General features: G+C 69.2%; 43 protein-coding genes and 1 pseudogene. 17 read left to right on the forward strand and 27 right to left on the reverse strand.

The window, feature by feature from the left end; genetic code table 11:
* Both NBG84_RS14645 and NBG84_RS14650 read right to left on the reverse strand, forming a co-directional pair.
* Window positions 1-1,008, reverse strand: a 1,008-nt coding sequence (locus NBG84_RS14645; RefSeq protein WP_250919862.1) for a glycosyltransferase family 2 protein, incomplete at its 3' end; no start/stop codon positions are given.
* Entirely contained in the window at window positions 978-1,331 is a 354-nt protein-coding gene (locus NBG84_RS14650) for a hypothetical protein (RefSeq protein WP_250919863.1), read from the reverse strand. The genes NBG84_RS14645 and NBG84_RS14650, both read right to left, overlap by 31 nt.
* A 521-nt stretch (window positions 1,332-1,852) precedes the next feature.
* On the opposite strand from NBG84_RS14650, the gene NBG84_RS14655 reads away from it, so the two are divergent.
* Window positions 1,853-2,842, forward strand: a complete 990-nt coding sequence (locus NBG84_RS14655; RefSeq protein ID WP_250920063.1) for a helix-turn-helix transcriptional regulator — start codon at window positions 1,853-1,855, stop codon at window positions 2,840-2,842.
* Between the two features lie 494 nt (window positions 2,843-3,336).
* Here the strand turns inward: NBG84_RS14655 and NBG84_RS14660 are convergent, their stop codons facing one another.
* The gene (locus NBG84_RS14660; RefSeq protein ID WP_250919864.1) at window positions 3,337-4,770 is read right to left on the reverse strand and encodes a dihydrolipoyl dehydrogenase family protein; all 1,434 of its coding nucleotides are present in this window, start codon (window positions 4,768-4,770) and stop codon (window positions 3,337-3,339) included.
* Window positions 4,771-4,889: 119 nt separating this feature from the next.
* Here NBG84_RS14660 and trxA point away from each other — a divergent pair, with 119 nt between their 5' ends.
* On the forward strand, window positions 4,890-5,291 hold the full coding sequence (trxA, locus tag NBG84_RS14665; RefSeq protein WP_250919865.1) for a thioredoxin: 402 nt from the start codon (window positions 4,890-4,892) through the stop codon (window positions 5,289-5,291).
* 63 nt (window positions 5,292-5,354) lie between these two features.
* On the opposite strand, the gene NBG84_RS14670 is transcribed toward trxA, so the two are convergent.
* Both NBG84_RS14670 and NBG84_RS14675 read right to left on the reverse strand, forming a co-directional pair.
* Window positions 5,355-5,639 carry a hypothetical protein gene (locus NBG84_RS14670; protein WP_250919866.1) on the reverse strand — a complete coding sequence of 95 codons (285 nt, stop codon included), beginning with the start codon at window positions 5,637-5,639 and terminating at the stop codon, window positions 5,355-5,357.
* A gap of 155 nt (window positions 5,640-5,794) precedes the next feature.
* Complete coding sequence (locus tag NBG84_RS14675; protein ID WP_250919867.1) at window positions 5,795-6,817, reverse strand: LacI family DNA-binding transcriptional regulator; 1,023 nt, start codon at window positions 6,815-6,817, stop codon at window positions 5,795-5,797.
* Window positions 6,818-7,770: 953 nt separating this feature from the next.
* On the opposite strand from NBG84_RS14675, the gene NBG84_RS14680 reads away from it, so the two are divergent.
* The gene (locus tag NBG84_RS14680; RefSeq protein WP_285366731.1) at window positions 7,771-8,355 is read left to right on the forward strand and encodes a type II toxin-antitoxin system PemK/MazF family toxin; all 585 of its coding nucleotides are present in this window, start codon (window positions 7,771-7,773) and stop codon (window positions 8,353-8,355) included.
* Between the two features lie 38 nt (window positions 8,356-8,393).
* Here NBG84_RS14680 and NBG84_RS14685 read toward each other — a convergent pair whose 3' ends face one another.
* Complete coding sequence (locus tag NBG84_RS14685) at window positions 8,394-9,257, reverse strand: TIGR02452 family protein (protein WP_250919868.1); 864 nt, start codon at window positions 9,255-9,257, stop codon at window positions 8,394-8,396.
* A 155-nt stretch (window positions 9,258-9,412) separates the two neighbouring features.
* Between NBG84_RS14685 and egtA the strand changes: the two genes are divergently transcribed.
* From egtA to egtD, 4 genes are read left to right on the forward strand one after another with little or no spacing between them, the layout of a single operon-like run.
* Window positions 9,413-10,708, forward strand: a complete 1,296-nt coding sequence (gene egtA, locus NBG84_RS14690; protein WP_250919869.1) for an ergothioneine biosynthesis glutamate--cysteine ligase EgtA — start codon at window positions 9,413-9,415, stop codon at window positions 10,706-10,708.
* A complete protein-coding gene (gene egtB, locus NBG84_RS14695) occupies window positions 10,705-12,030 on the forward strand; it encodes an ergothioneine biosynthesis protein EgtB (RefSeq protein WP_250919870.1) in 1,326 nt (441 codons plus the stop codon). Before egtA ends, egtB begins: the two co-directional genes overlap by 4 nt.
* Window positions 12,030-12,785, forward strand: a complete 756-nt coding sequence (gene egtC / locus NBG84_RS14700; protein WP_250919871.1) for an ergothioneine biosynthesis protein EgtC — start codon at window positions 12,030-12,032, stop codon at window positions 12,783-12,785. The genes egtB and egtC overlap by 1 nt, the downstream gene beginning before the upstream one ends.
* Complete coding sequence (egtD, locus tag NBG84_RS14705) at window positions 12,782-13,747, forward strand: L-histidine N(alpha)-methyltransferase (protein ID WP_250919872.1); 966 nt, start codon at window positions 12,782-12,784, stop codon at window positions 13,745-13,747. Before egtC ends, egtD begins: the two co-directional genes overlap by 4 nt.
* A gap of 99 nt (window positions 13,748-13,846) precedes the next feature.
* On the opposite strand, the gene NBG84_RS14710 is transcribed toward egtD, so the two are convergent.
* Window positions 13,847-15,109, reverse strand: a complete 1,263-nt coding sequence (locus tag NBG84_RS14710; RefSeq protein WP_250920065.1) for an extracellular solute-binding protein — start codon at window positions 15,107-15,109, stop codon at window positions 13,847-13,849.
* Between the two features lie 203 nt (window positions 15,110-15,312).
* Here NBG84_RS14710 and NBG84_RS14715 point away from each other — a divergent pair, with 203 nt between their 5' ends.
* A complete protein-coding gene (locus tag NBG84_RS14715; RefSeq protein ID WP_250919873.1) occupies window positions 15,313-15,528 on the forward strand; it encodes a dodecin in 216 nt (71 codons plus the stop codon).
* Window positions 15,529-15,863: 335 nt separating this feature from the next.
* Here the strand turns inward: NBG84_RS14715 and NBG84_RS14720 are convergent, their stop codons facing one another.
* On the reverse strand, window positions 15,864-16,358 hold the full coding sequence (locus tag NBG84_RS14720; RefSeq protein ID WP_250919874.1) for a phosphatase domain-containing protein: 495 nt from the start codon (window positions 16,356-16,358) through the stop codon (window positions 15,864-15,866).
* 311 nt (window positions 16,359-16,669) lie between these two features.
* On the opposite strand from NBG84_RS14720, the gene NBG84_RS14725 reads away from it, so the two are divergent.
* Window positions 16,670-19,054 (forward strand): ATP-binding cassette domain-containing protein, encoded by a 2,385-nt coding sequence (locus tag NBG84_RS14725; RefSeq protein WP_250919875.1) that lies wholly within the window; start codon window positions 16,670-16,672, stop codon window positions 19,052-19,054.
* Between the two features lie 114 nt (window positions 19,055-19,168).
* On the opposite strand, the gene NBG84_RS14730 is transcribed toward NBG84_RS14725, so the two are convergent.
* From NBG84_RS14730 to NBG84_RS14740, 3 genes are read right to left on the reverse strand one after another with little or no spacing between them, the layout of a single operon-like run.
* On the reverse strand, window positions 19,169-19,915 hold the full coding sequence (locus NBG84_RS14730; RefSeq protein WP_250919876.1) for a succinate dehydrogenase/fumarate reductase iron-sulfur subunit: 747 nt from the start codon (window positions 19,913-19,915) through the stop codon (window positions 19,169-19,171).
* Window positions 19,912-21,867 (reverse strand): fumarate reductase/succinate dehydrogenase flavoprotein subunit, encoded by a 1,956-nt coding sequence (locus NBG84_RS14735; protein WP_250919877.1) that lies wholly within the window; start codon window positions 21,865-21,867, stop codon window positions 19,912-19,914. Before NBG84_RS14735 ends, NBG84_RS14730 begins: the two co-directional genes overlap by 4 nt.
* Window position 21,868: 1 nt before the next feature.
* Complete coding sequence (locus NBG84_RS14740; protein ID WP_250919878.1) at window positions 21,869-22,588, reverse strand: succinate dehydrogenase cytochrome b subunit; 720 nt, start codon at window positions 22,586-22,588, stop codon at window positions 21,869-21,871.
* A gap of 82 nt (window positions 22,589-22,670) precedes the next feature.
* Here NBG84_RS14740 and NBG84_RS14745 point away from each other — a divergent pair, with 82 nt between their 5' ends.
* Window positions 22,671-23,558 carry a LysR family transcriptional regulator gene (locus NBG84_RS14745; protein WP_250919879.1) on the forward strand — a complete coding sequence of 296 codons (888 nt, stop codon included), beginning with the start codon at window positions 22,671-22,673 and terminating at the stop codon, window positions 23,556-23,558.
* A 256-nt stretch (window positions 23,559-23,814) separates the two neighbouring features.
* On the opposite strand, the gene NBG84_RS14750 is transcribed toward NBG84_RS14745, so the two are convergent.
* The 3 genes from NBG84_RS14750 to NBG84_RS14760 form a co-directional block, all read right to left on the reverse strand.
* Entirely contained in the window at window positions 23,815-25,995 is a 2,181-nt protein-coding gene (locus NBG84_RS14750) for a putative bifunctional diguanylate cyclase/phosphodiesterase (protein WP_250919880.1), read from the reverse strand.
* Window positions 25,995-26,807: an SAM-dependent methyltransferase gene (locus tag NBG84_RS14755; protein ID WP_250919881.1), complete on the reverse strand. Its 813-nt coding sequence runs from the start codon at window positions 26,805-26,807 to the stop codon at window positions 25,995-25,997. Before NBG84_RS14755 ends, NBG84_RS14750 begins: the two co-directional genes overlap by 1 nt.
* A gap of 207 nt (window positions 26,808-27,014) precedes the next feature.
* A complete protein-coding gene (locus NBG84_RS14760) occupies window positions 27,015-27,983 on the reverse strand; it encodes an SCO0930 family lipoprotein (protein ID WP_250919882.1) in 969 nt (322 codons plus the stop codon).
* An 811-nt stretch (window positions 27,984-28,794) separates the two neighbouring features.
* Between NBG84_RS14760 and NBG84_RS14765 the strand changes: the two genes are divergently transcribed.
* A complete protein-coding gene (locus NBG84_RS14765) occupies window positions 28,795-29,331 on the forward strand; it encodes a hypothetical protein (protein ID WP_250919883.1) in 537 nt (178 codons plus the stop codon).
* A 140-nt stretch (window positions 29,332-29,471) separates the two neighbouring features.
* On the opposite strand, the gene NBG84_RS14770 is transcribed toward NBG84_RS14765, so the two are convergent.
* Complete coding sequence (locus NBG84_RS14770; RefSeq protein ID WP_250919884.1) at window positions 29,472-30,068, reverse strand: hypothetical protein; 597 nt, start codon at window positions 30,066-30,068, stop codon at window positions 29,472-29,474.
* A gap of 321 nt (window positions 30,069-30,389) precedes the next feature.
* On the opposite strand from NBG84_RS14770, the gene NBG84_RS14775 reads away from it, so the two are divergent.
* Entirely contained in the window at window positions 30,390-31,043 is a 654-nt protein-coding gene (locus NBG84_RS14775) for a class F sortase (protein WP_250919885.1), read from the forward strand.
* 95 nt (window positions 31,044-31,138) lie between these two features.
* Here the strand turns inward: NBG84_RS14775 and NBG84_RS14780 are convergent, their stop codons facing one another.
* Complete coding sequence (locus tag NBG84_RS14780) at window positions 31,139-32,020, reverse strand: polysaccharide deacetylase family protein (RefSeq protein WP_250919886.1); 882 nt, start codon at window positions 32,018-32,020, stop codon at window positions 31,139-31,141.
* A 101-nt stretch (window positions 32,021-32,121) separates the two neighbouring features.
* Window positions 32,122-35,431, reverse strand: a pseudogene (gene lysX / locus NBG84_RS14785) (bifunctional lysylphosphatidylglycerol synthetase/lysine--tRNA ligase LysX).
* Window positions 35,432-35,736: 305 nt separating this feature from the next.
* Between lysX and NBG84_RS14790 the strand changes: the two are divergent.
* Entirely contained in the window at window positions 35,737-36,198 is a 462-nt protein-coding gene (locus NBG84_RS14790; protein WP_250919887.1) for a universal stress protein, read from the forward strand.
* Between the two features lie 79 nt (window positions 36,199-36,277).
* Here NBG84_RS14790 and NBG84_RS14795 read toward each other — a convergent pair whose 3' ends face one another.
* The gene (locus NBG84_RS14795) at window positions 36,278-37,477 is read right to left on the reverse strand and encodes a CapA family protein (protein ID WP_250919888.1); all 1,200 of its coding nucleotides are present in this window, start codon (window positions 37,475-37,477) and stop codon (window positions 36,278-36,280) included.
* A gap of 524 nt (window positions 37,478-38,001) precedes the next feature.
* On the opposite strand from NBG84_RS14795, the gene NBG84_RS14800 reads away from it, so the two are divergent.
* Window positions 38,002-38,559: a sigma-70 family RNA polymerase sigma factor gene (locus tag NBG84_RS14800; RefSeq protein WP_250919889.1), complete on the forward strand. Its 558-nt coding sequence runs from the start codon at window positions 38,002-38,004 to the stop codon at window positions 38,557-38,559.
* A gap of 370 nt (window positions 38,560-38,929) precedes the next feature.
* On the forward strand, window positions 38,930-39,451 hold the full coding sequence (locus NBG84_RS14805) for a hypothetical protein (RefSeq protein WP_250919890.1): 522 nt from the start codon (window positions 38,930-38,932) through the stop codon (window positions 39,449-39,451).
* A 185-nt stretch (window positions 39,452-39,636) separates the two neighbouring features.
* On the opposite strand, the gene NBG84_RS14810 is transcribed toward NBG84_RS14805, so the two are convergent.
* From NBG84_RS14810 to NBG84_RS14825, 4 genes are all read right to left on the reverse strand, one after another.
* Window positions 39,637-40,857, reverse strand: a complete 1,221-nt coding sequence (locus NBG84_RS14810; RefSeq protein WP_250919891.1) for a sensor histidine kinase — start codon at window positions 40,855-40,857, stop codon at window positions 39,637-39,639.
* Window positions 40,854-42,611 (reverse strand): sodium/solute symporter, encoded by a 1,758-nt coding sequence (locus tag NBG84_RS14815; RefSeq protein ID WP_250919892.1) that lies wholly within the window; start codon window positions 42,609-42,611, stop codon window positions 40,854-40,856. The genes NBG84_RS14810 and NBG84_RS14815 overlap by 4 nt, the downstream gene beginning before the upstream one ends.
* A 16-nt stretch (window positions 42,612-42,627) precedes the next feature.
* The gene (locus tag NBG84_RS14820; RefSeq protein ID WP_250919893.1) at window positions 42,628-43,014 is read right to left on the reverse strand and encodes a hypothetical protein; all 387 of its coding nucleotides are present in this window, start codon (window positions 43,012-43,014) and stop codon (window positions 42,628-42,630) included.
* 116 nt (window positions 43,015-43,130) lie between these two features.
* Entirely contained in the window at window positions 43,131-43,928 is a 798-nt protein-coding gene (locus NBG84_RS14825; protein WP_250919894.1) for a LytR/AlgR family response regulator transcription factor, read from the reverse strand.
* A gap of 213 nt (window positions 43,929-44,141) precedes the next feature.
* Here NBG84_RS14825 and NBG84_RS14830 point away from each other — a divergent pair, with 213 nt between their 5' ends.
* Complete coding sequence (locus tag NBG84_RS14830) at window positions 44,142-44,813, forward strand: anti-sigma factor (RefSeq protein ID WP_250919895.1); 672 nt, start codon at window positions 44,142-44,144, stop codon at window positions 44,811-44,813.
* Window positions 44,814-44,870: 57 nt separating this feature from the next.
* Here NBG84_RS14830 and NBG84_RS14835 read toward each other — a convergent pair whose 3' ends face one another.
* From NBG84_RS14835 to NBG84_RS14850, 4 genes are all read right to left on the reverse strand, one after another.
* Complete coding sequence (locus tag NBG84_RS14835) at window positions 44,871-45,731, reverse strand: Fpg/Nei family DNA glycosylase (protein WP_250919896.1); 861 nt, start codon at window positions 45,729-45,731, stop codon at window positions 44,871-44,873.
* Window positions 45,732-45,996: 265 nt separating this feature from the next.
* Complete coding sequence (locus NBG84_RS14840; protein WP_250919897.1) at window positions 45,997-47,385, reverse strand: wax ester/triacylglycerol synthase family O-acyltransferase; 1,389 nt, start codon at window positions 47,383-47,385, stop codon at window positions 45,997-45,999.
* 316 nt (window positions 47,386-47,701) lie between these two features.
* Window positions 47,702-49,774, reverse strand: coding sequence for a SpoIIE family protein phosphatase (locus NBG84_RS14845; protein ID WP_250919898.1), 2,073 nt, complete (start codon window positions 49,772-49,774; stop codon window positions 47,702-47,704).
* Between the two features lie 136 nt (window positions 49,775-49,910).
* The gene (locus NBG84_RS14850) at window positions 49,911-51,059 is read right to left on the reverse strand and encodes a DUF6777 domain-containing protein (RefSeq protein ID WP_250919899.1); all 1,149 of its coding nucleotides are present in this window, start codon (window positions 51,057-51,059) and stop codon (window positions 49,911-49,913) included.
* Window positions 51,060-51,340: 281 nt separating this feature from the next.
* On the opposite strand from NBG84_RS14850, the gene NBG84_RS14855 reads away from it, so the two are divergent.
* Window positions 51,341-52,750, forward strand: coding sequence for a lipase maturation factor family protein (locus tag NBG84_RS14855; RefSeq protein WP_250919900.1), 1,410 nt, complete (start codon window positions 51,341-51,343; stop codon window positions 52,748-52,750).
* A gap of 127 nt (window positions 52,751-52,877) precedes the next feature.
* Here NBG84_RS14855 and NBG84_RS14860 read toward each other — a convergent pair whose 3' ends face one another.
* The gene (locus NBG84_RS14860; protein WP_250919901.1) at window positions 52,878-53,051 is read right to left on the reverse strand and encodes a hypothetical protein; all 174 of its coding nucleotides are present in this window, start codon (window positions 53,049-53,051) and stop codon (window positions 52,878-52,880) included.
* Window positions 53,052-53,423: the final 372 nt, after the last annotated feature.

Genomic DNA, 53,423 nt, shown 5'->3' on the forward strand with positions numbered 1-53,423 from the left:
CGTACGGTCAGCACGCCGGCGGACCGAGGGCCCAAAGCCCGGGTCCACCAGCCAGCGCACCGCCCCCACCAGGGCGCCGGACACCAGCGCCAGATGCACCAGGAAGTGGGCCAGCAGGAACCACAGCAGAAAACCCGCACCCCGGCGCCGGATGACGAACCGCACGAGCGGCGGATCGGCCAGCGCGAACAGGAGCAGAAAGCTCGCGGGCACCGCCAGCAGCCAGGGGGCCACCAGGCCGAGCGGCAGCGTGGCGGGCACCAGGGCGGCGGCCAGTACCCCGGCCGGCCGGTTGGCCTTCAGTCCGCCGCCGCGCCTGCTCTCCACCGCCGCCACCGGCACCAGCAGTTGTGAGCGCCGGAACTGCTCGGAGAGCATCGGCACCATGCGGTCCTCGTCGTCATGCCGTGCCACCACCGTCTCGGTCAGCCGAATCCGGTACGCCGCGCCGAGCCGATCGCTGTACTCCACGTCCTCCGAGTCCCGCAGGTTCTCGTCGAAGGGGCCGACCTCCTCGAACACCGCGCGTGGCATCGCCGCGAGCTCGAACACCGCCGTGCCGACCACACCGACACTGCGCCGTCGCCAGAAGTGCTGGTGCATCGCGCGGTAGCGCTCAACCGGCCCGTCGTCGAAGAGTGGTTCGGGGTCGGGGACACCGTGCACACATCCCGTGGCGGGGTCGCTCAGCAGCAGGTCGACGGCGTTGGCGAGGGCGTCGGGGGCGAGGGCGATATCGGAGTCCAGGAAGAACAGGATCTCGCCCCGGCTGCTGCGCACACCGAGGTTCCGCGCCGCCGAGACCCCCCGGTTGACCGGCGCCTCGATCAGGACACAGGGGAACTGCCGCGCGATGTCCCGGGAGTTGTCGGTGCTGCGGTCATCGACGACCACCACCTCCAGCGGGGTGAGGGTCTGCGCGAAGACCGACTCCAGGACGGCGCCCAGAGTCTTCTCGTAGTTGTAGTTGGGGATGATCACGGACACGGTGGGGCGGACCATCGGCATTTCGGTCCCCGTCCTCTCGGTTCGTTGATGTCGGGCGGCTCCGCCCGCCCGAAGGCCGCGAGCACCCACCCGACGGCTCGATGGTCGGCGAGCAACCCGGCGACAAAGTCAAAGGCGGCGCACTCCGCTTCGACCGGATCTGCCGCCTCCATGAAGAGCGCGGCATGGACCCGGTCCGGTCCCTCGACGGCGTGCAGATGCACCAGAGCACCGGTGTGCCCGGCGGTATCCGGTCGCTGGCGCGATCGCATGACCTCGGTCAATTCGCGTGGTTCCGCCAGGCGTTCGGCCCTGCTCTCGCCCCGGATCAGCAGAGCAGTCACGAGGTACATGGGGCGGCGCGCTCGGGTATCAGCGCCGGAAGAACCCGACCGGGGGCCCACCCGAGGCGGCAGCGAGCGGCCCCGACATCACGCCCCCAACAACCCGAGGGGTTCCTCGGCCCGGAATCCGACAGATCGCCGGTTGGCGCGGTGAACTCGTCATGTGACTGCTCCCTCGGCAGTGGGCCCGGATCGGATCCGGCCCTCGCGCCGATTCTGGGCAGCCCGTCGGGGGTCCGACCACCCCCCGCGGGTGGCAGGCAGTGGCCGGGCACCCGGCTGCCGCCTCCGCACGGGTCCGTGTGTCGACGCCGAGCTGGCAAGACGGCAGGGTGGCAGCGAGTTGCCCGGCACATTCCGGCCACCACTCTTTATTTGGTCTATACCATGGGCAAGCCTGGGGTTGTTCACCAGCGGCACCCGCTCGGTTCGGCCGACCGACCCGGCCGACACCCTGCGCCCGCGCCCGCACCTGCGCCCTTGACCGAAATGACGTGCGTACCCGGAGGTTTGGGCAAGTGATGTTTCACGCTCTCGGGCTGGACCCGAAGACCGAGATTGTCTACCGGCTCTTCCTGGATGAGCCCGAGCTGAGGCTCGACCAGATCGTCGCCAGGGTCGGCCTGGGCGAGCAGGAGGTGCGTGACGCCCTCGATCGCCTTGCCGACCTCTCCCTGCTGGACCAGGCAGAGGTACACGCGGCCGGCCAGCCGCTCTTCCGCGCCACCGACCCTGGAGCAGGCCTCTCCTATCTACTCTCCCGCAGGGAGGCCGAACTGGCCAAGCAGCAGAGGGGATTAGAGGCCGCGAGAACCGCCGTCTCCACCCTCACCGCATACCGCACCGCGCACGCGCCACGCGGCTACGACGTCGTCAAGCGGCTGGAGGGCCGCCACGAGATGTGCGAGCGCCTCGCGGAACTCGCCGAACTCGCCCGTATCGAGTGCCTCTCACTGCTGCCCGGGTGCGGCCAGGCCTCCGATGACATGGACGCCCACCGGGCGATCGACCAGCGGGCGCTGGCACGCGGCGTCCGAATCCGCAGCGTCTACCAGGACAGCTTCCGCAACGCCCCCGAGACGATGCGCTACGTCAACTGGCTGGGCGGCCTCGGCGGCGAGGTCCGCACCCTGCCGTCGCTGGAAGCCCCGATGGTGCTCTTCGATCGCGAAGTGGCACTGGTCTCGCTCGACCCCGGCGACGTCTGGGCCGGGGCCCTGGAGCTGCGCAGCGTCGGCACCGTCACGGTGGCCCGGCTGCTCTTCGAGGAGTACTGGCAGCGGGCCAACCCGATCGGCCCCACCCCGCCCCGAGACCACCACGACCTCAGCCCCCAGGAAAAGGAACTCCTACGGCTGCTCGCCAAGGGCCACACGGACGCCACCGTCGGACGCCGTCTCGGCGTGTCGCTGCGCACGGTACGCCGGATGAACGCCGACCTGACCGGCAGACTGGCCGCCCGTAGCCGCTTCCAGACCGGCGCGGAGGCGGTCCGCCAGGGCTGGATCTGACGGCCGTCCGCAGCGGAGGGGCCGGCGCCGGACACCGCACAGGGCCGTACGGGTATGGCGGGCACTACTGGCGGGGGTCCGGTGCCGTAACAGCGTTACCAGACAGGGGAATCGGACGGAAGGAGGGCAGGAACCCAACGCGCGCACCACCGGAGCGGAGGCGCCGAACAACACGGCCGGCACACCGTCCCATCACTGGGGACGGGCTGACGCGAGAGCTCCCGGCGTGCGCGAGCGGGCCCGGCACCCGCCCCCACAAGCACCCCCCGGGCGGGCCGCGCGCCATAGAACACCCCAGGGGCAGCCCGCCTCGCACCACCGTGGCGCACGGGTTGGGACGCCACTGCACCCATGGCTGCCGCTCCGGCAGCCATGCCGGGGCTGCTCGCGGACCGCCCTGCGGTTGGCAGCACGGCATGGGGCGCACCGCTTGCGTCAAGCGAGCGGTGCGCGTGGTTGGGCAACGCCACCGGCCGGGTGTTGGGCGGCGGTCCCTACCCCCGGTACGCCTCCAGCAGCCGCAGCCAGATCTCGCTGATCGTCGGATACGCGGGCACCGCGTGCCACAGCCGTTCGATGGGCACCTCGCCCACCACGGTCACCGTCGCCGAGTGGAGGAGTTCGCCCACGCCAGGTCCGACGAAGGTGACTCCCAGTACCACCTCGCGATCGAGGTCCACGACCATCCGGGCCCGGCCGCGGTAGCCGTCCGCGTAGAGGGCGGCGCCCGCGACGGAGCCGATGTCGTAGTCCACCGCGCGAACCCGATGACCCGCCGCCTCCGCCTCGGCGAGGGAGAGGCCGACCGCCGCCACCTCGGGATCGGTGAAGATCACCTGGGGCACGGCGATCTGGTCCGCGCTGGCGCTGTGGGCGCCCCAGCGGTCGGTCTCCAGCAGTGGTACGCCCTGGGCGCGCGCAACGATGGCCGCCGCCGCGATGCGGGCCTGGTACTTGCCCTGGTGGGTGAGGAGCGCGCGATGGTTGACATCGCCCACCGCGTACAGCCAGTCGCTGCCCGCCACCCGGCAGCTGTCGTCCACCGTCAGCCATGAGCCGGGTTCGTGGCCGACGGTCTCCAGTCCGATTTCCTGGGTCCGTGGTGCCCGACCCGTGGCGAAGAGGACCTCATCCGCCTCGATCCGTTCGCCGCTGTCCACCACCACGGTGACGGGGCCGGTGCCGCCGTCGCGTTCCACAGCGGTCACCCCGCTGTTCATCAGGACCCGGACACCGGCCTCACTGAGGGCATCGGCCACGTACTCCCCGACGAAAGCCTCCATTCTGGGGAGCAGCTGATCACCCCGCGCCACCAGCGTGACCTGGGAGCCCAGCGCCTGCCAGGCAGTCGCCATCTCCACGCCGACCACTCCCCCGCCCACGACGGCGAGCCGCCCCGGCGCCGCAGCGGCGCTGGTCGCCTCCCGGCTGGTCCATGGCTTCGCTCCCAGGAGGCCGGGCAGGTCGGGCAGTGCTGCCCGGCTACCGGTGCATACGGCCACCGCATGGCGAGCGGTCAGCACCTGGCGTTCGCCCTCGGGCCCTTCGACCACGACCTGCTTGGGGCCCTGGAGCCGTCCTCGTCCCCGGTACAGGCGGGCACCCGTCGATTCCAACCAGGAGACCTGGCCGTCGTCCTTCCAATGGGACGTTTCCTCATCGCGATGGGCGAGCACCGCCGCGGTATCCAGCTGGCCGTGCACCAGGTGGCGCAGCCCTGGTACGCGGCGGGCCTCAGCGCGGGCGATCACTGGGCGTAGCAGGGCCTTACTGGGCATGCACGCCCAGTAGGAGCATTCGCCGCCGACCAACTCGCTCTCCACCACCGCCGTGCTCAGGCCTCCGGCGCGCAGCCGGTCCGCCACGTTCTCCCCGGTGGGCCCTGCGCCCAGCACCACGACGTCATACTCCACAGGTTCGGTCGTCATAGGGACAGTCTGGTGCCGGGTGTGGCTCCTGGCCACACGGGCAGGGGGTGGAATAGCACGGCCCCGAGAACGGTTGTCGGGGGCGAGCCCACCGTATACATCGGAGAGGTAAATACATCATGAGCACTGTCGAGCTCACCAAGGAGAACTTCGACCAGGTCGTGTCTGACAACGACTTCGTCCTGATCGACTTCTGGGCTTCGTGGTGCGGCCCCTGCCGGCAGTTCGCCCCTGTGTACGAGGGGGCTGCTGAGCGTCACCCCGACCTGGTCTTCGCCAAGGTCGACACGGAGGCACAGCAGGAACTGGCCGCCGCCTTCGAGATCCAGTCGATCCCCACGCTGATGATCGTCCGCGAGAACATCGCGGTCTTCGCCCAGCCGGGCGCACTGCCCGAGGCCGCGCTGGAAGACGTGATCGGTCAGGCGCGTGGTCTGGACATGGACGAGGTGCGCAAGTCCGTGGAAGACGCGCAGGCCAAGGCGGCAGCCGCGGGCGAAGGCCCGAGCGCCACTGCATAGCGGCCCCGGTGGGCATCGGGGTGACCCAGGGGGACGATCCTGGGTCACCCCGCCCACGGGCGTTCAGGGTGTGTTCACGGCGACCGCCCGTGCGGACAGGCCGTAGTCCAACTCCGTGGCGTCGACGAGCAGCGCCTCAACCGTCCGGGTGGACGGGTCGATGTCGGCGACCATGCCGTCGCCCGCGTACCGGGGATAGCCGGAGGCTCCCAGCTCGCCGGTGGCCGTGACGACGGCGGAGCGGATCGCGGCAGTGGCGAGGGAGGCGGAGTCAAGACCGACCACGTGCCCGGGCACGATCAGGATCTCAAAACGCTGCGGAATCGCTCCGCTGTGAGCCGCATTCATGTAAGCGACGCTAAGTACCCAGGGGCGGCAGCGCACGTTGTCGGCTTCCGTTCGCACCGGCCAGTCGGCTCCGCAGCGGTTCTTCCGTGCCGGTGGCCGAGGTTCGGTGTGGTGGCAGCTCCAGGCCCGCGTGGGCAGTGCATCCCCGTAGTGGTCTAGCTGGATTCGCGATGGACGGTTCGCGCCCCCATCACCCGGTGGGTGCCGGGCTCCGCCTCGGGTTCGCGTACCGCCCGGTCGACCAGCTCGGCGAGTTGCTGCCCGGTGATCATGTCGATATGGACCGTGGTCAGCCGGGGGCGCAGCAATCTCCCCAGGAGCAGGTCGTCGGCTCCCACCACCGCGGTCTCACCCGGGATGTCAACGCCCTCGTCCTGGAGCGCCCGCATCAGCAGCATGGCGTAGTCGTCGTTGTACGCGTACACCGCGTCGAGCCCGAGTGTGCGCCAGCGGGCGGCGAGTGCGGTCGCCGATTCTTCGTCGTACGAGAGGGGCAGGGGCTCGATCCGTGCCCCGCTACCGGCCACCGCTTGGCGTGCGCCATCCATCCGGTGTTCGGCGAACATCTCCAGGCCTGGCTCGCGCGGGAGGACGACTCCGATGGCACGTCGTCCGCGTTCCACCAGATGGGTGACAGCGCAACGGCCGATGGCGCTCTGGTCGATGACCAGGGAGTGTGCGCCCTCCACACGTCTGGGCGCGAGGCTGATGACGGCCTTGGCGCCTGAGCGTCTGAGCAGACCGACGCCCTGCGGTGTGAGTCCCGCCTCACCGAGTGCCACGACCGCGACGGGCCTCAACTCGGCCCAGGCACGGACCGCCTCACCCCCGGCGAGGCCGAGGCTGCCGTGCTGGACGACGGTGTAGTCAAGTCGCCGCAGGGCCCATTGGAGTTCTTGGAGGAACTGCTGGTGCAGCGGCCCCGCCGGAAAGGCCGCGGTGGGCAGCAGCACCGTACGGGTGTGGCCGGCCCGCAGACTGCGGGCGGCGGCATGGGGCACATAGCCGAGTTCTTCGGCCGCTTCGCGGACCCGGTGACGAGTGGCCTCGCTGATGCGTACGGACGAGGCGTTGTTGAGGACGTAGGAAACGGTTGCCCGGGAGACCCCGGCTAACCGGGCGACATCGGCGCTGGTGGGAACGGAGCGCTCTGCGGACTTCTTGGGTGTCTGGCTCATCGCCCTGGGCATCTTTCCAGAACATCCTTTCAGATGTGACAGCGCATGGCTGAATCAGGCGCCCGGTGACGGCGCCGTTGCGACGATGTACGAGCGCGACTCAGCGCACCGGCCCAAGGGGAGGGCTACCGCGGGCAACTGCGGGCCGCTCCCTGGGGCGAGGGCGATCGTCTTGCCCTACTGGTCCACGGAATCATGGCCGACCATCGCGTCTGACAGCGGATCGGGCCCTCGCGGCGCGGGGATATCACGTAGTCGCCGTGGGCATCCGGGCCATGGCGGTAGCAGCCGTGGGCCTCCCACGGCGCACGGGGCCATGCGGATGATCTCGTCGATCCGCTCCCCAGGGGCGTGGGGTCGGCCCTCGGGCCCCTGTTCGGCGGTCCCGCGATCTCCTCGGACGGCGGCGCGGCTGAACCCTGCGGGGGCGGTGGAGGTGTTGCGGTCTCGGCCTGGCGACGGTTTCGGACCAGAAGTGGTCCATCCAGTAACGCATTTGACGTTGGGTCAGATGAACGGCAGTCCTCCACCGCCGAGCCGAGGACATCGAGGTGAGATCCACCGCGAGTCGGGGACCAGGACACCGCCCGCTGAGTTGGCGGGGACCGTGGATCGAGTCCCGCTTCGGGCCGCGCCCCGGTCTCCCGCTGGTCCTCCTCTCAGATCCGCGCGCGCGAACCCCGCGCGGCACGGCACCCGAGGGTGGTCGCGGCGCTCGACGGTTCGCCCTTGGTGACGACCCCTGAGTGAGCGGCGCCGTTGGCCGAGGAAGGCTTTGATGTGCATACGGTGACGGGCTCGGGGCACCCCGCGTGTACCGCGATGGCTTGGCGTCGCGGTACTGGGCGCGGGCTGCTGCCCAACAGGTCGCTGTCCGCATCGGGGGGCAGCGGCGGGCTCGTGAGCGCGGGAGCTTCTGCTCCTGGGGCCAACTCATCTGCTCTACCGAACGCATGGACCGGTACCTCCACGCGGAGACCGGTCGGCGTCGCGTGGTGGGATCGGGCGAGGACTACCGTGGCACGGTGAAGATCCTCTCGCGTATCTCGCGTATCGCCCGTTCCTTTCGCTCCGCCGGTGCCCCCACTCCGGTGGTGCCGTCGCCCGGCTCCACGGTGCCCGGTCGGGTGGGACGGTCGGCCACCACCGAAGCCGCGCCCGCTGCCGTCGGGCCCGTCCGCACGTCCTACGCACCCGCTCGCGATGGCGCTCCTGATCCCGGCGAAGTCGTCTGGACGTGGGTTCCCTACGACGAAGGCGATGGACGCGGCAAGGACCGTCCGGTACTCATCGTGGCCCGGGAGGAGTCCGGCACCCTGTTGGCCGTACAGCTCTCCAGCAAACCGCATGAGCGGGATCCTGACTGGGTGCCGATCGGGTCGGGCTCCTGGGACCGGGCGGGGCGGCCGTCCTGGGTCGGGTTGGAGCGCGTGCTCAGGGTGCATCCTGACGGGATGCGCCGAGAGGCGTGTGCGTTGGACCGATCGCGTTTCGATCTGGTGGTGGGCCGGTTGCGGGAGCGCTACGGCTGGTCGTAGCAGGCCCTCGACCGCATCGGCGGCCGCCCCTCCACAGGTCAACCCCCTGCCTGGGAAGCGGCGGGAACGCTCGCCGCCACCTGATCGGTGAAGACCCGGCGGAAGGCGCCCAGCGTGCCCTGCGACCTCGAACGGTCCAAGACCGCGAAGCTGATCCGGTCGAAGTGCCCAGCGAACCGGCCGTCGCCCGTGAGCAGCGCGTGGAAGGCGCCCGCGACGATCAGCGGATCATTGAGGAAGACCCCGCATCCCCACGCCCCCAGCACCAGTCGCCGGTATCCGGCCATGGCCGCCGTCTCCAGGACCCGTTCGGCCCGGGACGCGAGCGCGGCCGGCACCCGACGCGTCTCTTCGGGGGTGCGCATCGCGATCACCCCGGCGTTCGGTGCTGGGGAGGTGAGGAATCCGACGGTGTACGGAACATCGAGGAACCGTCCCCGGTCGTCGCGGAAGACGGGCACACCGGGCGAGTGGATGACCCGGTCGGAGTAGAACGGGCTGCGGTCCGTGCGGTGGTGCTCGTAGTAGGCGGGTGCGCGGAGCAGCGTCGCATAGAGCGCTGAGGCACGGCAGAGCGCTTCCTCCTGGGCCTGCGCCCCCTTGAGGAAGCCGCCGCCCGGGTTGCGTGCCGAGGCGAAGTTCAGCACGGCTGCCGGCGCCGGGGCGGCGGTGGCAAGTCGTCGTGCGGCCTGGGTGCTGGACTCCGCGGTCACCTCGAAGGCGGTCTCGCGGTCGAGGTCCACGACCACGGGTATCGCGTCGGGGCCATACAGCCGAGTGCCCTCTCGGGCCTGGGAGACTTCCGCCGCGATGACCACTTTTCGACCATTGCTGGCTGAATAGTAGCCACTTTCAACAATCTCCTGTGTCTGGTGGGCGATCCCCCGCAGTCGTGCGCTCATGGCGGCCATCGTGCGTGACCTGCGGAGTGCAGGGCAAAGGCTTTTCATGGCAGCGACAGTGGGGCTACAGCCGTCACACCATCCACAAAAGCACTCTTGTGCGAAGCGGCGAGGGTGGCTTTAGGTTGAGAGTGCCTTCGAAAGAGGAGCCGATCATGCATCCACCTGATGCCGGCGGTTACGGCCGGCCGATAGAGGAACAGGAAGCAGAAGATCTCCTTCGGTGTATCTGCTTCAAGAACGGCCCACCCCGCACGGTGGGCGTGGAACTGGAATGGCTCATCCATGATCAGCACGCCCCCCGGCGGCCAGTCCCCGCGGAACGCCTGTCCGCCGCCCACGACCGTGTGCGTACCCTCCCCCTGAACTCGGCTCTCACCTTTGAGCCCGGTGGCCAACTGGAGCTCAGCTCCCAACCCGCCGCCTCCCTGATGGAGTGTGTGGACTCCGTCGCCGCCGATCTGCGGACCGTGCGCACCGCGCTACGGGCAGTCGGCCTGACCCTCACCGGACTGGGGCTCGACCCCTGGGCGCCGCCGCGCAGGGTGCTGCGGGAACCCCGCTACGACGCGATGGAGGCCTATCTGGACCAGACGGGTCCGCATGGGCGGGCCATGATGTGCAGCTCGGCCTCGATCCAGGTCTGCGTGGACTCCGGCGAGGAGGAGCCGGGGCCCCTGGGACACGGCAGACGTTGGCAGCTCGCCCATCTGCTGGGTGCGGTACTCATCGCGGCGTTCGCCAACTCTCCCGCCCAGGGTGGCCGCTGGACCGGCTGGCGGTCCACCCGGCAGGCCGTCTGGGCCGGGCTCGATGCCGTGCGGCCGGTGGCGCCACCGCTCCACCGGGAGCCACGGGAGGCCTGGGCCACCCATGTGATGGATGCCCCGGTGATGTGTATGCGCGCCGAAACAGGCCCGTGGGAGCGCCCCGTCGCGCTCAGTTTCCGCGAGTGGATCCGTACCGGCACACCTCGACCGCCGACCCGGCAGGACCTCGACTACCATCTGACCACCCTCTTCCCGCCGGTACGGCCCCGCGGGCACCTCGAACTCCGGATGATCGACGCCCAGTCGGGCCCTGACGGCTGGATCGTGCCACTGGCCGTGGTCACCGCCCTCTTCGATGACCCCGAGGCCGCCGAGACCGTCTACCGCACGGTGAAGCCCTTGGCGGAGTACGCGGGTGCGCTGCCGGCGCCGATCAATCCGCTCTGGGTGAGCGCCGCGCGACGGGGACTGGCCGATCCCGAGTTGCGGAACATAGCCGTGAGCTGTTTCGACACCGCCCAGGACGCCCTGCCGCGGGTGGGTGCCTCCCGAGCGGTGTGCGATGCGGTGGCCACCTTCCAAGAGCGCTATGTCCGCCGCGGCCGATGTCCCGCGGACGATCTACGTATCCCCTCGCTCGGGCCTGCGCTGGGCACCTGTGGGAAGGAGCCGAGTCGATGACCGACACCCCTACCGATGAACTACGGCGTCGGGCGCTGGATGCCCTTCTGGAGGCCCGAACCCGTACCGCGACCCTGGTCGACTCGGTCGAGGACGACGAGCTGACGGCCCAGCACTCCCCCTTGATGTCTCCCCTGGTCTGGGATCTCGCCCACATCGGAAACCAGGAAGAGCAGTGGCTGCTGCGCAGGGTCGGCGGAGGTGAGGCCCTACGGCCCGAGATCGACTCCGTCTATGACGCCTTCGAGCATCCCCGTGCCGCCCGTCCCTCGTTGCCCCTGCTGCCGCCCGCCGAGGCCCGGGTGTACGCGGCCGATGTGCGGGGCCGGGTCCTTGACCTGCTGGAGCGCAGCCCGCTGGCGGGCGGGCCACTGACCGACGCGGCGTTCGCCTTTGGAATGATCGCCCAACACGAGCAGCAGCATGACGAAACCATGCTGATCACCCACCAACTGCGCCGAGGGCCCGCCGCGCTGACCGCACCCGCCCCGCCGCGAACCCACACTCCCGGGCTGCCCGACGAAGTCCTGGTTCCGGCGGGCCCCTTCACCATGGGTACCTCCACCGAGCCCTGGGCGCTGGACAACGAACGGCCCGCACACCGCCGTGACCTGGCCGCCTACTGGCTTGACACCACCCCGGTGACCTGCGGCGCCTATCTCGACTTCATGACGGACGGCGGATACGGGGACCCACGCTGGTGGGCGGCGGAGGGGTTCGACCAGGTACGGCGACACGCCATCACCGCGCCGCTGTTCTGGCAGCGGGACGGCGGCCGGTGGCTGCGCCGCCGCTTCGGTGTGCTGGAGCCGGTCCCGGGCGATGAGCCGGTGCTCCATGTGAGCTGGTACGAGGCCGATGCCTACGCCCGCTGGGCAGGGCGCCGGCTGCCCACCGAAGCGGAGTGGGAGAAGGCCGCCCGCCATGACCCGACGGCCGATCGTTCCCGACGGTTCCCCTGGGGCGATGCGGACCCCACCCCCGTACACGCCAATCTGGGGCAGCGGCACCTCCGTCCGGCGGCCGCCGGCAGCTACCCCGATGGCGCGTCCCCCCTCGGGGTGAGGCAGTTGATCGGCGATGTGTGGGAGTGGACGGCGAGTGATTTCCTGCCCTACCCCGGCTTCGCCGCCTTCCCCTACCGCGAGTACTCGGAGGTCTTCTTCGGCAGCGACCACAAGGTGCTACGCGGCGGCTCCTTCGCGGTGGGCACGGTCGCCTGCCGTGGGACCTTCCGCAACTGGGATCTCCCGGTACGGCGTCAGATATTCGCCGGGTTCCGTACCGCACGAGACGCTGACCTCGATGGAGGCGGCGGCTGATGTGCCGACACATCGCCTATCTCGGACCGCGACTGGCGCTGGGAGAGCTGCTTGTGCGGCCGGCCCATGGACTGGTGCGGCAATCCTGGGCACCACGTCGGCAGCGCCATGGGACCGTGAACGCGGACGGCTTCGGCGTGGGCTGGTACGCCGACGGCGATCCGGTGCCCGCCCGGTACCGGCGCTCCGTCCCCATCTGGGCCGACCCCTCATTCCCTGACCTGGCCCGGGTGGTTCGCACCGGCGCGTTCCTCGCCGCGGTGCGCGACGCCACGCAGGCCAGCGCGGACGGCGAGGCGGCGGCGGCCCCCTTCGCCTTCGGCCCCTGGCTGTTCAGCCACAACGGCGCGGCCAAGGGCTGGCCCGGCTCGCTGGCACCGCTCACGGCATCGCTCCCCGCGGTGGAGCTGCTCAGTCTGGAGGCGCGCTGTGACGCGGCCCTGCTCTGGGCGCTGGTGTCGCGTCGGCTGCGGAACGGCGATGAACCGGGTCAGGCGCTCGGTGACACCGTCACCGAGGTGGCCGAAGCGGCACCCGGGTCCCGGCTGAACTTCCTCCTCACCGACGGCGCGGTGATCGCGGCGACCTCCTGGGGCGATTCACTGTGGTACCGCACCGGGCCGCGGCAGAGCATCGCGGTGGCCTCGGAACCTTACGACGATGATCCCCACTGGTTCGAGGTGCCCGATCGCACCCTGCTGGTCGCCACCCGTGCCGATGTACTTCTCTCCCCCCTCAAGGAGCGCCCTTCGTGAGTCGGTTCCAGCTGACCCGCACCCTGCCCGAGGACGCCACCGGCGCCGCGCTGCGCGCCGATGTGCTCCACGGTCTGACCCGTACCCCCAAGGAGCTGCCACCCAAGTGGTTCTACGATGCCCGAGGCAGTGAGCTGTTCGAGGAGATCACCCGACTGCCCGAGTACTACCCCACCCGGGCCGAACGGGAGATCCTGATCGCCCGTGCTCCGGCGATCGCCGCGGCCACCGGCGCGAAGACCCTGGTGGAGCTGGGTTCGGGCTCTTCCGAGAAGACGCGCCACCTCATGAAGGCCATGCCCGAGTTGCAGAGTTACGTCCCGGTCGATGTGAGTGAGAGCGCGCTGACCGGCGCCGCCGGGGCACTGCTCGCCGAGCATCCCTCTCTCCAGGTCCATGCCCTGATCGCGGACTTCACCCGGGGTCTCGCACTGCCTGATACGCCGGGACCCCGGCTGGTGGCCTTCCTCGGGGGCACCATCGGCAATCTGCTGCCCGCCGAGCGGGCGCTGTTCCTGCGATCGGTGCGGGGCCTACTCGACCCCGGTGACACCCTGCTTCTGGGCACCGATCTGGTGAAGGACGAAGACGTTCTGGTACGGGCCTACGACGATGCGGCGGGGGTGACGGCCGCCTTCAACAAGAACGTCCTCCATGTGCTGGCCCGGGAGCTGGGGGCGGATGTCGATCCCGACGACTTCGACCATGTGGCGCTGTGGGATCGGGAGGAGGAATGGATTGAGATGCGGCTACGGGCTCGGTCCACGCTGACCGTGAAGATCCCGGAGCTCAACCTCGCGGTGCCGTTCGAAGGGGGCGAGGAGCTGCGGACCGAGGTATCGGCGAAGTTCCGGCAGGAGGGCGTGCGGTCCGAGCTGGCGACCGCGGGAATGGAACTGACCGAGTGGTGGACGGACTCGGCGGGCAGGTTCGCCCTCTCACTGGCGGCAGTGGCCCACTGAGCACCACTCATGGGGCGGGACCACCCGTGAGGCGGTTCCGCCCCACCGCTGCTGGGGACGTCTCCTTGAGCGCGCCCGAGTCGGGACGGGCGGACTCGATCAGCGCGGCGTGAGCAGCGCGGTGATCTTGTCCGAGGCATCCTTCGCGGCCTTCTGGTGATCCTCGCCCTGGAGCACAGCCGTCATATAGGCCTTGATGGGGTTTTTGGCCTCGACATCGGCCCACTGCGCAGAGTTGGGAGTGGCCTTGCTGCCCTCGGCTCGCGCTCCGGCCGCCATGGCCGCGGCGCTCTCGTGGCCGTTCGCGTCCACCGTGGCGAGGGACTTCTTGTTGGGCACGTAGTTCATCGTGCGGGCGAGGTCCTTCTGCCACCGCTCGCTGGCCAGTGCCGACACCACGTCGATAGCGGCGCTACGCTGCTTCGACCGCTCCGGAATGATCAGATCGGACCCGCCGGTGAAGACGGCGCCCGGCTTCTTGGCGGTGATGCCCGGTATGGAGAAGTAGCCGAGCTTGCCCTTCAGCTGGGGGTTGGCCTTCTCGATGACGGCCGCCGCACTGGGCGTGGAGATGATCTGGGCGACCTTGCCGCTGGCGAAGACGCCTTCCTGCGGTGGGGTGCGCTCATCGGCGTTCATGGGGCCCTTGCCGTGTGACTGGAGCTTCTTGTAGAAGTTCATGCCCCGCTTGGCCTCAGCGGTGTCGAGCGTGCCTTCCCAGGAGCCGCCCTTCTCCATGGCGAGGTTGCCGCCGTCCTCCCAGATGAACCCGGCCAGGGTGTACCAATCCTGCCCGGAGAGGTAGATGCCCTGGTTGCCGTTGCTGTTGAGCTTCTCCGACAGCTTCAGCCAGGCGGTACGGGTCTTGGGGACGTCCTTGATCCCGGCGTCCGCGAAGATGTTCTTGTTGTAGATGACCACACGGTTGGCGGCGTACCACGGGATGCCGTACTGCGAGCCGTTGATGTTCCCCGGCTGGGCCAGGCCCTCCAGCCAGTCTTCGCTACCGAGGTCGCGCACCGACTCCAAGGTGAGGTCCGTCAGCGCGTTGCTCTCCGCGTACTGGGGGACCTGGGTGTTGCCGACCTCGATGACATCGGGGGTGTCCTTGCCCTTGAGCGCGGCGTTGACCTTCTCCCCGATGCCGTTCCAGCCCTGGAAAGTGAACTTCAACTTCACCGAGGGATGGTCCTTCTTGTACTCCTTGGTGAAGCGGTCCAGGAACTCCTCCGTAACGCTGTCCTTCATCAGCCAGACCTGGACGGTGCGTGTGTCGGACCCGGTGCCCGGTATGAGCCCGCAGCCAGTGAGCGCGGCGGCGCACACAAGTGCGACGGACGGTTGGAGTGGGCGGATTTTCACAGCGTTCACCTAACGGAGGACATGGAATCGTGAACCCGATGGGGGGAAGCGTGCTCCAGGCTCGCACGGGTGTGGCTGGATTTTGGTATTCCACCAAAGAGCCGGTCAAGCCCCGAGCGATCTCTGACGTCTCGCGCGCACCCCGCAGGTGGGGCACGGTGGAGAGCGTGTAGCGAGAGTGTAGCGAGAGGAGTGTGGCGTCCATGTCGGATCACATCTATCGGGTCACCGAGATTGTCGGAACCTCGCATGAGGGCGTCGATCAGGCCATCCGCAACGGGATCAGTCGGGCGAACCAGACAGTTCGCGGGCTCGATTGGTTTGAAGTCACGCAGGTCAGAGGCCATATCGTCGAAGGCGAGATCGAGCACTACCAGGTGGGACTGAAGGTCGGATTCCGCCTCGAAGACGGCGACTGAACCTCTACCACCGACCCATGAGCGCCATTGATTCGGTGCTCAAGTGCGTCCATTCCGTAAGACAGTCGTGACATAGGCCGCGCGCCGGTGGTACGGCCGAGACGGTGCACGCGGCTTCAGCCCGGCTAGCGACCGCGCGCGAATACGGACTTCCGCAGGGGCCTTGACAACGGCCGAAAGACAGATGCTGGGGGACTGGATCCAGCGGGCGGGGCCAAGGGGCCTCACCCGGTCGGGCTCAGGGCCCCGGCCGGCCGGGAGCCGGCAGGCGCGCTCGCGCGACGCGAGGCACCGGCCTTCGCCTGTGCGCGGCTGTTCGCCGGCCTGCCTCGCGGTCAGGTACGTCCCTGGCGCTCCTGCGCGTCCCGCATGGCTGCGCCCGTGGCGTCGGCGGCCCAGGTGACGGGTACGACGGAGAAACCGGCCCGCTTGGCGTCGATACACACCAACTCGTCGTCGTCCACCAGCATCCGGACCTCCCGCCGCTGCCCCAGCCGCTTCAGGGTCTCCAACTTGGTGGTGCGGGCGGGCCTGCGGTCGTTGTTGCGGCGCATATGAATGTCCCCGCTGGGGAGTCCCTGCGCCGCCAGCCATGCCGCCGTGTCCCTGCGGCATCGCTCGGGCCGACCGGTCAGATAGATGACCTCGCACTCTTGCGCGGCGCTACGGCAGAGCTGAACGCCTTCGGCGAGCGGCGGGTCCTGGGGAGCCGCCGCGAAGAAGCCGTCCCAGTCACGGGGGCTGCGCTCCAGGAAGTGCTGGCGATGCGCGGAGTCCGCGAGCGTGCCGTCGAGGTCGAAGATGGCCAGTGGCTTGGCGTCGTGTGTCACACCATCAGCCTAGGGCTGCCGGGTAATCCCTGACGGGTGGGTGATGGAGAGGCCCCCGGGGGGCACTGCCGCCCGCCCGGCGGCACCGCGGAACGGTCCTGGGCCTGGATACGGAATGCGTACTGCCGCCACCAGGGGCTCCGGGTGGCCCACAGCAGCGCTTGAGCACGCCGAGCCCATCGCACGGTGCCAGGCTATCGCGCTCCCCCTGGATACGCGCCGCACAGATCCGCTGAGGACGGGGCGGGCGGATGGCTGCTGGTCAGACTCTGGTAGGGCCTGACCAGCGGCAACAACTAGAATGAAGCGTTATGCACAGCTCTTCGGGCGCGCCCGGGCCCACCGACCCGTATGTCCGGGTACGCGGGGCCAGCGAGCACAATCTGCGCAATGTCGATGTGGACATCCCCCGCGATGCCCTCGTCGTCTTCACCGGCGTCTCCGGTTCGGGCAAGTCCTCGCTCGCCTTCGGCACGGTCTACGCCGAGGCCCAACGGCGCTACTTCGAGTCCGTCGCGCCCTACGCCCGTCGGCTGATCCACCAGGTGGGCGCGCCGGCGGTGGGAGAGATCTCCGGACTTCCGCCGGCGGTCTCGCTGGAACAGCGCCGCTCATCGCCCACCTCCCGATCGTCGGTCGGTACGGTGACCACGCTCTCCAACTCCCTGCGGATGCTGTTCTCCCGGGCGGGCGACTATCCGGTGGGCGCCGAACGCCTCGACTCCGACGCCTTCTCCCCGAACACCGTCGCGGGGGCATGTCCCGAGTGCCAGGGCATGGGACTGGTCCATGACACCCGGGAGGAACTGCTGGTCCCCGATCCCTCGCTGTCCATCCGCGAGGGTGCGATCGCGGCGTGGCCGGGGGCGTGGCAGGGCAAGAACCTGCGCGATGTCCTGGACGCGCTCGGATACGCCGTGGACCGACCCTGGCACACACTGGACCGAAAGGACCGCGACTGGATTCTCTTCACCGAGGAGCAACCGGTGGTCACCGTGCATCCGGTACGGGAGGCCGGTCGGATCCAACGCCCTTACCAGGGTACGTATACGAGTGCGCGACGCTATGTGCTGCACACCTTCGCGGATTCCAAGAGCACGACCCTGCGCGCCCGCGCTGAACGCTTTCTGAGCAGTTCTCCCTGCCCGGTGTGCCACGGCGGTCGGCTGCGCCCCGAGTCGCTGGCCGTCACCTTCTCGGGGCGGACCATCGCGGGTCTGGCGGGTCTACCGCTCACCGAGCTGGTGGGGGTACTCGGCGCGGCCCACGGGGATGAGACCACCCGGGTGCTCACCAACGACCTCCTTGCACGGATCGATCCGGTACTGGAGTTGGGTCTGGGGTATCTCAGCCTGGACCGGGCTGCGCCCACCCTCTCCAGTGGAGAGCTCCAGCGGCTACGGCTGGCGACCCAACTGCGCTCGGGGCTCTTCGGAGTGGTCTACGTCCTGGACGAGCCGTCGGCCGGGCTCCATCCGGCGGACACCCAGGCGCTGCTGAAGGTTCTGACCCGGCTCAGGGCAGCGGGCAACTCGGTGTTCGTGGTGGAACACCACCGTGAGGTGATGCGGGGTGCGGACTGGATCGTCGATGTGGGGCCGGGGGCGGGCGAACACGGTGGGCGGGTACTGCACAGCGGGCCGCCCCGGCAGCTCGCCCAGGTGGAGGAATCGGTGACCCGCCGCTTCCTCTTCGCCCCCGCTCCCGCGCTGGGCCCCGTTCCCGGCCATCCGGTGCGCAAGCCCTCCGGATGGCTGCACATCGGTCCGGTGACACGGCACAATCTACGATCGGTCAGGGCCCGGGTCCCCCTGGGCGTTCTGACGGCGATCACCGGTGTGTCCGGGTCGGGGAAGTCCACACTGGTCGCGGCGATCACCGCCGATCTCCCCGGCGCCGACCGTCTTGTCACGGTGGACCAGAAACCCATCGGCCGTACTCCCCGCTCCAATCTGGCCACGTACACCGGACTGTTCGACGCGGTGAGAAGACTGTTCGCGGCCACGGAGGAGGCGGTGGCGCGCGGCTATCGGGCGGGACGGTTCTCCTTCAATGTGGCAGGTGGACGGTGTGAGGCCTGCCAGGGCGAGGGTTTCATCTCGGTCGAACTGCTCTTTCTGCCCAGCACCTACGCCCCGTGCCCCCACTGCCGGGGTGCCCGCTACAACCCGCAGACACTGGAGGTGCGCTACCGGGGGTTGACCATCTCCGAGGTGTTGGACCTCTCGGTGGAGTCGGCGGCGGGTTTCTTCGCGGATGTCCCCCCGGCCGCCCGCGCCCTGAACACCCTCCTGGAAGTGGGGCTCGGTCATCTGCGGCTGGGACAGCCCGCGACCGAACTGTCGGGAGGCGAGGCACAGCGGATCAAACTGGCGTCCGAGCTGCAGCGGCTACGCCGGGACCACACCCTGTATGTCCTGGACGAGCCGACGACCGGGCTGCATCCCGCCGATGTGGAGGTGCTGATGCGTCAGTTGAACGGGCTGGTGGACGCCGGACACTCGGTGGTCATCGTGGAACACGACATGGATGTGGTCGCGGGTGCGGACTGGGTCATCGATCTGGGACCGGGTGGCGGTGACGCGGGTGGGCGGATCGTTGCCGCGGGGACGCCGGAGAGGGTGGCAGCAACGGCGGGCAGCCGCACTGCCCCCTATCTGGCAGCCGGGCGACGAGGGAATCCCATCGCACCGTAACCGGCCCTGGCCGTGGCAGGCGCAGACACCTCTTGAGCGCGAGGGTCAGCACCAACCATCCGCGGCGGCGTCGGAAAGCGGACCCATCGGCCGCGCGACCAAGGTGAGCGGTGGTTATCGCCTGACTTTCCGGTTCGCCCGCAGCCATTGCCTGTTCATGGCGGCGATCGAAGGCAGTGGGATGCCCTTGGGGCAGGCGGTGGCGCACTCACCGGTCAAGGTGCAGCCGCCGAAGCCCTCCGCGTCCATGGTGGCGACCATGTCGAGCACCCGGGTCTCGCGTTCGGGGGCGCCCTGCGGGAGCACATTGAGGTGGTTCACCTTCGCTGAGGTGAACAACATCGCCGAACCATTGGGGCAGGCCGCGACACATGCCCCGCAGCCAATGCACTCGGCGTGCTCGAAGGCGAAGTCGGCGTCCGGTTTGGGCACCGGCGCGGCATGGGCTTCCGGGGCGGCGCCGGTGGGAGCACTGATGTACCCGCCGGCCTGGATGATTCGGTCGAAGGCCGACCGGTCCACCACCAGGTCCTTGATCACCGGGAAGGCGGACGCCCGCCAGGGCTCGATGTCGATGGTGTCGCCATCGGCGAAGGAACGCATATGGAGCTGGCAGGTGGTGGTGCGTTCCGGGCCGTGCGCATCGCCGTTGATGACCAGGCTGCAGGCACCGCAGATGCCTTCGCGGCAGTCGTGGTCAAAGGCGACGGGGTCCTCACCGCGCAGGATGAGTTCCTCGTTGAGGGTGTCGAGCATCTCCAGGAAGGACATGTCCGCGGAGATGTTGTCGACCTCGTAGGTCGCCATGGCGCCGGGGGCGTCGGCGCCGCGCTGGCGCCAGACGCGCAGATTGAGCTTCATGCGTAGCTCCGCTGAGTGGGGTGGACGTACTCGAAGACGAGGTCTTCCTTGTGCAGGACCGGGGGCTCTCCGCTGCCGCCGAACTCCCAGGCCGCGGCGTAGCCGAACTCGTCGTCCCGACGGGCCGCCTCGCCGTCGGGGGTCTGCGACTCCTCACGGAAGTGGCCGCCGCAGGACTCACTGCGGTGCAGGGCGTCGACGCACATCAGTTCGGCGAGCTCCAGATAGTCGACGATGCGGTTGGCCTTCTCCAGCGACTGGTTGAACTCCTCCCCCACACCGGGGACCTTGATCCGGCGCCAGAACTCCTCGCGGATCTGGGGGATGCGATCGAGGGCCTTGCGCAGCCCCTGTTCGGTGCGGGCCATTCCGCAGAACTCCCACATCAACTCGCCCAACTCCCGGTGGAAGGAGTCCGGCGTGCGGTCGCCATCGACGGAGAGCAGCAGGTTGAGTCGGTCCTCCGTGGCGGCGATGACCTCGGCGGCCTCCGGATGGGAGGCGTCCGGCTTGTCGCCCAACGGGGCACGGGCGAGATAGTCGTTGATCGTGGACGGCAGGACGAAGTAGCCGTCGCCGAGGCCCTGCATCAACGCGGAAGCGCCCAGCCGGTTGGCGCCGTGGTCGGAGAAGTTGGCTTCGCCGATGGCGAAGAGGCCCGGCACGGTGGTCTGGAGGTCGTAGTCGACCCACAGTCCGCCCATCGTGTAGTGCACGGCCGGGTAGATCCGCATCGGCACCTCGTAGGGGTTCTCCGCGGTGATCTGCGCGTACATGTCGAAGAGGTTGCCGTACTTCTCCTCGACCTTGGCCCTGCCCATCCGGGCGACCGCGTCGGCGAAGTCGAGATAGACGCCCTGTCCGCCGGGGCCTACGCCGCGGCCTTCGTCGCAGACGTTCTTCGCCGCGCGGGAGGCGATGTCCCGGGGTACGAGGTTGCCGAAGGAGGGGTAGATGCGCTCCAGGTAGTAGTCGCGCTCGTCCTCGGGAATCTCATGGGCGGGCCGCTGGTCGCCCTGCGCCTTGGGCACCCAGATGCGGCCGTCGTTGCGGAGCGACTCGCTCATCAGCGTCAGCTTGGACTGGTGCTCGCCGGTGCGCGGAATGCAGGTGGGGTGGATCTGGGTGAAGCAGGGGTTGGCGAAGTACGCACCGCGGCGATGGGCCCGCCAGATGGCGGTGGCGTTGGAGTTCATGGCGTTCGTCGACAGATAGAACACATTGCCGTAGCCACCGCTCGCTAGGACGACCGCGTCGGCGAAGTGGCTGGAGACCTCGCCCGTGACCAGATCCCTGGCGACGATGCCGCGCGCCCGTCCGTCGATGACGATGAGGTCGAGCATCTCGGTCCGCGGGTGGATGTTGACACTGCCGGCGGCGATCTGCCGGGACAGCGCCTGGTAGGCGCCGAGGAGGAGTTGCTGACCCGTTTGACCGCGGGCGTAGAAGGTGCGGGAGACCTGGACACCGCCGAAGGAACGGGTGTCGAGGAGTCCGCCGTACTCCCGGGCGAAAGGAACTCCTTGGGCCACACACTGGTCGATGATCTCCACCGAGATCTGGGCGAGCCGGTGCACATTGGATTCACGCGCCCGGAAGTCACCGCCCTTGACGGTGTCGTAGAAGAGCCGGTGTACCGAGTCGCCGTCGTTGCGGTAGTTCTTGGCGGCGTTGATACCGCCCTGGGCGGCGATGGAGTGGGCACGGCGCGGGGAGTCCTGGTAGCAGAACTGCTCTACGTGGTAACCCTGCTCGCCGAGGGTCGCGCCCGCCGCTCCGCCGGCCAGTCCCGTACCGACGACGATCACGGTGTGCTTGCGGCGATTGGCGGGGTTGACCAGCTTCGCCTCGAAGCGGCGGCGATCCCACCGCTCGGCGATCGGCCCGTCGGGAGCCTTGCTGTCGAAGAGCGGATCGCCGATCGTGTACTGGGTGTAGTCCGTGCTGCTCATCTCAGCTCACCACTCCGGTCATAACGGCTACGGGTACGGCTATGAAGCCCGCGGTCAGCACCAGCGCGAGCCCGTTGGCGATGGCCTTGAGGGCGCGATCGCGCGATGCGCTGCCGACGCCGAGGGTCTGGGCGGCGCTCCAGAAGCCATGGCGGATGTGCAGACCGATGGCGAGCATCGCCGTGATGTAGATGACGTTGCCGTACCAGGTGGAGAAGGTGGCGACCACGTTCTCGTACGGACGTCCTGGCTGTGCGTTCTCATTCACCGTGAGGGTCGTGAGGTCAAGGATGTGCCAGACGATGAAGAGGGCGACGATGATCCCGCCCCAGCGCATGGTGCGGGTGGCGTAGCTGGCGCGCTTGCGCTGGTGCACGTACTTCTTGGGCCGTGCCTTGATGTCCCGCTTGCTGAGCTGGTACGCGGAGACCGCGTGGGCCACCACCGCGGCGAGCAGCACCACCCGGACGATCCACAGGGCCCACTCCTGGTGCAGGACCGGGGCGCCCATCGTGCGCAGCCAGTGGCCGTACTCGTTGAACTCCGCGGGGCCGAAGAACACCTTGAGGTTGCCCATCACATGGGCGACGAGATAGCCCAGCATGAGCAGGCCGCTGACGGCCATGACCACTTTCTTGCCGACCGTCGATCCCCAGAAGGAGCGCTTGGGGGGCGGTTTGCGCACCGCGCTCCCGTTGTCCGTCCGTGTTGCCAGAGCCATGGGGGAAAGGTAGGGCTACCAGAGTCAAGAGGTCCAAGACATGATCCGGCTCATCTCCATAGTCATGTCCTATCGTACAAGCATGCAGCTACAACAGCTCCTCTACTTTGTGGCCGTGGCCGAGACTCGTCACTTCACCCATGCCGCCGAAAGCGTGCATGTCGCCCAGCCCTCGCTCTCCCAGCAGATTCGGGCATTGGAGACGGAGCTGGGCGCCGAACTGTTCAGTCGGGCCCGTGGCAATATCTCGCTCACGGAAGCGGGCGAGACCCTGCTACCGCTCGCTCGGCGCATCCTGGCGGACGCCGACACCGCCCGGCATGAGGTGCAGGAGCTGGTCCAGCTGCGCCGTGGCCGGGTGCGGCTGGGGGCGACCCCGAGCCTGTGCACGGGGCTGCTCCCCGATGTGCTGCGGGTCTTCCACGATCGGCATCCCGGCATTCGGCTCCTGATCGAGGAGGGCGGCTCGCACGACCTCGTACGCGAGCTGGCACGCGGCGCGCTCGACCTGGCGCTGGTCGTGCTTCCGTTGCCACCCGGGTCCCCGGCCCTGACCACGGTGGAACTGCTCCGGGAGGATCTGGTGGTGGTGTCAGCGGCCTCGGTGAAGGCTCCGCGCCGACCGGTGCGGATCGGGGATCTACGGGATCAGCCCCTGGTGATGTTCCGACACGGGTACGACCTGCGGGAGCTGACCGTGGCGGCCTGCCGGGCTGCGGGGTTCGAACCGGGTTTCACGGTGGAGGGCGGGGAGATGGACGCCGTGCTCGGGTTCGTCCGGGCCGGCCTCGGCATGGCGGTGGTGCCGAGCATGGTGGCGGGGCGTGCCGGTCCGGGGCTACGGGTCACCCCGTTGGCGCGCCCGGGGCTGCGGCGGACGATCGCGCTGGCGCATCGCAGCGATGTTGCTCCACCGCGGGCGGCGCGCGAGCTCCAGCGGGTGTTGCTGGCGTCCCCAGCGGCTGGGTGAGCCCGCCGGACTGGGCGGTCTCCCCCGCGCGCCGGCGGTGGGTGCCGCGCGGGTCTTCCACCGGGCGCCGGGCGTGAGCGCCGAACCGGTGGTGGGCAGCCCGGTGGGGGCAGAGCTCAGCCGTTGCGGCGGCATCGCGGGCACTCAGAGCGCACCGGCCCCATGGCGTCCGGCAGCTCGGCCAGGTACCTCCTCGCGGGAAGGACGGGTCCGGAGCCACCGTGGAGATGGCTCCGGACCTCAGGAGACGGAGAAGTCAGACGGCGTCGGCGAGGGAGAGCGCGTGCAGCTTCTCGGGCGGCCCTGGCCTCGCGTAGTACCAGCCCTGGGCGGTGTCACAGCCCAGCTCCCGCAGCTGGTCCGCCTGCGCCCCCGTCTCCACCCCCTCCACCGTGACCGCCAGCTCCAGACTGTGCGCGAGCGAGACGATCCCCTCGACGATCTTCAGATCGACGGGGTCCACCGGGAGGTGCTGCATTCCCTTGGTGAAGGATCGGTCCAGCTTGAGGATGCTCACGGGGAGTCTGCGAAGGTTCGCCAGGTTGGAGTAGCCGGTGCCGAAGTCGTCCAGGGCGATGTCGACGCCCAGTTCGGCGAGCTGACGCAGCGGCCTGAGCAGGCCCTCGTCCGCGCCGATCAACGCCGACTCGGTGACTTCCAGGCAGAGCGAGCCGGGCGCGAGCCCTGACCCTTCGAGGACCGCCACCGTCTCCTTGACCAGGCCGGGGTGCTGGAGCTGGGTCGGTGAGAGGTTCACATTGATCCGTACCGGCCCGAGGTCGGCGTGGTGCTCCTGCCAGTACCGCGCCTGTCGTACCGCTTCCTGGAGCACCCAGCGCCCGAGCGGAATGATCAGCCCGGTGTGCTCGGCGAGCGGAATGAACTGGTCCGGCCCGAGCACACCATGCTGGGGATGGCACCAGCGGACCAGTGCTTCAGCTCCGTGCACCTTGCCGTCGCACATGTCCACCAGGGGCTGGTACTCGATGAAGAACTCACCGCGCTCCAGCGCCGCGGGCAGTGCGGTCGTCAGTCCGTGCCGTGTGATGGCACGGGCGTCCGCCTCGGGGTCCGCGGTCTCATAGCGGTTGCCGCCCGCGGACTTCGCCCGGTACATCGTGATGTCGGCACTGCGCAGGACCTCCGCGGTGGTGCGTTCGCCCGCGGGTCCCTCCACGATGCCTATGGAGCCGCGGACGGTGAACTCCCGGCCGTCCACCCTGATGGGTGAGGCCAGGGCGGAGAGGATGCGGGCGGCCAGCTCATCGACCTCGTGCTCGGTGTCGGGCCCGGTGGTCAGGGCCACGAACTCGTCGCCGCCGAGTCGCGCCACCATCTCGCCGGGTGCCGTGGCACAGCTCTGCAGCCGGTCAGCGACCTCGACGAGCAGACGGTCGCCCGTCGCATGGCCCAGGCTGTCGTTGACGGCCTTGAACCCGTCGAGGTCCAGATAGCACAGGCCGAACCGGGAACCCTCACCGCCGGAGAGCGCTTTCTCAAGCCGCTCGAAAAACAGCGTCCTGTTGGGCAGTCCGGTCAGCGCGTCGTGGGTGGCCTCATAGCGAAGCCGCAGGTGGAGGAGCCGACGTTCGGTGGTGTCCTCCAGCAGCGCGAGTTGGTACTGGGGGCGGCCGTCGGCGTCCCGAAGCAGGGAGACCGTGAGATTGGTCCACAGCACCGTGCCGTCGTTGCGGAAGAAGGGCTTCTCGACCCGGAAGTGCTCACGCTCGCCCCGGACCAGCTCCCGGTAGAGCTGCCAGACATGCGGTCGGTCCTCGGGGTGCGACCACTCGGTGACCTTCTTCCCGCGGACATGCTGCTCCAGACCGCCGAACATCCGGGTGAGGGTCTCGTTGACCTCCAGGATGTTGCCTTCGAGATCGGCGATGGCGATGCCTATGGCAGCGCCCTCGAAGACCGCGCGCAGCCGGGTCTCGGTGGCGTGCAGCGCACTCACCGCCGCGTTGCGGGCCGCGAGGGAGGAGTGTGCGATGGCTTCCTGCTCGGCACGGGTGCGCTCGCGCAACCCGTAGGCGTACCCCGCGGCGAGTGCGTGTTGCAGTCGGGCGCAGCGGGCGCGGCTGTCCTCGGCGGCCTGGTCCGCGCCGCGGCCCTCGACGCCGGGGTCACCGCAGTAGAGCACGAGATAGGCGTCGATCACACCGAGTGTGCGGCTGAGCGCCTCGGGGTCGGTGCAGTGGGCGTCGATGAGCGCGCCCCCGATCTTCTGCACCGCGCGGGCGTCAAAGGTGTGTGCGTGCAGTGATTCGCTCAACTGGCGGGCCAGCGGGAGGAGATGCTGCTCGATCTCCACGCGGGTGAGTGAGGTCGCCGTCACGGGGAAGACGGCCCGGCTCCAGATGGTCGCGAATCGGCGGAGTCTATCCTCAAGGCCGTCCGGGTCTGCCGCGGAACCCGACACCTCCGACGGAGCCATCACGCCTTGCGCCCCACCCCGGCGAAGCCTGCGAAGGCATACGGGTCTTCCTGCTCGGTGGGGCTGTCCGGCCGCCACTGTGGCATGGACACCAGACCGGGCTCGACCATCTCGTACCCCTCGAAGAAATTTGCAATTTGCTCACGCGAACGTGATATCAGTGGACTGCGGGTCCCCCGGTAGACACCGACCACGCCCTCGGCCTGTTCCCTCGGTACCGGGACGGTGTCATACGACATATGCGTGACAGCGATCAGACTGCCAGACGGTAGGGCGTCCCGCAGTTGCCGTACCGCCTTGTACGGGTCTTCCTCGTCATCGACGAAGTGGAGCACGGCAAGGAGGAGCAGCGCCACCGGCTGGTTCAGATCCAGCACTTCGGCAACTTCGGGGCTTTCCAGGATCTGTTGGGGTCTGCGCAGGTCAGCGGCGAGGACGGTGGCTTTGGGGTCATCCCCGAGAACGGCTTGGCCATGTGCAACGGCAACCGGATCGTGATCGACGTACACGACGCATGCGTCGGGGTCGGCGTTCCGTGCCACCTCGTGCACATTCCCGAAGGTGGGAATTCCGGACCCTATGTCGAGGAACTGGGTAACGCCCCTGCCGACGGCGAAATTCACCACCCGCCGCATGAAAGCACGGTTGGCCTGCATCGCCTTGGGGAGTCCTGGCATGAACTCCAGGACCTTGCGAGCCGCCTCACGATCGACCTCGAAATTATGCGAACCGCCCAGGTAATAGTCGTACATTCGGGACACGCTCGGCACCGATATGTCGATGCCCGGCGGGGCCCAGGCGGGACGCTCCATCGATGTCTCCAACCAAGTCGCCACGGGGAACCGGCCATGTGCACGGCCAGTGTTCGAGCCGAGGCTACTGATCGCTCGCCAATTGGGCGAGTCCAAACGGAAATTCGCGGTCCGTTCTTGGTCACATGGTGGGTGCACGGCAACCGGCCCGCCGTCACGCCCAGGCGTGAGACGGGCCGGCTGAAGCCGGATGCCACCGCGTGGTGACTACTTGGGAGCTCCCACCAGCTTGCCCTGCGAGGTCACGGCGAACCAGGTACCGCCCACGCCCTGCCCGTTGATGTCACCGGGCTTGGTGTCACCCGAGAAGGTGTAGAGCGGCCAGCAGTCGATGGTCTGCTGTTTGATCCCATCGGGACGATTGAAGGTAACGAAGCCCTTCTTCAAGATTCCCTTGGTGCTGTTCTTGTCGACGGGGGCAACAACCGGCCATTTCTGGAGGCAATCGCCCGTGCACGCCGTCTTCATGGGCCAGGCCGAGTCCTTCTTGAACCGATAGACGGTCATACCGTTCTTATCAATGACGATCTCGCCCAGCTTGGGATCCTGACGAGTGGAGAGTCCGGCCGGGTCAACGGGCTGACTCGGATTGGCGGCGCCGCCGTCACCCGCTCCGGCCTGAGCCTTCTTGCCATCAGGGGCGGAGGCGAACCAGATACCGCCGACGCCCTGTCCCTTGATATCCCCGGCCTTGGTGTCCTTGGCGAAGCGGTACATCGGCCAACCGCCGATGGTCAGCTGCTTGGAGCCGTCGGTGCGGGTCACCTCACCCAGTGCTGAGGCGTCGATGCCGGGCGCCGATGAGGTGCCGGCCGCGGCGACCACGGGCCAGGCCTTCGCGCAGTCGCCATCGCAATTCGACTTCGGCGGCGACGCGGTGTCGTTGTCGAAGCGGTAGAGCGTGAAGCCCGCGCTGTCGGTGACTATCTTGCCCAGCTCCGGGCTCTGACGGACGGCGAGTTGCCCGGCCGGCTTGGCCGCCACCCCCTGGGGGCTGGCACCGGAGCCGTAGTCGTTTCCGTAGGCACCACCGTTGGCGGCGGGCTGCGCGGGACTCGCCGCCCCCACGGACTGGCTGCCGTTCTGGTCGTTGCCCTTGTCCTGACCGCACGCCGTCGTCAGCACGAGTACGGCCGCTGCAGTCACCGCGAGCGAGGCGTTACGCCAGGTGTTCATGTCCACTCCCCAAATTCCTGTGAGCCTGATGCGACGCCCGTCCGCGTCGTTCATGGCCCTAGGTACGGGCTGGAGACAGGGATGTGTTCAATGCCGGCGAAAAATTCTTCGAGAAGGTTTTCTCCTGCTTCCCCGACGCGGACCGGCCCTACGGGCCCGGCTTCCCGGGGCAACGGTGCTGAACAGCGGTTCAGCAAAATCCGCGGTGCGCTCGCTCGGACGACAGCGCACCGCCGCGACTCCCGCCCGGGCATCCGACAACCATGACGGAGGCTCCACCTCCGTTACGGCCGGGCTCTGCCGAATGCCCTCTGCCGCGTTCTCGACTGCCCCACCGACCCCGACTGCCATGCCGATCCCGACTGCCCCACCGATCCCGACCGATACGCCGGACCCGCGCACCGCCCCGATTCCGTCAGCCGATCCGAACCCGCAGCCGATCCGAACCCGCAGCCGGTCCGGTGGGGCGACCCCGCCCCGAAGGCCACCTCGGGTACGAGGACCTCAGGCCCAGGCCCACCACGGCTCGCCGCCACCTTCGAGGTCCGTGACCGCCGGACGGCGGTACCGGAGGACCCTCCGGCCGCCCTACCCGATCCGGCCAAGAGGCCGACCTACGTCAGAAAGCCGTCCCCGGAAGGGAGGACACACCCCCGAGTCCCCCTCGCGGGCTAGTGGAATGCCCCATTCGCACGACAGCGATAGCGGACATCCAGCAGCGCTCTTAGCGTTTCGGTCATCGAGGGGCAATTCCCTGCCTTCTGTGGAAATCGGTTCCGCGTCTGCTCCTCGGGGACCCGGAGGAATCACCATGCGCGCGATACGTGCTGCGTCCGCCGCACTGCTGGGCGCCACCGCACTCGGCCTGGTCGCAGCCCCCCTCGCGGCTGCCGTCGACAACCAGACGTCGCCCTACTTCACGGTCAGCCCCTCGACGGTCGCGCCGGGCGGACGGGTGGCGCTCTCCGCCAGCGGTTGCAACACCACGGCCACGGCGTCGTCCGGCCTCTTCGACGCAGTGACCATTCGGCCCGGCACCTCCGCGGTGGCCACGGTCGACCCCACTGCCCGGGCGGGCGCCCAGTACTCGGTGCAGTTCACTTGCGGAAGTCAGCGGGGCAGCTTCAATGTGACGATCGCGGGCGGGCGCTCAACACCGACCACGAGTTCCACCGCCACCACATCCGCCGCCCCCACCACGACCCCTTCGGGTGTCCAGGGTGGCCTCGGCGGCAGTGTCGAGGAGATGGATGCCAAAGCGATCGCCATGGGCGCCGCTCTGGTGCTGGCCGCGGCGACCACCACGGTCTTCGTCGTCCGAAGGCGCGTGTACGGCCACCGGCACTGACCGTCCGGTGTCCGCAGCCCGACCACCGAGGCCATCACCTGTGCCCATCCGAGCGCCGACGCCCGTTGCCCTGATCCTCACCCGGGATCAGGGCAACGGGCATGGGGCCTGCGAAGCGGTCGCAGAGGCGGAGGTACGGGTCAGACTTTGGCGCCGACCGTACGGCGGCGACGCGCGATGAACAGTGTGCCGCCGATGGCCGCGGTGGACACCAGACCGGCGCCGATCGCCATCTCGGTCGAGCTGGGGCTCATTGAGCCACCGAGGCCGCCCTGGGCCCCTCGCCCGGAGAGCACGGTGAACTGTGCGGTCGCCACGTTCCGGTTGTTGTTGCATCTGACCGCGAGGTTGTAGTGACCCGGTGAGGCGTGGTCATGGATCCGAGCAGTGGCGGTCGAGGTGTTCTCCCGGTTGTTCTCGCGATTGTCGCCCCGGTTGTCGCCCCGGTTGTCACCTCGGTTGTCGCCTCTGTTGTCACCTCGGTTGTCGCCCCTGTTGTCACCCCGTTGGGCGGAGAGGTTGACCTGGGAGAAGGCGTTGGATGCGACCGTGCCACCCCGGTTGCAGCCATGGACAGTGATCGTCAGGATGCCGCCCTGGTGAACGGCGTGCGGGTTGACGGAGACATGGACCTGGCTGTTGTCCTGGCTATCGCCGCCCGCGGCGGCCAGCGGGGCCGAGAGTCCGACCGCCGCGCAGGTGACCGCCGCCAGTGCGAGAGCGCGTGAAGCACGCATCGTGAACCTCCAGAGAAGACGCACCGAAGCGGCGCTCCGGGAATTTCGACGAGTACGCCTTCCATGACGAACACTCACTGGGTCCGCCATTCCCCGCATTTCGGCACTGGTCCACCCCGGTGAGCCCACACCCCAACGACACGCCGAGGAGATCTGACGGAGTCGCAGGTCACAGACCGTCAGAACTCCTATCTGGCTGGTTGACACGGATGGGCCACCCCAAACGGCCGTCGCCACCCGTTCGCCATCCCCTCCTCGCCGCTCCGTTCGCGCTCACTTAGCGTGCGTACACGCGCCGGGGAAATATGACAGAGGAGAATCATGGGCGAGAGGCACAACGGCTCGGAGTCGCGCAAACGCTCGCCCTGGGGTGTGCTCGCCCTGGTGATGCTCACCGGGATCGCGCTGATGAAGAACGGTGTCGATGTCGCGCTGGGTCCTCCCCAACCCGCGGCGGCCGCCTCCCTCACCAGAACCAACGGCGAGACGTTCGCCCCCCTCGTACCCCCCAGGTCACTGGTTTTCGCGCCCGCCGAGCGGGTGCGTATCGCCTCCATCAAGGTGGATGCCCCGGTCATGAATGTGGGGCTGGACCCCGACGGGTGGATCGAGGCGCCGCCACCGCAGGACCGCAATATCGCCGGGTGGTACCAGAACGGTATCGCTCCTGGTCAGCGCGGTACCGCGGTCATCGTGGGCCATGTCGACAACCTCGGGGGGCCTGCCGTCTTCTACGGTCTCGGCTCGATCACCAAGGGCGAGCGGATCGAGGTTCCCCGGTTCGATGGGAAGACCGCGGTCTTCGAGGTGTACGGCGTGGAGGTCTTCGACAAGAACGACTTCCCGGCCGCCCAGGTGTACGGGGACACCGGATACGCCGAGCTGCGAGTGATCACCTGCGGCGGCGGCTACTCCAGGGCTGACGGCTACGACGGCAATGTGGTGGTCTTCGCCCGGATGGTCTCATCCCGTTGAGACACATCCCGTTGCGTCACTGACACCACCCAGCCCTGGTCCCTCCTGGGCGCTCCCCACTCGGTGGGCTCCCTGGGGAGGAGCCCACCGACGGCTCAGCGTCGCGGGACGGTGATCTGGTACCCGTCCTCCAACAGTCCGGGCAGATACCGTCGCAGCGCCTTGACGCTCTGGGAACGGTCACCGCCCGCGTCATGCGAGAGAACCACCACACCGGGCCCGGCTCCGTCCAGCACCCGGCGGACGATCGTTCCGGTGCCGGGTTCGGTCCAGTCGAGTGTGTCGACCGTCCAGGCCAGGGGCTCCATGCCCAACTCGGCGCCGATCTCGAAGGAGTGTCTGTTCCATGCGCCAAACGGGGCGCGGTACCACAACGGCGCCGACCCCAGCACTTCCTCCACCACCTCGCTGGTACTCCCCAGTTCGCTACGGATACGGGAAGGGGGCAGCCGGGGAATCAGCGGGTGCGACCAGGAGTGGTTGCCGATGACATGCCCGTCGTCAGCCATCTCCCGTAGCAGATCGCGGTTTGCCTCGGCCATCTCGCCGCAGACGAAGAACATGGCCTGTACGTCGTAGTCCCGCAGGGTCCGCAGAATGCCGGGGGTGTAGCGGGGGTCGGGCCCGTCGTCGAAGGTCAGCACCATGGTGCGGCCCGTCTCCGGGAGCTTGAGAAAGGGCTGTGTCCGTACCGGTGGCAAGGCTCGACGCAGCCGCGGCGGGCTGTACTCCGTCATGGGCTGCAACCGGTAGGACGAGGCCTTGACGGGTGGCCCCTGGGCGATCTGGGGTCCTCCCGCAGGCCTCGCCCCGGCGCCGGTCGATGTGCTGGCCCCGCTGCCAGGACGGGAGGTCACACTCCCGCCGGGAGACCTTGCCCCCTCGGTCATGAGCAGCCCTGCGGTGGCAGCCGCACCCAGGCAAGCGCCGATGCGGAGCACCGACCGGCGATCCAGTGGCGTCTGATCCTTCTTCATGACCAAACAGCTCGCACGGTCACCGGGCAAAGCCCCACTCCAACACGCCCATTCGGGGGAAAACACCCGATGGGAGCAGTCCTGTCGCGGGTCCCATCGCTTCAGCCGCGACGCACCAGTGGGAACGGCAGGGTCTCCCGAATGGTGAGGCCGGTGAGGAACATCACCAGCCGGTCCACTCCGATGCCCAGTCCCCCGGTCGGTGGCATGGCGTACTCCAGGGCATCGAGGAAGTCCTCGTCCAGCTCCATGGCCTCCGGATCGCCGCCCGCCGCGAGCAGCGACTGGGCGGTGAGCCTGCGCCGCTGTTCCAACGGGTCGGTGAGCTCCGAGTAGGCGGTGCCCAGTTCCGTACCGAAGGCGACCAGGTCCCAGCGTTCGGCGAGCCGTGGGTCGCGACGGTGTTGACGGGTGAGGGGGGAGACCTCGGTGGGGAAGTCCTTGTAGAAGGTGGGCAGCTCGGTGCGTTCCTCGACCAGACGTTCATACATTTCCAGCACCACATCGCCCCGGGTGTCATCGGCGGTGTGCGGTACGCCCGCCCGGTCGCAGAGCCGGCGCAGCGCTTCCTCTTCCGTATCGGCGTCGATCTGTTCACCGAGTGCTTCGGAGATCGCCCCGTACACCGTTCGCACCGGCCAGGGTCCGGAGATGTCGTGGGCGACCAGGGTGCCGTCGGCGTCTTCACGGTGGGCGATGGGCGAGCCGAAAGCGGCGATGGCCGCGCCCTGGATCAGCTCGCGGGTGAGGTCGAGCATGGTGTCGTAGTCGGCGAAGGCCTGATAGGCCTCCAACATGGTGAACTCGGGGTTGTGCTTGTAGGAGACGCCTTCGTTGCGGAAGGTCCGGCCCAGTTCGAAGACCTTCTCCAGTCCTCCGACGCAGAGCCGTTTGAGATAGAGCTCGGGCGCGATCCGCAGATGGAGATCGAGGTCGTAGGCGTTGATGTGGGTGGTGAAGGGACGGGCGTTGGCTCCGCCGTGGATCTGTTGCAGCATCGGCGTCTCGACTTCGAGGTAGCCGCGCTCCAGCAGCCCCTGCCGCAGGGCCTGAACGGCCGCTGACCGGTGGCGTACGACATCACGGGCGGCGGGGCTCGACACCAGGTCGAGATAGCGTCGACGGACCCGGGCCTCGGGATCGGCGAGCCCCTGTCTCTTGTCGGGGAGCGGGCGCAGGCACTTCCCGGTGAGCTGCCACTGGCGGACGAACACCGTCAGCTCGCCACGGTCGCTGGTGCCCATCTCTCCGGTGGCGTTGATGTGGTCGCCCAGGTCGACGGTGGCGGTGAAACCGGCCAGCGTCTGGGGGCCGCTGCCGTCGCGGGTGAGGGCGATCTGGAGATCGCCCGACCAGTCACGCAGCACGGCGAAGACCACACCGCCGAGATCGCGCACGGCCATCACCCGACCGGCGATGGTCTCCGTGTGGTCGGTGCGCGTTCCGCGCGCGGGTGGGGGTTGGTGGGCGGCTCGGATCTGCGCGACGGTGCCGGTGCGATGGACGATGGCGACGGGGTAGGGATCGACCCCACTGGCGCGCAGCCGCTCCACCTTCTGTCGTCGGATACGCACCTGGTCGGGGAGTCGCCGCTGATCGGCGGCTGTCTCATGGGGCCCGTCGAGGCCGAGCGACGCCATGGCCGGCAACCCCTCGGTGGTGGCCGGCCGCGGCGCGCCCGAGTGTCCCCTGCCCCAGAGTTCGCGCAGGCTCGGTACGGAGACGAAGCCCTCCACGATCGCTGACGCGAGACCGATCCGGGCGAGGGAGCCGGCGTCACCGAAGCAGAGGAATCGCGGATACCACTCGGGGCGGTACTTCACATTCGACCGGTAGAGCGCTTCCAGTTGCCACCAGCGGGAGAAGAAGAGCAGCAGCCCGCGCCACACCCGCAGTACCGGACCCGCGCCGATCCGTGCGCCCTCCTCGAAGGCCGAGCGAAAGACGGCGAAGTTGAGGGAGATCCGGCGAATGCCGAGCCGGGCGGCCTGGGCGCAGAGCCCCGCGACCATGAACTCGGTGACACCGTTGGGTGCGGTGCGGTCGCGGCGCATCAGATCGAGCGAGATCCCATCCGGGCCCCAGGGCACAAAGGACAGCAGGGCCATCAGTTGGCCGTCCGTGTCGAGGGCCTCCACCAGGAGGCAATCGCCGTCGGCGGCGTCCCCGAGACGGTCCAGTGCCATGGAGAAGCCGCGCTCGGTCTCGGTGTCCCGCCAGGCGTCGGCGCGGCCGATGACCCGTTCCATCTCCGGTCCGGTCAGGGTGGAGTGACGGCGGATGCGGACGGTGGCCCCGGTGCGCTGGACACGGTTCACGGCCTGGCGGATCAGCCGCATGTCCCGACCGTTGAGGTCGAAGCGGGCAACGTCGACGATCGCCTCGTCTCCGAGTTGGATCGCGCCGAGTCCGGCACGGGCATAGGCCCGCGCGCCCTCTTCGGACGCGCCCATGACCGCGGGGTGCCCAGGCGTGTCGACGGGCGATCAGCAGCCAGGCGGCGACGGCCTGGGGCCAATCCCCGGGGTCACCGATCGGATCGCCGCTGGCGATGACGACGCCGGCCTCGACCCGGTAGGTGATGGCGGCCTTGCCGCTGGGCGAGAAGACGACGGCCTTGTCCCGGCGGGTGGCGAAGTAGCCGAGGGAGTCCTGGGAGCCGTAGGCGGCCAGCAGCGCCCGGATGCGGGCTTCCTCGTCGTCGTGGAGCGCGGCATGCAGTCGCTGCGAGCGAAAGAGGGTGGCCGCTGCGGCGAGCAGGGCGAATGCCCCGAAGGCGCCGAGGAGGAAGTCGAGGATTCTGGGCGGTCGGCCATCGAACTGCCCGGCCGGGACCAATCCGCCGAAGACCCGGTTGGCGGCCCACCACAGCCGTTGGGAGGACACCAGCGAGCCGGGGAACAGGGCGGTGAGCCCCCAGCCGATGAGCACGCCGATGACCAGCCCGGCCAGGAGGACCAGCAGTGCCCGGCGCACCGAGCCGGGGCGGGTCCGGGCGTAGAACTCCCCTCGGGCCAGTACCAGGACCGCGACGGCGGCCAGACACACCAGGAAGCTGGGCACCCAGGTCCAGGACGGGTTGACGACCAGGTCCAGGAGATCGGCCAGGAGCAGCAGCGCCAGATACCCGGTGACCAGCCACCACGCGGTCCGCTTCCGGGCGCCGACGGCGGTGGCGAGGAGCAGCAGGAAGGCGGCGTAGGCGAGGTTGGCGCTGACGGGGACGGTGAGCAGGTCGAGGAAGCGGGTGAGGGGCCGCAGCAGGGTGCGCAGGGGTGGGATGACCGCGATGAGGGCGCAGTAGACGCCGAGGGCCGCGAAGAACGCCGCGAAGGCGGCGGGCACCCCGCTCCAGGAGAGGCCGCGGGCCAAGCGGCGGGTCCCTGGGGGCTCTTCCGCGGTGCTGCTCATGATCAGCACTGTAAGGAGGCGGGCGGATACCCGCCTGTTGGAAGCGAGCCGCGGGGCCCTGGGCACGGGGCCCTGGGCACGGGTGGTGGACGCCGTGGGTGGAGTGAAGGCCCAGGGCGTCCGGAGGTGGGGCCCGGGGTGCGTTGGCGATCAGCGCCGACCAGGGAAGTAGGCAGGTCTGCCGTACCCGGCTGCCCGAGTCGCGCGGCCGATCAGGGCCGGTTCACCTCCCCCGAGGCTCGACGCGGACGCCCCCGGGGCATGGGGTCGGCGCTCTCCGCGGGACAGGCCCTAACCTCGGGGGTGTGACGGAGCAGCGCTCTCAGCGGTTCGAACGGGGCACGGACGGCCCCAAGGTCATTGTCGCCGGAGTGGACGGTTCGGCCTCATCGCTGCGCGCGGCGGCCTATGCGAGCGGCCTGGCCCGTCGGCAGAACGCACTCCTTGCCATCGTCTACATCCAGCCGATGATGCCGGTGGGAGCAGCGCTGGGGGTGCCGATCCTCGACACCACGGAGGAGATCGCTGAGGGGTTGGTCGCGGAGATCCGCGCGGCGACCGAGCAGGTGCAGGGGATCTGGGAGGTGCGCTGGGAGTTCCACACCTTTCCGGGTGACCCCTTCGGCGGTCTGGTCGCCGCCGCGGACGACTTGAAGGCGGACGCGGTGGTGGTGGGAGCCTCCCAGTCGGCGGGGCACCGGATCGTGGGCTCGGTGGCGGTACGCCTGGTGAAGGTGGGCCGCTGGCCGGTGACGGTGGTGCCATGACCGTGGCGCGTGGAGCGGTCGGGCACGGCGCGCGGGGCTGGGGCCTCCGCGTGTCCCAGCCGCGTTGGGCGCTCGGCGTTCAGTGGCTCATGGTGAGCCCGTCGGCCGCGGCGCCGCGGCTCAGTACCGCCTCCCGGATCGATTCCCGGGCCTCGCGGTAGTCATCCCGGTCAGCGCCGTCGGCCAGCGCTTGCGGCAGGTTGATGACCCGCCCGGCAGCGGTGTCCATCATCTGGGGGATGAACTCCGCCTTGGTCACCGTCCATCGTCCACCCGGCTTCGCGGGCGGGGTGAAGGTGAAGCGTCCGAGGGAGCCCTGGTTGCCGCGGGGGTCCAACTGACCCGCGTAGTTGGTCATCGGCCCGGCGATCTGGTCGCCCATGCCGTAGATCACCCAGGTGCCGTTGACCTTCTCGTACGCCTGGGGAACATGGGCGTGGGTGCCGATGATCAGATCGATATCGGGGCGTCCCGCGGTCTGGGATGCGGTCAGGGACTTCGCCAGGGCCAGTTGTGTCTCATCGGGCTCGGTCTGCCACTCCGTGCCCCAGTGCAGGCTGATGACCACCACATCGGCGCCCGCCTTCCGGGCCGCGCGCGCATCGGCGACGATCTTCTCCTCGTCCATCAGACTGACCGCCCAGGGCTGTCCCTGCGGCAGTTCGTAGCCGTTGGTGTCGTAGGTGTAGGCCAGTTGGGCGACCTTGGCGCCGCCGGACTTCAACCAGGCGGGGGTGGCGGCTTCGGTCGCGGTGCGAGCTGATCCGGTGTGTCGTACTCCGGCCATGTCCAGGGCGTCCAGGGTGCGCCGAATGCCTCCCGAGCCATCGTCGAGCGAATGGTTGGAGGCGGTGGAGCAGGCGTCGTAGCCGGTGGCGGCCAGGCCCTTGGCGATCTGCGGGGGTGAGGTGAACGCCGGGTAGCCGGAGTAGTCGCCGTCCTCGCCGTACACCGTTTCCATATGGCAGATCGCCAGGTCGGCGGTGGAGACGACTGGTTTGACACCCGCGAGCATCGGACGGAAGTCATAGCCGTCAACGGCCGGTCCGGCGTCCGCGCCGGCCTGGCGGATGATGGAGTCATGGGGAAGCACATCTCCGCTCGCGACCAAGGTGAAGGCCCGCTGCCGTTCGGCTCCGGGGGCCTTGGCCGCGGCCGAGGGCTCCTCGACGGTCCGAGCCGGGGAGGACGGCTGCTCGTCGGGGCCCGCGCAGGCAGCCGTGGTTCCCAGGAGTACGGCCGCGAGGGCTGCCGTTCCTCGTCGTGTGCGCTGTGGCATGGGGCGGCTCCCAGGCAATCCATCGCGGAATTAATATGACAATCCGAATGCACAGCCCCAGCGCGGGATACGTCAAGTGACACGGCCGCCCCATCGCTGAATCGGCCCTCGAAGAGCACCCGTCCCGGTAGCGCCCATCAGGAGAGGGAGCCACCGACGGCCGCTCGGTGGGTGCCGAGTCCCTGCCGCACCGCCCGCCGCCCCAGGCTGGTTCGACCAGCACGGCCACGCCCGTCCGGGGGCGAGCACCCGCATACCGGCGCCCCGCGGCAGCCGCGCCCCACACCTGTGGACACCATCCGCGGGCGGGAGAGCGGCCATGGATACCGCAGCGCGTCCGGTGCGTCCGTTTCCCCGGCCGGCGGGCCCCGGCCGCCCGTTCACCGCACCACTCGCCGACCCAGGCGACCGCTCGTCGACGCCCGCCGCCCATCGTCTGTCTCTCCGTTCTGAGATGGGTTCGGATACGCCACACAGCAGTGTGACTCAGGCGACGGTGATTCCCGCAGAGAAGGGTGTTGGCCATGGCGACCGCGATCGCTTCCGCGACCACAGACGAGCGGGCCCTCGTGGAACTGCAACGTCAACACGGCCCCGCGCTGCTCACCTTTCTCCAGGGGCTGACCTACGGGGACCAGCAGCGCGCCGAGGACCTGCTCCAGGAGACGCTCGTCCGCGCGTGGCAGCACCCGGAGGCCTTCGACGGGCCCTACGAATCCATGCGGCCCTGGCTGTTCACGGTGGGGCGGCGACTGGCGATCGACGCTCGCCGCTCCCGGCTCGCGCGCCCCACCGAAATCGGCGACGGAGTCCTCGCCACCACCCCCGACCCCGCCGACCTCACCGAGACGACGGTCGCCGTCCTCGATGTCCGCGCGGCCGTCGGGTCACTGAGCCCCGAACACCGGGCCGTGCTGATACGGCTCTACTTCCAGGGACTGAACGTCAACGAGACGGCACAGTCCCTGGGCATACCCGCGGGCACCGTGAAGTCCCGCTCGTACTACGCGCTACGGGCCCTCGCCCGCTGTCTGCCCGGCTACTCCCGTCCACGCGCCGCCCTCGCACACCAGAGCGCGTAGCAGCCGCCCGCTCCGGACAGAAGCCCGGATAAAGGGCAGCGGAATCAGGGCAGTTGACCGCCAGCGATTCCCTGCCCCATCGCCACCACCCCCACCGCACGCCTCTGCGATGACCGCACGCAGTCGGATCTCGCTCCGCCTCTCCCGGATGAACGCAGTGTCGGGACCGCCCGGCACGACTTCCAGCAGTTGGTCGCGTCCGTCCCGGGAACCTCACCGGTGTCCCCCTCCCCCTGGGGTCACGACGACGCGCCACGGATATGCCAAACGTCTCGGTGAAGTTGAGTAAAGAGCCGTCCGTAACCGTGTCACTCGGTAGAGGCTCGTTTCCGAGTCGGCACACGCAGTCGTCCGGAAGAAGGTGGGAAGGGTGCAGCCAGAGAGTACGAGTGGGACCAGCGGAGGTGCGCTGGCGATTCCGATGGCGTGGCTCTGCGCCGAGTACATCGCCGACGAGATGCTCCGTACCAGTTCCCTGGTGGAGGTCGGTTCGCTGGAGTACCGCGCGGGCCGTGAAACCCTTGCTCTGACCATCTGCCTCTGCGATGGCTCCGACGAGGCGGCGGGGCTGCGCTCGCTCTCCCGGATCGAGGAGTGGCTGAACCTCACGGCTTATGGGCACCCCTGGTCCGACTGGGTGACGGAGCGGCTGGCCGGCCGTGCGGAGCGCGAGCGGGGCATCGGGGGTAGACCGGACCCGGATCTGGCACTCGCCGAAACGTCCTGGAGATGGCTGCGCAGAACCGAACTACTCGCCGCCGATCTCGGCGACAGCGAACCCTGGCATCCCTCGAACTCCATGGATGCCATCGTGGACGAATGCTCGCAAATATGGACACCGGCTTGGCAGTTGGGTCTACCGCTGAGCCATCTGGCGATCCATCTCTACTGACAGCGGGTGGGCCGCATCACCCCGTGCGGGCCTGGCGCCCTGCTTCCCATCGCGGCGGGCGCCGCGATCGGCACCTGCGGACCGGAGAGGAAGCAGCTGCCCGCGGCTGTCCCCGGCGGCCCCGATCCAGGGCCCGCGACCCTCGGCGCGCGACGGGCCGCGGCCGGACGCGTCGCCGGGCGGGTTCAACCGGTGATGCGATGGCCGGGGGACGAATGAACTCCCGCCCGGTACTTGGGAATCCGGACGGTGATCTTCATTCCCGCGCCCACCGCCGTCTCGATGACAAGCCCGTACTCGTCCCCGTAGACCTGGCGCAGCCGCTCGTCCACATTGCACAGCCCGATGCCCGCTGATCCGGTCCGCTCCCCCGCCAGAATGCGGCGCAGCTCGGCCGGGTCCATTCCGACCCCGTCGTCCTCGATCGTCACCATGGCCTCGGCCCCGGCGTCCTGAGCCGCGATGGTCACCCGGCATTCCTGGGTCGAGTCCTCGACCCCGTGCTTCACCGCGTTCTCCACGAGCGGTTGGAGACAGAGGAAGGGCAGCGCCACCGGCAGCACCTCCGGCGCCACTTGGAGGGTCACCTTCAGCCGGTCGCCGAAGCGGGCGCCGGCGAGAGCCAGATACTGCTCGATCGAGCGCAGTTCGTCGGCGAGCGTGGTGAACTCACCGTGCCGCCGGAAGGAGTACCGGGTGAAGTCGGCGAACTCCAGCAGCAGTTCGCGCGCCCGCGCCGGGTCAGTACGGACGAACGAAGCGATCGCGGCGAGCGAGTTGAAGATGAAGTGCGGGGATATCTGGGCGCGTAGGGCACGGATCTCTGCCTCGATCAGCCGGGTCCGTGAGCGGTCGAGTTCCGCGAGCTCCAGCTGTACGGAGACCCAGCGGGCGACCTCGGTGGCCGCCCGTACCAGGACGGCCGACTCGCGCGATCCATAGGCGACCAGCGCGCCGAGCACCCCTTCCTCATCCGTCAGGGGGGCGATGACGGCCCAACGCAGGGGGCAGTGCAGCTCGACGCACTCGGTGTGGACACAGCGACTGCGCCCCGAGTCGAGCATGGCCGTGACATGCCCCATCACCCGTCGCTCGTGGTGGTCACCGCCCGGCCCGTCCCAGGCCAGCACCCGCTCGCGGTCGGTGAGGCACAGCGCCTCGGTCCCCAGCAGGGAACGCAGCCGTTTGACGGCCTTGCGGGCGGTCTCCTCGGTCAGCCCCGCCCGCAGCGGGGGCGCGGCGAGCGATGCGGTGTGCAGGGTGTGGAAGGTGGCCCGTTCGACGGGTGTGCCGAGGTCGAGATCGGGTCTGGTGCTACGGCGGGGGGTGAGCCGTCCGATGACGATGCCCGCCAGGAGGAGCACGGCCCCCGCCGCCGCCAGGGCGGCCATTCCCGTACCGGTCATCGCTCTGTTCCTTCTCCTTGCGGTCGGGCGGTCAGATCGTCCGAAGTGCGGGCCGCCAGGTCCTCGGGCAGATGGAGCCGGGCGAGCATCGCGGTCGCTCCGGCGGGTATGTGCCGCGGGGTGGCCAGGGAGACGACCGTCATGGTGAGGAAGCCCAGCGGCACCGACCACACCGCGGGCCAGGCCATCAGGGTGTTGGCCCAGCCCAGGGGGGCGAGGCCCGCCCGGGTCGCCATGACGGCGGTGAGCGCGGAGCCGCCTCCGATGACCAGTCCGGCAACCGCCCCGGGTGGGGTGAGTCCGCGCCACCAGATGCCGAGGACGAGCAGGGGGCAGAAGGACGATGCCGAGACGGCGAAGGCGAGTCCCACCGCATCGGCGACGGGTACATGGGTGGTGAGCATGCTCACCACGGCCGGAACGGCGATGGCGAGCAGGGTCGCGAGCCTGAAGTGCCGTACGCCTCGGGACGGAAGTACGTCCTGTGAGATGACGCCTGCCACGGACATCGTCAGTCCGGATGCGGTGGACAGGAAGGCGGCGAAGGCTCCACCGGCCAGTAACGCGCCGAGTAGATCACCGGCCACCCCGCCGATGATGCGATCCGGTAGGACGAGGACGGCGGCGTCCGCGTCACCGGTGAGGGCGAGTTCGGGGGCGTAGATCCGGCCGAGGGCGCCATAGACCGGGGGCAGTAGGTAGAAGGCGCCGACGAGCCCGAGCACCACCAGTGTGGTGCGGCGGGCGGCGCGTCCGTCGGGGCTGGTGTAGAACCGCACGGCGACATGGGGCAGGCCCATCGTGCCGAGGAAGGTGGCGAGGATCAGGCCGTAGGTGGCGTAGAGGTGGAAGCCGTACCGCCCACCGGAGAGCGGCTGGGACCAACTGGCGGGATCGGAGCCCGATGAGACCCGCTCGGGTATCTCCGTCCCCCTGGCGAGGCTGAGTCTGGTGCCCTTCTCCATGCGGTGGGCCCCTTCGTCGAGGGTGAGGGTCCGGTTCCGATGGGATCGGCCGTCGACCTCACCGGTCACGGTGATGGTCAGGGGTTTGGCCAGTTCCATGCGTACGGTGTCGTCGAGGCGCACCACGGTGTGTTCGCGCAGCACGGCCGGGGCGTCAAAGCGGGCTCTGGGGGCGTCATCGCCGACCCAGGCCGCGAGCAGGAAGAGCGCCGGGACCAGGAGCGCGGTGAGTTTGAGCCAGTACTGAAAGGCCTGGACGAAGGTGATGCTGCGCATTCCGCCGGCCGCGACCGCGCCGGCGACGACGACGGCGACAATGAGCCCGCCGGCCCAACCGGGCGCGCCGGTGAGTATTTCCAAGGTCAGCCCCGCCCCCTGGAGTTGGGGCAGGAGATAGAGCCAGCCGATGCCGACGACAAAGAGGCTGGCGAGCCTGCGTACGGCCGCTGATTCCAGCCGGGCCTCGGCGAAGTCGGAGAGGGTGTACGCCCCGGAGCGCCGCAACGGCGCCGCGACCAGCACGAGGAGGACGAGATATCCGGCCGTGTAGCCGACCGGGTACCAGAGCATCTCCGGACCTTGCAGGAGTATCAGGCCGGCGATCCCGAGGAAGGAGGCGGCGGAGAGGTACTCGCCGCTGATGGCTGCCGCGTTGAGTCCCGGGTTGACCGTCCTGGAGGCTACGTAGAAGTCGGATGTGGTGCGGGATATCCGCAGTCCGAGGCCGCCGATCAGCAGTGTTGCGAGTACCACGACGGTGACGGCGGTCACCGCGTACGCCTGGTTCACCGGCGTTGCCCCACAGTCACGATTCACGTCCTTCGACGAGCCTGAGGAAGTCCTGCTCATTGCTTTCGGCGCGGCGCACGTACCAGCGCGCGATGAGCCACATCACCGGGTGCACCGCGATGCCCAGGGCCGCCCAGACGAAGGGGCCGGGCGAGAGCGGGTCATGGTCAAGGGCGGCGGGCAGCGCGAAGAAGAGGGGAAGGGTGCCGACGAAGAAGGCGAGCGCGCCCAACGCCATCAAGGCGGCGCGCAGTTGGCTGCGCATGAGGGAGCGTACATAGGTGGCTCCCAGGGTGGTGTGCTCGCTGATCTCGGACCGGGCGTGGGTATGGCTGGGTGCTCTTCTGGCGCTGCGGGGGACCCCGGTGACCACCTCGCGGCGGGGGCGTTGCTCTGCCGACATGGCCGTCCGCTCCAGCGTCTGTGGGTGAACTCTCTGCGGAGTTGTGGAGTCTACGCAGAGCCGATTTCGGACGGTAGACGAGCTGGCCAGAGGCGGTGGGTCCGCTTCTTCGGCAGTCAGGGGCGCGGTCGTTCGCCGGGGTCACGGGCGGGCTGCATCAGCAGATCCCGGAGTTGGCGGGCGTGTCGGCGGCTCACGGCGAGTTCGGCCGTACCGACCCGTACGGTGGTCGCGCCGGCGTCCAGGCGCAGTTCGTCGATGCGGGAGAGGGAGACGAGATGGCTGCGGTGGATGCGGACAAAGCCCCGGGATGCCCAGCGCTCCTCCAGGGTGGAGAGCGGAATGCGCACCAGATGGCTGCCGTCATCGGTGTGCAGCCGGGCGTAGTCGCCCTGGGCTTCGGCGTAGGCGATGTCATTGATCTGGATGAATCGGGTGACACCGCCCAGCTCCACCGGGATCTGGTCGGAACTGCTCTGTACGGGGGCGGGCGCAGCGAGGAGGTTGGCCGCGGGAGTGGCCTGGGTGGCCTGTTCACGGACGCGCCGCACGGCTTCGGCGAGTCGTTCCCGGCGTACCGGTTTCAGGACGTAGTCGACGGCCTTGAGGTCAAAGGCCTGGACGGCGAAGCCCTCGTGCGCGGTGACGAACACGATGAGCGGGGGGCGGGCGAAACTGGCGAGCAGTTTCGCGACATCGAGTCCGGTCAGTCCCGCCATGTGGATGTCGAGGAAGACGACGTCGATCCCCTCGCCGTCGTCGGGGCCGGCATCCAGTGCGCGGCTGATGCGGCGTAGTGCACCGGTGGCGTCGGTGGCTCCCTCGGCGCTGGTGATGTTGGGGTCCGAGCGGAGCAGGTACAGCAGCTCCTCCAGTGCTGGTCTCTCGTCGTCGACGGCCAGTGCACGCAGCATGGTCCGGAGTCTAGGGCCTTGCCCGACGGTTGGAGCAGGGGTGGTACGACCGGGCCGGAAGTCCCGGCGCGGCCCTTGGGGATCACCGGCGCCGGGGCTCACCGTGCGCAATGAGATCGTCACTGCCGTGCGAGCGGTTGAGCACGGCGGGTGTCCGATGCGTATGGAACGGTGTCCGATCGCACCACACGTACGGCAGGAATCGAGGGGCCCATGAGCATCCAGGAACGCCATCAGGATGTGGCGGCCTATGCGCTGGGCGTATTGGAACCCGGTGATGCGTACCGGTTCGAGGACCATCTCGCCGACTGCCTGTTCTGCGCCCTGGAGCTGTCCGGTTTGACGGCGGTCGCCGCCGCGATGGCGAGCATGAACGGTTCGGGTGGGCCGATGGTCGAGGTATCGCCTCGGCTCTTGAACCGGCTGACCCGGGATGTGGCACTCATCCTGCGCCGCGGCAGGCGCAGGCGGTTGGCACTGGTCGCGGCCGCGGTCGCACTGATCGTCGCGCTGCCCGCGGCCGTGGTGTCGGTCCGCGGCGGTCAGGAGCCGGCCGTCCTGGGGTTACAGGTGACGTCGACCGATGCCAGGTCGGGTGTCACCGCATCGGCGGTGGTGGAGGATCGAGCCTGGGGTACGGCGGTGGCGATGCGGGTCAGCGGGCTCGCGGGCCCCGGTTACTGCCGGCTCGTGGTGATCGGCGTCGACGGGGTGGAGCGTCCGGTGCTGAGTTGGCGGGTGCCCGCCGCAGGGCACGCGACCTTGGCGTCCGGTCGGGCGGAGCCGCTGGACATCGAAGGTGGTACGGCGCTGCCGGGCGAGCTGATCGGGCGTTGGGAGATCCGCGACCACGAGGGGGTCACCCTGGTCACGCTCGGGGGCTGAGACCGCGCCTGATCGGGGCGCCCTCGGTGACCCTGCCGTTCCGTGCTGGTTCGTCGTCTATTTGAGGAGCCGGGAGAGCCGCCGGTCGGCGAGTGGCTTGCCGCCCGTCTGACAGGTGGGGCAGTACTGGAGCGAGGAATCGCTGAAGGACACCTGCCGGATGGTGTCCCCGCAGACCGGGCAGGGCTCGCCGGTACGGCCATGGACTCTGAGCCCGCTCTTCTTCTCCGCCTTGAGCCGTCCCGCGGCAACCGGACGGGCACGCTCTACGGCGTCCCCGAGGGTGGTGCGAAGAGCCTCGTAGAGGGTGCTGATCCCGTCCTCGCCGAGCCGGTGCACCAGTTGGAAGGGAGACATCTTCGCCGCGTGCAGAATCTCGTCGCTGTAGGCGTTGCCGATACCGGCGATCAGGTTCTGATCGCGCAGGGCGCCCTTGATCTGTCGGCGCTCCCCGGCGAGCAGCGCCGCGAAGGCCGCGCGGTCGAAGTCGGCGGCGAGCGGGTCGGGGCCGAGTCGGGCGATGGCGGGCACCTCCGCGGGGTCGTGCACCAGATGGACGGCAAGGCGTTTGGTGGTGCCCGCCTCAGTGAGGTCGAAGCCGCCGCCCGCCGCCACAACAGTGCGCAGGGCCAACGGCCCCTTACCGGGGCGCGGTGGGCTCGCGGGGAACTCGTCCTGCCAGCGCAGCCAGCCGGCACGGGCCAGATGGAGGACCAGATGCAGTTGGCCCACACTGATGTCGAGCCATTTGCCGTGCCGTCCGACGGCGGTGACCTCGGCGCCCTCGATCGCGCTCAGGGGCGGGTCATAGGTTTTGAGGACATTGATGGCCAGCGGTAGGACCCGGGCGATCCGCTCTCCGGTGAGATGGTCGTCGAGAAACCCCCTGAGGGATTCCACTTCGGGAAGTTCGGGCATGGCTCCAGGGTGCCGCAGTGCGCTGAAGAGCGCAGTTCCAGGGGTTGTGGCGACCGTGCACGGCTGATGACCATGGAGCACCGCGGGCTTCCGCCTCGGGCCTGCGAGCCCCCTGGGCGGACCAGGCCCTCCTGCGGGGTTCTGGGAGCCGAACGCGCCGAGGTCCCGGGGTCTGACCGGCTGACGCGACGCCGGGCGCGGTGGCGAACGACGAGCGGGGCAGTACCGGCCGGTGATCCACACGGCTGCCCCGCCCACCGCCCGCTCAGCCGGCCGGTGACACGGGCGAAGCGGCATTCGAGGGGACCAGTTCCAGCAGCTCCGCGAGTTCCTCCCGCAAGCCTTCCGCCAGCCGGTCGAGGTCCGGGACGGCCTTCCCATCGGCGACCAGCCCCACATGGATCTTGCCACCGTAGGTGGTGAGGGCGATCGCCAACGATTGGCCGCGGGGCAGCGGGGCCATGGGATAGATCTCCTGGAGCGGGCAGCCGCCCAACGAGAGGGCTGACCGTGGCAGCGGCACACTGGTCACCAGGACGTCAAAGAGCATTCTGGCCGCTCCCTGGGCCAGCGGGGCGCCGAAGCGATGTGCCAGCGGGGGTAGTTGGTCGGCGAGTACGGCCAGTGCGCCGGCTCCCCTGGAGGGGCCCGCGGCCTTGTTGCGGTCCATGGCCGTGCGGACCGCGGCCAGCCGCAGCCGTGGATCGGGCTCGCCGACCGGCAGTTCCAGAAGGTAGGCCGAGAGCTTGTTGCCCGACCCCGGTGCACTGCCCGGGCGGCGGCGGGAGACCGGGACCAGGGCCCGCGGGCCGGTGGCGGGGAGTTGTTCGCCGCGCTGGTGCGCCCAGCGGCGTAGCCCACCGGCGACGATCGCCAGCAGTACGTCGTTCGCCGTGCCGCCCGTCTCCCGACGGATGCCGCGGACCGCTTCCAGGTCGAAGACGACGGTGCCGAGCCGCCGGGTGCCGCTGGAGCCTGCCGCGAGCGCGGACAGTCCGCGCGGGTCGAAGCGGCTCGCTCGTACGACGGAGGCGCTGACGCCCACCGCACGCCCCAGATCGTCGATGCGGTTGCGGGCGAAGTCGACCAGCCTGGCGGGATCGGCGAACCACGGCCGTACGGGGGAGGGTCCCACCTGCCGGGCACGCATTCCGCGGGCGCCGGCGATCTCATCGAAGATTCCGGCGCCGATGGCGACCGCGCGCATGCCGTCCGCGAGCGCGTGGTGGAGTTTCACCAGCACCGCGAACGGTCCATCCGGCTGCTGGGTGAGGAGGTACATCTCCCAGGGCGGAAGTCCTCGTTCCAGGGGGCGTTCCATGAGCTCACCGGCGATCGCGGTGGCCCCGGCCGCGAAGTCGCCCCCGGGCAGACGGATGTGGTGGACATGCCGTCGCACGTCGAAGTCCTTGTCCGCCGCCCAGACCGCCCCGCCCACGGGGACGAGGACGTCCTGGACCCGCATGCGCAGTCGTCTGATGGCGGCGGCCCGGGTGGCCAGCAGTTCCAGTACGGCCTCGTCGAGCGGCCCCCCGTGGCGCCGCTCGCCCTCGGCGGGGGCGAAGAGGGCGAGCGCGCCGAGGTGCATGGGGTGACCTACGGACTCAAGGTGCCAGAACGCCAGGTCGAGGGGGGCGAGAAGCTCGCTGCTCACGGTGTCCTCAATGTTCTAGAAGGAAGTCCGACGAAGCCCAGGAGCGACGGAGAGTCGCAGACATTGCCGGCCAATCAAAGTCAATCGCCTTCGCTCGGTTACGGTCAAGTACGATCAGTTCACGGACAGTTAACATCCGATTCTCCGAGTTCGCCGTCCGACCTGGTCCACCCGGCCCATCTGGCCTATCAGACCCTCCGGCCCAGCCCCCGCCGGTCCGGCAGCTCCCACCGATCGACGGATGGGGCCGGTCCGCCCGCCCCCCGGTGGGGCCTCTCGGCGACCGGGGGCGGTGAAGGCACCGGCCGCGGAGACCTCAGTCCGATCGATCCGGCACGGTGAACTCACACCACACGCATTTGCCCGTCCCGCGCGCTTCCACGCCCCAGACATCCGCCAGTTGGTCCACCAGGAGCAGTCCCCGTCCGGAGACCCCCGACATCCCGGCTTCCCGCCTCCGTGGCAGTGCGCTGGACCGGTCCTCAACCTCCACCCGCAGCCGTCGCTCCGGGCCCAGAAGCACCCGGACGGTCACGATCGCTCCCCCATCGGTGTGCATCAGCGCATTGGTGATCAACTCATCGGCGGCGAGTTCGATCTCGTCGGCGCGGCCCCGCGCACCCCACGCCCGTACCGCGGACAGGACCATATGGCGGGCTGAACGCAGTGCCTCGGGGTCGTTCTGCGCCACATGCTGGTGCAGCCGTCCGCCCGACCGCGGAGCGACCGGTCCCTTGCGGCGCAGGAGCAGGATCGCCACATCGTCCTCACCGCCGCGCTCGTCCACGACCTCGCAGAGGTGGTCGGCCAGCAGATGGAGATCGCGCGGCCCGTTGCGCACCAGGGCGGTCAGCATCTGCATCCCGTCATCGAGATCGGTCCCCGGCTGCTCGACGAGGCCGTCGGTGTAGAGGACGAGCGTCTGGCCGGGGTCCAACTCGACGGTGCTGACCGGGTACGCGAGCCGACCGAACTCGGCTGAGAGCCCCAGCGGCAGCCCGCCCTCCACGGGAAGTCTGCGGCAACTGCCGTCGGTGTCACGCAGCAGCGGATCGATATGACCGGCGCGCACCACCTGCACCACCCCCGTGGCGAGGTCCGTTTCCGCGTAGAGGCAGGTGGCGAACCGGTCCGTGTCCAGCTCATGGAGGAAGACCGAGGCGCGGGCCATCACCGTGGCCGGGGTGTGCCCTTCGGCCGCGTAGGCGCGCAGGACGATCCGCAGTTGCCCCATGACGGCGGCCGCGTCGGTGTCATGGCCCTGGACGTCGCCGATGACCGCACCGACCCTGCCGCCGGGCAGGGCGATGATGTCGTACCAGTCGCCACCGATGTCCCGGCCGATGCGGGCCGATCGATAGCGCACCGCGATCTGCGCACCGGGCACATCGGGGATCCGGCGCGGCAGCATGGCCTGCTGGAGCCCTTCGGCCAGGTCGTGTTCCTGGTCGTAGAGGACCGCGCGTTGGACGCTCTGGGCGATGCTGCTGCCGAGGGCGACCAGTACATTGCGGTCCTCGGAGCTGAAGCCGGTGCGGTCGTTGTAGAGCAGGCCGAGGGCGCCGATCGGGCGCCCTTGGGCGATCAGGGGCAGATACGCGGCGGATTCGATGCCGAGCCCGTTGAGGTGTGGCCAGAGAATCGGATAGGAGTCGGCGAAGTCCTGTTGGGATTCGATGAAGCGCGGTGTCAGGGTCCGCACCACCTCACTCATCGGGTAGGCGTCCTCCACCCGGGTCCACCGGGTGCCGGGGATGAACGCGTGCGTCGGTCCCTCGGCGACCAGATGGATCCTGCCGCCCGATTCCAGCAGCCCCAGCACCAGGCTGGCCGCGTCGAAGTGCTCCAGGCCATGGGAATCGGTGAGGACATCGATGACGTCCCGCACGGTTCTGGCGTGGGCGAGTGCCGCGGTGGTGGACTCGACGACGCTGGTCTGCCGTTTGCGCTGGGCGTCGATCCCCATCCGGGGCGATGAGTCGGCCAGTTCTTCCGTGGCGTCACGGACGATTCCGATGATCCGCTGGGGGCGACCGGTCCCGTCGCGGCGTACGCACCCCTTGCTGTGGGTCCAGCGCAGACCGCCGTCCCGACGACGGATACGGAAGTACGCGCTGTAGTGCCCGCTTCCGTTCTTGAGCGCCTGGGCCACCAGTGAGTCCAGCCGGGCGGCGTCCCCGGGCGGCATCCGGGCGGTGAGGCTCACTCGGTAGCCGTCGTACTCACCGGGCAGCAGTTCAAGCACCTGGAGCGCGGATTCGTCCAAGTGCATCAGCCCGCTGGCCAGGTCCCAGTCAAAGCTGCCCATGTCGTTGATGGACAGGCTCAGACCAGGGCCGACCGGCCAGTCGTCGGGAAGCGACAGGGCACCCGCTGCCCGATCAACCATGGAGCCACTCTGTCATCATTTATCGGATTTTTCGACCTATCGAACTATTCGGGGAACGCATCCGCTCGTCTCAACTGAACGTGTTCTGCCCGGGCGAGCCGTGGAGAAGGGTACGGGCTGGTCCGGCGGATTCCCCTCAGCCCACGAAAGTGTCCGCCGCGACCGGCTCCTCCACCGGGAGAAGCGAATCCGGATCGGCGGGATCAACACCTTCGCCGGAAGGAACGCCGGGGTCGGCGGGCGGGGGAACGGCCTCGCTCGGCTCCTCGTCGGGAATCTGGCCCGGATCGGACGGCTGCTGATCCGGGCAGTCGAGCGGGGTCTCGGGGGCCACCTGCTCCAGGGTGTCGGGAACCACCGGGCAGTCGGTGACCGTCGGTTCGCCGGGGAGCGTGTCGTCGGCGGAGGGGGTGGGGTCCCCCGGCTCTTCGGGGGACTGCGAATCCGAGGGATCGGGCGTGGGCGGATAGGTGTAGATGTCGTCCGGGGCGACAGGAGGCAGCACCTTGGGGGGCTTGTCCCACTCACCGTCGCTCCCCGTCTTCCGGTCGATCCAGGTACTGGTCACCACATCGACGATGACCAGGCTGGCGGCGGCCTGCGCGGCCGGTTTCACCACCACCACCCGATCGGGCTCATAGCCGGCCCAGGCCCGCCCCTTGTGCACCACCGCCCCCTTGGCGGCGATCGGGGGGCGCAGGGGATTACCGCAGGCGCAGCGGACGCGTGGGATGCCGTGCCGGTCGACCAGTACGGCGGTCCCCGCCTGGAGTACGGCCTGGTAGCCGACCGCAGCGCCGCCCCGGTAGCCATGGCTGGTGACCCGGGTGTCCGCCCGCAGTACCACGGGGGTGAGTTCACTCATAAAGCCCGGCAGTCGCGTCCGGGAGATCCCGGCGCCTCGGGCCCAGGACTGAGCCTTCGCCTGGTTGCCGTGCAGGAGGGTGGTCTGCCGGGCGGCATCGCAGTTGCCGATGGTGTGGATACCGCCGTAGAGACCGGGCGTGGCGCCCGAGAGAGTGCGCAGGGTCTGCCCCCTGAGCCGGGTTCCGCTGGCGCCGCCCCTGGGCGCGGGGGGCTGTGGTGCCGGCGAGGTGATCGCGCGCGCCGTCGAATCCGTATAGGGGTCGGGGCCGCGGGCGGTGGCTCCCTGGAGGAGCACTTCCTCATCGGGCTCCGCCGCGGCGATCGTGTCCCCACCACAGCCGGCCAGCAGCCCGAAAGACAAGGAAACGGACAGGGCGACGGCCACGGACCACCGACGACGCATGGGACGCACAGACATCTCCCGCCTTTTAGCCCTCAGCTGTTTCACCAGTACTGCCGGACTCCGGGCCCACGCGCTACTGGAGCGCGTCCATCGGGTGCGCGAGCCCCGCCGTCCGAGCTGATGACCGGTCAAGGAGATGCCTTCGCGCTCGCCGATGAACCGCGAAGACCGCCGCAGCTCACAGGTGGGGAAACACCGAGGTGGCCGGGCCCGTTCAGCGCGGAGGTTCGCTCATTGAGCCGATGGACCCGAGCGGCGGCCCACTCCATGGGCGCCCGGGGCCGATACTGAAGGCGATGGAGTGGTTCGTCGAGGGTGACTACTGGTGGAGCCGACTGGTCTTCCAGCGGGTACTGGCCGCTGTGTACCTGGTCGCGTTCCTCACCGCGGCCCGCCAGTTCCGGGCGCTGATCGGCGAGCGGGGGATGCTCCCGGCGGGGGCCCATATCCGGGACACTTCCTGGCGTGACGCTCCGAGTCTCTTTCGGCTCCGCTTCTCCGACCGGTTGTTCGCGCTCTGCGCCTGGACCGGTGTGGCCCTCTCCGCCGCGCTGGTCGCGGGCGCGGCGGACCGCCTTCCGCTCGCGGTGGCGATGGCCTGGTGGGCGGTGCTGTGGGCGCTGTATCTGTCGATCGTCAACGTCGGTCAGACCTGGTACGGCTTCGGTTGGGAATCCCTCCTGCTGGAGACCGGCTTCCTCGCGGTCTTCCTCGGCAATGAGCAGACCGGACCGCCCGTGCTCATCCTCTTCCTGCTGCGGTGGGTGCTGTTTCGGGTGGAGTTCGGCGCGGGGCTCATCAAGCTGCGGGGGGATCGCTGTTGGCGGGATCTGACCTGCCTCTACTACCACCATGAGACCCAGCCGATGCCCGGTCCGCTGAGCTGGTACTTCCATCGGCTACCGCGTCCCCTGCACCGGGTGGAGGTGGCGGCGAACCACCTGGCCCAGTTGCTGCTGCCCTTCCTGCTCTTCACCCCCCAGCCTCTGGCGACCATCGCCGCCCTCGCCATGGCGGCCACCCAGCTATGGCTGCTCCTGTCCGGAAACTTCGCCTGGCTGAACTGGCTGACCATCGCACTCGCGCTGATCGCGGTGGACGGCTCGCTGATCACCGGCCCGCCCGCCCCGCTGCCTGACTCCCCGCTCTGGTACGAGATCACGGTGGTCGCCGTCGCCGCGCTGCTGGTGGTCCTCAGCTACCGTCCGGCGCGCAATCTACTCTCCCGACGGCAGCAGATGAATCGGTCGTACGACCCCTTCCACCTGGTCAACGCCTATGGTGCCTTTGGCACAGTGGGGCGGGTGCGCCATGAGTTGGTGGTGGAGGGCACGGCCGATACGGAGCTTGCGCACGGCACGCTCTGGCGGGAGTACGGCTTCCGGGGCAAGCCCACTGACCCTCGGCGGCTACCGCGCCAGTTCGCCCCCTACCATCTGCGGCTCGACTGGATGCTGTGGTTCGCCGCCCTCTCCCCCGTCTACGCCCGCTCCTGGTTCGGTCCCCTGGTGGAGCGGCTGCTCGCGGGCGATCGGGACACTCTGCGGTTGCTGGGCCACAACCCCTTCCCCGACGAGCCGCCCGCATACGTCCGCGCCCGGCTCTATCGCTACCGCTTCACCACCCGGCAGGAGCGCCGGGCCACCGGTGCCTGGTGGCAACGGGACTTCGTACGGGAGTATCTGCGGCCCACCCGGCTGGGATGACCACGGAGTGAGCCCCCGAGGTGACTCAGAGCGAAACCCACGCTGTCCGCACGTCGGGTAGGTCCCTGACACACCGCTGGTGCCCCCTGCCAGCGGCAGGGGGCACCAGGAGTGCGGGGCGATCCACTCAGTCGATGCTGGGCAGGATATGCGGCTCCGCGAGGTCGTCTTCGTACCCGGCAAGCCGGATGGGGGCGGATCGGGCCCAGACTTCCAGGCTGCCGAGTTCACCGGGCCGCACTGCTCGCTCGCCTGTTCGTTCCGGCGGTCTCTTGTCGGAATTCTTCAGATCAGATGTCACCGCGCACTCCTCTGTGTCGCGTAACTGGGACGGGGGCGGTTCGGTCGCGGTGGCGCCGGCACTTGGGCGGGACCGCGGCCTGGTTGCAGACCTGTCCCAGGACGGTCAAGGGGCTTTTGTGAGCCCACTGGTGGCGTCCATGCCCATCAGAGTAACCAAATGAGCGAAACGCCGCTCGATAGGGCTCATCAAACTCCTCATTTCAGGCCAACAAACCATACGGGTAGGGAACTTGCAGTCATCTTGTCGTTCCGCACTAAAACCCGGATGGAGTAACCGAGGCCTCGCCGGCCAGTAGGGACGGCACCGCCGTCCGGCCGAACGCCCGACGGGACGGCTCGGCCAGTGGAGTGAAAAGCGGTCTGGTCCGCC

Source organism: Streptomyces albipurpureus, assembly GCF_023701525.1.
Taxonomy (GTDB): domain Bacteria; phylum Actinomycetota; class Actinomycetes; order Streptomycetales; family Streptomycetaceae; genus Streptomyces; species Streptomyces albipurpureus.

Coding starts and splice junctions, on each gene's coding strand:
- NBG84_RS14670 (WP_250919866.1), bottom strand. CDS start 5,639: ATGAATGCGGCTCACAGCGGAGCGATTCCGCAGCGTTTTGAGATCCTG.
- NBG84_RS14810 (WP_250919891.1), bottom strand. CDS start 40,857: ATGACCGGTACGGGAATGGCCGCCCTGGCGGCGGCGGGGGCCGTGCTC.
- NBG84_RS14780 (WP_250919886.1), bottom strand. CDS start 32,020: ATGAAGAAGGATCAGACGCCACTGGATCGCCGGTCGGTGCTCCGCATC.
- NBG84_RS14770 (WP_250919884.1), bottom strand. CDS start 30,068: ATGCGTGCTTCACGCGCTCTCGCACTGGCGGCGGTCACCTGCGCGGCG.
- NBG84_RS14835 (WP_250919896.1), bottom strand. CDS start 45,731: ATGCCCGAACTTCCCGAAGTGGAATCCCTCAGGGGGTTTCTCGACGAC.
- trxA (WP_250919865.1), top strand. CDS start 4,890: ATGAGCACTGTCGAGCTCACCAAGGAGAACTTCGACCAGGTCGTGTCT.
- NBG84_RS14820 (WP_250919893.1), bottom strand. CDS start 43,014: ATGTCGGCAGAGCAACGCCCCCGCCGCGAGGTGGTCACCGGGGTCCCC.
- NBG84_RS14725 (WP_250919875.1), top strand. CDS start 16,670: ATGCACAGCTCTTCGGGCGCGCCCGGGCCCACCGACCCGTATGTCCGG.
- NBG84_RS14775 (WP_250919885.1), top strand. CDS start 30,390: ATGGGCGAGAGGCACAACGGCTCGGAGTCGCGCAAACGCTCGCCCTGG.
- NBG84_RS14730 (WP_250919876.1), bottom strand. CDS start 19,915: ATGAAGCTCAATCTGCGCGTCTGGCGCCAGCGCGGCGCCGACGCCCCC.
- egtA (WP_250919869.1), top strand. CDS start 9,413: ATGCATCCACCTGATGCCGGCGGTTACGGCCGGCCGATAGAGGAACAG.
- NBG84_RS14660 (WP_250919864.1), bottom strand. CDS start 4,770: ATGACGACCGAACCTGTGGAGTATGACGTCGTGGTGCTGGGCGCAGGG.
- egtC (WP_250919871.1), top strand. CDS start 12,030: ATGTGCCGACACATCGCCTATCTCGGACCGCGACTGGCGCTGGGAGAG.
- NBG84_RS14755 (WP_250919881.1), bottom strand. CDS start 26,807: ATGGAGCGTCCCGCCTGGGCCCCGCCGGGCATCGACATATCGGTGCCG.
- NBG84_RS14655 (WP_250920063.1), top strand. CDS start 1,853: ATGTTTCACGCTCTCGGGCTGGACCCGAAGACCGAGATTGTCTACCGG.
- NBG84_RS14760 (WP_250919882.1), bottom strand. CDS start 27,983: ATGAACACCTGGCGTAACGCCTCGCTCGCGGTGACTGCAGCGGCCGTA.
- NBG84_RS14715 (WP_250919873.1), top strand. CDS start 15,313: ATGTCGGATCACATCTATCGGGTCACCGAGATTGTCGGAACCTCGCAT.
- NBG84_RS14850 (WP_250919899.1), bottom strand. CDS start 51,059: ATGTCTGTGCGTCCCATGCGTCGTCGGTGGTCCGTGGCCGTCGCCCTG.
- NBG84_RS14800 (WP_250919889.1), top strand. CDS start 38,002: ATGGCGACCGCGATCGCTTCCGCGACCACAGACGAGCGGGCCCTCGTG.
- NBG84_RS14685 (WP_250919868.1), bottom strand. CDS start 9,257: ATGAGCGCACGACTGCGGGGGATCGCCCACCAGACACAGGAGATTGTT.
- NBG84_RS14750 (WP_250919880.1), bottom strand. CDS start 25,995: ATGGCTCCGTCGGAGGTGTCGGGTTCCGCGGCAGACCCGGACGGCCTT.
- NBG84_RS14830 (WP_250919895.1), top strand. CDS start 44,142: ATGAGCATCCAGGAACGCCATCAGGATGTGGCGGCCTATGCGCTGGGC.
- NBG84_RS14675 (WP_250919867.1), bottom strand. CDS start 6,817: ATGAGCCAGACACCCAAGAAGTCCGCAGAGCGCTCCGTTCCCACCAGC.
- egtB (WP_250919870.1), top strand. CDS start 10,705: ATGACCGACACCCCTACCGATGAACTACGGCGTCGGGCGCTGGATGCC.
- NBG84_RS14740 (WP_250919878.1), bottom strand. CDS start 22,588: ATGGCTCTGGCAACACGGACGGACAACGGGAGCGCGGTGCGCAAACCG.
- NBG84_RS14855 (WP_250919900.1), top strand. CDS start 51,341: ATGGAGTGGTTCGTCGAGGGTGACTACTGGTGGAGCCGACTGGTCTTC.
- NBG84_RS14735 (WP_250919877.1), bottom strand. CDS start 21,867: ATGAGCAGCACGGACTACACCCAGTACACGATCGGCGATCCGCTCTTC.
- NBG84_RS14680 (WP_285366731.1), top strand. CDS start 7,771: ATGGACCGGTACCTCCACGCGGAGACCGGTCGGCGTCGCGTGGTGGGA.
- NBG84_RS14745 (WP_250919879.1), top strand. CDS start 22,671: ATGCAGCTACAACAGCTCCTCTACTTTGTGGCCGTGGCCGAGACTCGT.
- NBG84_RS14825 (WP_250919894.1), bottom strand. CDS start 43,928: ATGCTGCGTGCACTGGCCGTCGACGACGAGAGACCAGCACTGGAGGAG.
- NBG84_RS14795 (WP_250919888.1), bottom strand. CDS start 37,477: ATGCCACAGCGCACACGACGAGGAACGGCAGCCCTCGCGGCCGTACTC.
- NBG84_RS14765 (WP_250919883.1), top strand. CDS start 28,795: ATGCGCGCGATACGTGCTGCGTCCGCCGCACTGCTGGGCGCCACCGCA.
- NBG84_RS14845 (WP_250919898.1), bottom strand. CDS start 49,774: ATGGTTGATCGGGCAGCGGGTGCCCTGTCGCTTCCCGACGACTGGCCG.